Raw genomic sequence first — 56,992 nt, 5'->3', positions numbered from 1 at the left:
CGGCCTCGCGGTCGCAGAAGATGCCGCCCCAGGTGAAGCGCTCGGGCGCCTCGCGCACGGCGATGGTCTCCGGGAAGAGGACGGCGGAGTTGGTGTCGTACCCGGCCGTGAAGTCCTCGAAGGTGATGCCGCAGAAGAGCGGGTTGTCGTAGCGGGTGCGCTCCAGCTCCGCCAGCCAGTCCGGCCAGACCATCCGGAGCACGACGGCTTCCAGGTTGCGGTCGGGGTTGCCGTTCTGGGTGTACATGGGGAAGACCACGAGGTGCTGGAGGCCGTCCTCGCGGGCCGCGGCCGGCTGGAAGGCGAGCAGCGAGTCGAGGAAGTCGGGGACGGCGAAGCCGCCCTCGGCCCAGGCACGCAGGTCGGCCACGAGCGCCCGGTGGTAGGCGTCGTCGTGCGGGAGCAGCGGGGAGAGCTCCTCCACCGCGGCGACGACGCGCTCGACGGCGGCCTCGGCGGCCGCGCGGTCGGGGGCGCCCTCGGCGTCGAAGTCGATCGACCCGTCCTTGGACTGCCAGGGGCGGATCTCCTCGACGGCATTCTTGAGCACCGGCCAGCTCGGGTGGTCGATCACCCGCCCGTCGCGGGATATGGCGCCGTCGGCAGCGTCCTGCACAAGAATTTCCGTCATGTCACGTCCTTCACGGGAGAACCTCGCGTCCCGCCACGGTAACTGGGGGCAGTTCCTCCGGACAAGTGGCCACCTGGGAAATTCTCCTGCACAGCGGCTCGATCGCCGCATTTTTTCCGGCGAAGCCAGGGCGTGACACATGGTTCCTGGACATCCGGGTAGACGCCGGCCTCCACGCCGGACGGAGGCCCGGACCCACCCCCCGGGCCCGCCCGGGGGTGGCTCCCCGGACCCGGGCGGGCGCCGGGGGGCGCGTATCGGACACCCTGCGCACGAGCGGGTACACCGCGTCACCGCGCCGCTAGGCTGGCCCCACGGGCGGCCGGGCGGGTGGTCCGCCCGGCGGGGCCGCCGTCGACGGAAGCGGGAGAGCCGTGACGTTTCTCACCATCGGTCACCGGGGGGTGATGGGCGTCGAGCCCGAGAACACCCTGCGCTCCTTCGTCCGCGCGGAGCGCTGCGGCATGGACGCGATCGAACTCGACCTCCACCTCAGCAAGGACGGCGCGCTCGCCGTGATGCACGACGCCGACGTCGACCGCACGACGGACGGGAGCGGGCCGGTCGCCGGGAAGACCCTCGCCGAGCTGCGGCGCCTCGACGCCGGCCTGGGCGAGCGGGTGCCCGTCTTCGAGGAGGTGCTCGACGCCGTCCGCTCGCCGATCCAGGCGGAGATCAAGGACGTGGCGGCCGCACGGGCCCTTGCCGAGGTGATGGAGCGCCGCGGACTGGTGCCGCGGGTGGAGGTGTCCTCCTTCCACGACGAGGCGGTGGCGGAGATCGCGGCGCTCGTCCCGGGTGTGCGCACGGTGCTCATCGCGAGCCGGTGGGAGGCGGACGTGGTCGAGCGGGCGCAGGCCGCGGGCGCCGCGGCGCTCGCCCTGGACATCCGGCGCCTGACGCTGGAGACCGCGGAGCGGGCCCGGGGGGCCGGCCTGCGGCTGATCGGCTGGGTGGTCAACACGCCGGAGCAGCTGCGGCTGGCGCGTGCACTCGAACTCGACGGCGTGACCACGGACTACCCCGGGATCCGCCGTACCGGCCGGTTCACGGCCTGAACCGGCCGGCGCCGGAGCGGCCCGGGGCCGGCGTGCCGGCGGTGGCCGGAGCGGCCCGGGCGCACCGATCCGGGGCGGGTCAGACGGCGGGGGCGGCCTCGGCGGCGGCATCGCCGGTGGCCTCGGCGGCCGTGAGGTCCTTCACGAGGAGCTCGAAGACCAGGTCGTCACGCTGGGGGATGCCGAAGCGCTCGTCGCCGTAGGGGAAGGGGGTCGTCTCGCCCGTGCGGCGGTAGCCGCGCCGCTCGTACCAGGCGATGAGCTCCTCGCGCACGGAGATCACGGTCATGTGCATCTCGCGGACGCCCCACGCGCGCACCGCCCTGCGCTCCGCCTCGGCGAGGACCCGGCGGCCCACGCCCCCGCCCTGGAGACCGGGACGGACGGCGAACATCCCGAAGTAGGCCGCCTCCCCGCGGTGCTCCAGCTGGCAGCAGGCCACGGTCTCCCCGTCCCGCTGCGCCAGCAGCAACCTGCTCCCCGGCGCCGTGACCACCGCGAGCACGCCCTCGGGGTCGGTGCGCTGACCCTGGAGGATGTCCGCCTCGGTGGTCCAGCCGGCGCGGCTGGCGTCGCCGCGGTAGGCGGACTCGACCAGCCGGACCAGCTCCGGTACGTCGCCCGCGGCCGCGTCCCGGTAGGTGAGCTCCGCGCTCTCCGGGGTCGTGGCGGTGTCCATGGGCGGCTCCGTTCCTGCGGGTGCCGTGCGGCACGGTGGGGGCGACTGGCGCTCGCAGCCTAGCGCGCCGCCCCGGCGGCACCGCAGCCCCGCGCCCGCCCCCGGCGGCGGCCGCGGGGCGCCGGGTGGTGTGCGTCACTTGCGCGGCCGGGCGGTCCCGCGGCCCGCCGCGCGCTCATAGGCTGGGGCCATGATGGTCTCGCTCGCGCTGCTGCTGCTCGGCGCCGTGGTCGCCGTCGCCGCCCCGCGTCTGATGATGCGCGGCGACTGGGCGGAGCGCGAGCCCGTCGTCGCCCTGTGGTTCTGGCAGTGCGTGGTGGCCGCGGTCCTGCTGTCCTTCGCCCTGTCGATGACGCTCAGCGCCGCCGCCGCCTGGCAGCTGGTCCGCGGACATGTCTTCGCCCCCGCACCGCACGGTGTCGTCGAGGCCTACGCCCTGGCCGCCTACGGCCCCTGGTCGGCGGTGCTGGCGCTGGCACTGGCCTGCGGCGGCGCCTGGACGGGCGCGATGCTGGCCCGGGAGGTCGCCCGGGCGCACACGCGGCGCCGCCGTCGCCGCCGGGAGCTGCTGGTGCGCTCCCCGCTGCTGCCCGGCGAGGAGCCGGGCGAGGGGCCCCTGGTGGTCCTGGAGGAGGACCGGCCCGGCGCCTGGTGGCTGCCGGGTGCGGCCCCGCGGCTCGTCGTCACCACGGCGGCCCTGCGCCGGCTCAAGGGCCGCCAGCTCGACGCGGTGCTCGCCCACGAGCAGGGCCACGCCGACGCGCGGCACGACTGGCTGCTGCACTGCTCCTCGGCGCTGGCCGGCGGGTTCCCGCAGATCCCCGTCTTCGCGGCGTTCCGCGACGAGATGCACCGGCTGGTGGAGCTGGCCGCGGACGATGTCGCCTCCCGCCGCTTCGGGCGGCTGACGGTCGCGCTCGCCCTCGTGGAACTCAACGAGGGGCGCGGGGTGTTCGGTCCCTGCCCGACCGCCGACGCCCAACTGCCCCAGCGGGTGCACCGGCTGCTGAGCGCGGTGCCCCGGCTGACCGCCGGACGCCGGCTGCGACTGACCGCGACGGCCGCGCTGGTGCCGGTGGTTCCGCTGCTCGTGGCCTTTGTGCCGGGTCTGCGCGCGCTGGGCTAGGGCCCTCGGGGCCTGCGGAGATCCAACACGCTGCCTCGGCATCCTCGGTGGTGCCGCGGCGGGGAGTCTCCCGACATCTGCTCGCCGAGGGTCAGGACGGGACCCGGCGTCCTCGACGTCCGCTCACGTCCTCACCCCGCAGCACCCGAGGGTGCCACTGGGCCTTTTCCATCTTCACCCTGAGCTGGCCAGATGCAGGGCGAGGACGGCCTGGACGAGGCTGGTGATCCGGGTGGTCGAGCACCGCAGTCTGCGAAGGAGCCGCCAGGACTTGAGGGTGGCGACGGCCTGTTCGACGAGGGCTCGGATCTTCGCAGGGGACCGGTTCACCGCCTGCTGGCCTGCGGAGAGGGTCTCCCACCGTCCCCAGCACACGGGATGCGGACCGTGCCGCCGGCACCTCGGTATCCCTTGTCGGCCCAGCACGGGATGCCTGCCTCGGCCAAGGCATTGACGATGCCGTGTTCGCGGGCCGCGCGGACGTCGTGGACGGCGCCGGGCAGCGCCGGTGAGGCCCACAGCAGCCGACCGAAGGGATCAGCGATGACCTGCACGTTCATCCCGTGCCTCTTGCGCTTGCCGGAGTAGAACGACCGGTCCGCGGCGATGCGGTCGATCGGCAGGAGCGTGCCGTCCAGGATCAGGTACGCCTTGGCCGAAGCGGTCCGCACCACGTCGGTCAGGACCGGGGCGAGAGCGGCCAGGAGTTCGACCGCCTCGGTCACATCGCGGTAGGCCGTCGTGGTGCCAATGCCGAAGCCTGCCGCGAGCTGGGCATAGGTGTGGCCCATCCGCAGATGGGCGAGGGTGAGCAGGGCCTGGCGACCGGCGGTCAGGCACCGCCAACGGGAGCCGATCGCGCGACGGTGGCGCCGCAGCTGCTGCATGAGGAAGCGGAGGGCGGAGCTGGACACGTCGACGCCCGACGGGCAAACAAGCACGTGAAGCCTCTGGTGGAGACGGTTCTCTTGGTCGAAAACCCATCTACCAGGGGCTTCACCACGTTGTCAGCCCAACAGCCCCACGCCCGAACCAGGTTGGAAAAGGCTCCTTACCTTCTTGGTGGGTCCGTTCCGCTCCTTCGTACGATCGGGAGGCCCAGGGGTGCCGGGTGTGGCTCAAAATGCTCATGCCGATGGTGTGGCTTTCAGTGATTGGCCGCCCGGCGCCCCGCGACGACACGGCCACTCATTGGGATGCGCGAACCTCATCGCTTCGTAAGGACACGTCGGCGTGGTCGTCTGCCGGGACCAGGAACACGGATCCTCGAGGAGGCACAAGTGCCGCAACTGTGGGCGGGAACGGACGCGGGCAAGAGCGAGCATCACTGCACGGTGATCGACGCCGAAGGCAAGCGAAGGCTGTCACGGCGGGTCGCCAACGATGAGACGACCTTGCTCGAGCTCATCGGCGATGTCCTCGACCTCAGCGAGGGCGAGCCGGTGACCTGGGCCATCGATCTGAACGCGGGCGGTGCCGCACTGCTGATCGCGCTGCTGGCCGCCCACGGACAGAAAGTCCTCTACATCCCGGGCCGGACCGTCCACCACGCCTCCGGCTCCTACCGGGGCGACGGCAAAACGGACGCCAAGGACGCCTACGTCATCGCCGACCAGGCCCGCATGCGCCGCGACCTGCACCCCCTGCAGGAGCAGAGCGAGATCGCCATCGACCTGCGGATCCTCACCGCCCGCCGTTACGACCTCACCGCCGATCGCACCCGCGCGATCAACCGGTTGCGCGCCCAGCTCCTGGAGTACTTCCCCGCTCTGGAACGCGCCTTCAACTACAGCACATCCAAAGCCGCGCTCGTCCTGCTGACCGGCTATCAGACGCCGGCGGCCCTTCGACGGATCGGCCAGGCCCGTTTGGCCAGCTGGCTGTCGAACCGCAAGATGCGAAACGCCCAGGCGGTGGCGACCACCGCGCTCGCGGCGGCACAGGCCCAGCACACGGCGATTCCCGGCGAGAGGACCGCGGCAGCCATGGTCCGCACCCTGGCCGCCGCGGTGATGGCCCTGGACGAAGAGATCGCCCGCACCGACGCGTTGATCGAAGCACGGTTCCGCGAGCACGAGCATGCTGCGGCGATCATCAGCATGCCGGGCATGGGCAGCCTCCTTGGTGCCGAATTCGTCGCCTGCACCGGCGGGAACCTGGAGGCCATCGGCAGTTCCGGCCGTCTGGCCGGCATCGCCGGCCTGGCACCTGTTCCCAAGGACTCCGGACGCATCAGCGGCAACATGCGCCGGCCGCACCGCTACCACCGCCGTCTCCTGCGTGTCTTCTATCTGTCCGCACAGGTCGCCTCCCGTTGCTGTCCAACTTCCAGGACCTTCTACGAGCGCAAGAGGAGCGAGGGCAAGTCGCACAAGCAGGCAGTCCTCGCCCTCGCCCGGCGCCGCCTCGACGTCCTGTGGGCCCTCATACGCGACCAGCGGACCTTCACCGTCGAGCCACCTCAACGCGGCTTCGCAGCGGCATAACGTGGTCACCGTCCGCTACCGAAGCCCTTGACAAACCTGATTGGGAATCACTGACTGTCAGGCGGTTGCGGAAGCCCCGGGTCGACCTGCGCTTTCGCTCCGAGGGCCGAAGGTCGAGCGGTCAGGCCGGCGACCCGCCCGAAGGGGACACCTGCACTGCCCGGTTCGTGCCCCTGCTGAGTTCCCGTTCAGCCCCGGACCCAGCAGCGGTGGACTGCCACAGGGCGGCGAAGGTCAGGTCCTCCCCGGGACGGGAACGCCGAGGACGCTGGGGCGACACCATGCAGGTGAGACTCAGACGCTTCCGAACGGCCGAGCTGTCACACCGGCCACGCTCAACGGGCACACGCCAGGAAGCTTGCTAACTCACAGAAGCCACGTAGCTGTTCAGGTAAATCTACGCTGCTGCTCTCTACCGCCACGAGTGGACACTTCTCGCCACCTCCGGGTCGGCTCGTACGCCGGAGGAGATGTGGGGGCACTGCCGAAGTCCGTGTGGCAGGCGGTCCGGCGCGCGCCGTCGGCGTGGGGCGGTCGAGGTCTTGAGCACCCTCGCCTCTGGTGGGGTGAAGGCGGCTGCGGGGTTCGGGCGACGTCCTCACGCAAGAGAACAGGAGTAGTCGTGCCCGTACACAGCAAGTTGCCCTGGTGGCGCTGGTGGCAGTGTCGCCTCATGTCGTTGATTCTCCCCGTGGCGCTCTTGGCCACGGGGGCTACTGTCGTGCAGTGGCAGTTTCCCTCCGCCGCTTCGGCCGCGCCGACACAGCCGGTGGTGCGCTCCACCCCGCCTGCTCTGAGCAAGGGATCGGCTGACCCCCGAAGCGTTCAGGTCGGGACGCACGACTTCTATGCCGCCAGCTCCAGGGCAGGCAAGGCCAAGGTCGTGGCGTTCGAGTACATGCTGCCCTCAGGAGCGCCGACGGGTATCGCCGTGTACGCCGGCACGGTGACCAATGTCAAGGGAGGTCTGCTCGACGGGGCCTCTTGGCCGCCCGCCGACGCCCGTGGTCCAGAGGCTCAGGACTTCCTCAACAGGATCTGGGCAGATCTCGATGAGATCGCGTCGAACCCCGAAGGAATCAGGCTGCTTGAAGTGATGGGGCGGGCATCTGTGTTGCCGTCCGCCGTCTTCGGGAACGAGTTCAACGATCCGGCGCTCCTGACAGCGACGCCGCGCGTGAACGCCTTGATCACGCGAGCTGATCCGAATGGCGAAAGCACGATGCTGAGCACCCAGGGCCGAACCACCGGAGTCTCGCTTTCCGGAAGCCCCTGGGACGGGGAAGGCATCGGAAACGCGAGCAACATCATTGCGATCGCGGACTACGTCCCCGGATTCTATGACAAGGGCGGAAGGCTCTTCGCCCCGCGCTCCGCGACCGTTCTCTTTCACGAAATGATTCACGCGATGCGCAGCACTCTGGGTTTCAAACCGTTTGACGCATCTCAGAAGCCGGTCACCATCGACTACCCCGTGCCCACACCCGGCACAGAGGACGCCCTGGGGATACCGGCCTACGAGTTGTTCGCCACGCCTGCCGAAGAGCTCGTCACCCACGGCGGCAAGATCGGACTGAAAGAGACGTTCGGGGTGAAGGCGACACTCTTCGGCGTGTTCGACTTCGGGCTCAAGGCTGATCCGTACGCGGCGAAGGCAGTGGGTATAGCCACCGCAATGGCGGCCAAAGACCCCACGAATACGGAAGTACAGCGAGCGCTTGCCGCCCGCCTTGAGATCGCCAAGGAACCGATCACCGAGTTGTCCTTTGTCAAGAGAAGCCCAATCAGGCAGCCCTATCGCCCGAGCTATGACCGTCCCAAGGGCTTCGCGCGGCAGTCATTCAAGCCTGCCTCGGGCCATTCCTGGGCGTCCCTGGAGGCTGCCGACTACAACAACCCCGACAGGTCCTCCCGACTGGTCAAGAGTTCTCCCGCACCAGTCCCATGCGGCGCAGCGAGTCCTGCCGAAGGGTGCGCCGTCCCGTTGCGTGCCGCGACTTCAGCTGAGGCCAGGGCCGCTGAGGAGTTCCGTGCGGCAACGGAGAACGGCAAGGTCTTCCAGGTGTCTGCCGAGTCGGAGGTGGTTGCAGGTCTGTCACCGGAGGAGATTCCGGTGTATGCGCGCGCCTCGGTCCGCAGTGCGGCGGCGTCGTATGAGGCTGCGAGGGCGGCCGGCTCCGATCTGTCGGAGTTCGGGTTCACCTCTGATCTCGCAGAGTCCTGGAAGAACCCCGGCAAGTTGTTCCATCCGTTCGGCGGGGCGACGTCGGTGGAAGGTGTGGCGCCTGCCCGGGTTTCCACAGCACTGACGGAGGGCTGGGGTGTTTTCAATGAGGCATTGACGCCGGCGATGGCGGCCGCCTGGATCAACTCGATAGCGGAGGCTTTCAGCCAGGATGCCTCCGATCTGACCAAGGCGACCGTCATTCTGGCTCCGGTTCCGGTCGTGGGACAGCTGTTGGGCATCGCGGATGCGGTGGAGCGGCATGACGCTCTCAGCGGCGTGGTGAACGCCTTGGCTCTGCTGGCGACGGTGTCTGAGATGGCAGGGCAGCCGGAACTGGCGATGCTTTTCGGTGTCGTGGCGCTCGTCACGACAGTCGTCGCCCAGATCGTGGACTGGGTGAGCGGGAAGAGCGAGGAGGAGAAGTGGATCGAGTCCCGCAATCAGCTGTGGCATGACACGATGAAGAAGAACGTGATCGAGAAGTCCGTACCGGAGTTGCTGTCCACGGCACAGAAGGCGTTCGACCGTGCGCAGAAGCAGGTTCTGTTCGGCACCCACCTCACGATGGAGAGTGTGAGCGCCAACGCGGCCAGGACAGGGCACTCCACGGCGATCGCCGCCGCCCGTACCGCGAACGCACGGATCTCGGCGGATGCGGAGGCGTCGCTCGGGTCGCTGCGCAGCGGTTTCATCAACGGCGTGCACCAGGCGGTCGACGCGGTGTTCGCCTCGCTGAACGAGGGGACCGGGTCCAAGGAGTTCACCAGGGCCTACATGGACAAGGCTGTATGGCCGCAGTGGTCGAGCGACCACATATTCAACTACTGCCCGCGCGACCCCAACTCCGCCTATGAGTCGTGCCGCAACCCTGAGAAGTACATTCCTCGGATGCGGGCGGACTTCGAGGATCGCCATGTGAAGCCCGTCGTCGCCGACACGCCGAAAGACCTGTTCACCGCTGATGATGTGAAGGCTGCTCAGGACGCGGTCGACACCCGTGTCCGCCAGGGTGGGATGTTCGCGCCCGTGTCCGTCTCGGACGCTGCTCCGGTGGCCCCGGCCGGGTTCATCCCGTGTGCGGACGACGGGGGCGAGTGCAAGGGAGTCGAAGGGCGTACCGGGCAGGTGGCATTCGGTGCGGCGGGATCGTATGTCACCGTGCCGCTGCCCGCCGAGGGGATCGTCTGCAAGGCGTCCTCCTTCCCCGTCAACCCCAACCCCGACGCCGACCAGTCGTGCTTCGTCCCCGCCCAGGACAGCCCGGTCACGGGCAGCGACGGGTCGTGGCTGGCGTCGGTGCGCGTGTGCGCGGACGAGGGCAGCACGTGTGAGGTCTCCGGCACGCAGCTCGCCGCGTTCGGCACCGGGGCGGGCTGGCTCGTCAAGCCGGTCACGTCCGCTGCCGTCTGCTCCGCCGGCGGTTTCGGCGGCGATCCTGCTCCCGGCGAGGCCAAGGAGTGCCGTGTGCTGACCGGGGCCCCGCCGAGCCAGGCGGTCAATGCCGGCGGGCCGTACCGAGCATGTGCGGTCGAGGGCGAGCACTGCCACATCACCGGCAGCGTCCGGCTGGCCCTGGGCGCGCACCTCGACGACGAGGCCCGCGGCTGGACCTACAAGACGGTCAAGGCGGCCGACTACCCCGACGGGGTCCCCTGCACCATCGCCGCCTTCGGCGAGGACCCCCTGCCCGGCGCGGCAAAGAGCTGCTACATCGCCAGCCCCCCGGCGCCGTTCACGTTCTGCGCGGGCCCGGACGGAACGTGCGCGGTGCCCGAGTCGGGTGCCTACCAGGCCGCCTACGGCGGAGACGGATCCTGGGTGGTCAAGACCGTCCCCGCCGGTGAGTTCACCTGCAACGACGCCTCCTTCGCCGATGTCGCCAGCCTGTCGGGCAACGACGTGCGGGGCGGCAGCCGCGGCTACTGCTACCTCTCCGCGAAAGACCACGACCTGGTCCTCGGCGCGGACACCCGCCACGAGAGGGAAAGCGTCGACGCCGACTGGGCCGCGCACGCCTGCGCCCGCGACGAAGACGAATGCGCTGTCAGCGGGCCCACGGCCTTCGCCTACGGCGTCTACGAAGCAAACCAGGACAAGGGCGCCTACCTCGTGCGGCACTTCGCCCCCCGTGACGGCGAGACCGCGACCCTGTGCAGCTACACCGGCTTCACACGCCGCGACCCCCAGCTCAACGTCGCGTACTGCTTCCTCCTGAACACCCCGCGCCTGGACTTCGACATCTCCCAGACCGACTTCACCTACCGGGAGACCAGACGAACCGACCCGGGTCAGTCCCCTCCGGACTCGCCCGCACCGACCGCCCCCCATCCCGCACACGGCGCCTCCTTCGCCTCGGGATTCGAGCAGGGTGACGTCATGCCGTCCTGGACCAGCACCGTCGACCAGGACAACGGCAGCGTGTCCAACGTCACCGGCCGCTCCAGCGTGTCCGGCCCGGTGGCGGGCGCGCGCAGGGACGAGACGGCCCGCACCGGGACCGGATCACTGAAGTACTCCGGCTCGACAACGGGCGGCCACAACGCGCAACACGCCCACGCCTATCTCAAGGTCTTCGACCTCAGTGACAAGCCGGTCAAGGTCGACGGCGGAAAGACGCTCAGCTACTGGATCCACCCGAAGACCGCCGACCGATGGGACGGATTGGACCCCTGGCCGGTCAACAACAGCAACTGCGTCGCACTCGACCTGGTGTTCACTGACGGAAGCACCCTGCGCGACTCCGCCGCAGTCGACCAGCACGGAACCAGGATCCATCCCGCCGGCCAGTGCCAGAGCCTCAAGCCCGGGCGGTGGAACCACGTCACCGTCCAGCTCCCCGACGGGCTGAAGGACAAGGAGATCAGCCGCATCGACGTCGGCTACGACCAGGACCACCCTGGCAACGCCGACTACAGCGGGTACATCGACGACATCACCCTCGGCTAGCACCCCCGGACGACGGCGGAGCCGTGCACCATCAGCGCGGCTCCGCCCTGGGAAGGCACCGCTCCGGGATCTCGCCACCGGCAAGGACCGTGGCCATCTCAGCGGCAGAGCCAGGTGGCCACCTGGACACGGGATGTGCAGCCGAGCTTGCGCAGGATGCGCTGGACATGGCCCTCGGCGGTGCGGGAGGAGATCACCAGCCGGGCGGCGATCTCCCTGTCGGTGAGGCCTTCGGCCAGGAGCTCGGCGACTTCGCGTTCGCGCAGGGTGAGGGCCTGGGCGAGCGGTGGGGGTGGAGGATCGCCTGCGGCGGGTGCCTCCTGCAAGTCGAGCGCGAGGGCCAGGGCCTGGGCGGTTTCCAGTGCGGCACCGGTGCGGTGCAGTGCGGTGAACCTGTTCTCGCCGAGGCGGGAGACGAGTAGTTCCTCGCATGCGGTGCGATGGTGCAGCAGGCGTCCTACTCCGGGCAGGGTGGCGCCGACGAGCTGCCAGGCGCTGTGTGCCGCGCCCAGCAGCTCGGCGGCCCGTGCGTGATGCCCGTCGTGTGAGTGCGCCCAGGCCAGGACTTCCAGGCACTGTGCCATAGCCAGGCGGTTGTGGGCCGGGCTGATGGTGCGCAGACCGTCGCGCAGCAGTCGGATCGCGTGCCCGGTTTCCCGGCGGAGCCAGTGGTGCAGCCCCAGGAGCCACAAGGCGTAGGGGCGCGACCACTGGGCTCCATGTTCCTCGCAGAGTGCGAGGCACTGTGCGCTGAGGTCGGCCGCACGGGCATCGCCCTGCAGGCAGCAGGCGAGGCCCAGAAGGAACACGGTGCTCCATACGTCGCCGAGGTCCCCGCACGGGCCGAAGCGGTCGAGTGCGCCTTCCAGAGCGGGCAGAGCTTGTGAGAAGTCGTCAGCGAAGAGTGCGGCCAAGCCCTCCAGCTGGGCGGCCTGCGCTGCCGTCAGCGGGTCCTTCAGCTGGGCCGCCTGCGCACAGCATTCCGCAACGCGGATACGCGCCGCATCAGGGTCCCCGCACAGCAGTGCAAGCCATCCGTCCGCCCACAGGGCTCTGGCCCGGGCCTGGTTCGGAACTGCCGTCGAGGCCAGGGCCCGTTCCAGCCAGCGGCGCTCCTCCGACAGGCTGCCCGCGCCGAGGCGATGGCTCCACAGCGCGGCGGCCATCTCCAGCCCGGCCCGCGCCTCGCCGCGCGTGCTGAAGCAGAAGTTCATCGCGGTCCGCAGGTTGGGCCGTTCGCGGTGGAGGCGTTCGGTCCATTCCGTCTGGCGCGGCGAGAACCAGTCCTGCCGCGCGCGAAGGACCACGTTGTGGAAGTGGTCGCGGTGGCGACGGCGCAGAGGCTGCTCGTCGTGGGACTCCCCCAACCGCAGCAAGCCGTAGTGCCGTACCGTGTCGAGCATGCGGTAGCGGGCACACGGGTGATGGTCCTCACGCAACACGACGGACTTGTCCGCCAAACCTGTCAGGACGTCGAGAGCGTCCCAGGGCGCAAGAGCGCCGAACGCGCACACCGCTTCCACGGCATCCAGGTCGAAGGTGCCAGGAAAGACCGACATCCGCGCCCACAGCAGTTGTTCCGTGGGGGTGCACAGCTCGAAACTCCAGTCCATCGTTGCCTGCAGCGTGCGCTGTCGAGGCAGCCCGCCCCGGCAGCCGCCGGTGAGCAGAGCAAACCTGTCGTCCAGGCGCTGGAGGATCTGCTCACCGCTGAGCACCCGTAGCCGAGCGGCGGCCATCTCGATGGCGAGTGGAATTCCTTCGAGCCTGTGGCAGATCAGTGCGGCCGTGTGCGCGTCGACGGCGGTGGCGGCCGGGTCGCCGAGCGCGGCAGCGGCGCGCTCCATGAAGAGCTGCACGGCTTCGCCGGGCGACCGGCCCGGGTGTCCCTCACGTGGATCGGGGGCCTCAAGCGCCAGCACGGGCACCACTCCCTCCCCGCTGACGCCCAGCGACTGCCGGCTGGTGGCGATGACACGCAGGCCAGGTGCTGCCTGCAGCAGGCTTCGCGCCAGAGCGGCGCACGGCAGCAGCACATGCTCACAGTTGTCCAGAACCAGCAGAAGCTGCCGCCGGCGCACGTGGTCAGCCAGTACGGTCATGGGCGGCCGGCCTCCGTCGTCGTGCCGGCCCAGGGCGGACAGGACCGTCTGGACGACGGCCTCCTCGTCCTTGGTGGCGGCCAGCTCGACCAGCCAGACACCGTCCGGGAACGATCGTTTCACCTGGTCTGCGAGACGTAGCGCGAGACGCGTCTTGCCGATGCCGCCTGGACCGGTGAGGGTCAGCAGCCGGTTCCGCGACAGCATCTCCCGCGCCAGAGTGGTCTCTCGACGCCTGCCGACGAAACTGGTGGCCTCGGCTGGAAGATTGCCCTGTCTCACGCCGACTCCCGAACTGGCCTGGCTCCCGCATCGGTGGCACGGGCTTCGGCTGACCGGGACACCGCGCGTCCGGCCACGCTACCAAGGTGCCGGCAGCGGAACCGCCCGTCGACGGCGTTTCCGCTGCCGCTGCACAGCGAATTCCAGGACGGCATCAAGTTAGCGCCATGATAACGGAGTTGAGGGAGCATCCGGCGACCTCCGACCCGTCCATGAGGCGGAGGGCCGGCGTCCTCGATCCCCACAAGCCCCACGGCCGACCGCGACGGAGAAACGGCCGCGGCGGCCTCCGCTGCGCCGGCGCGCTGCTCCGCGGACCAGGATCCGTACTGCTCCGCGTGTGTGCCACCACGCGGGGTTCCGGCCAGGATCGTCGGGATGTGTCGCGGTCAGGGTCGTCCGCAACGTCCGAGGTCGATGCCGGCCCCCGCCGCGCTCTCGTGGCCAGGTCCGATGACCGGCGTCGTCCATCGGCCGCGGTGGCTGCTGACCGGCGTTCTCCGGCGTCCGCATGCCGCTGTAGCCCGGGTGCACATCGGATCCGTGTTCCAGTGCCCCATCAGGCAACGTCCGCCTCGTCGCCTCGCCCGGCAAGGCCGCGCGCGGCCTTGCCGAACCAACCGAGCAGGCCCACTACGGGGTCGATCCGGCGCCGTGCGATCCACCGCACCGGACGCTGCTCCTCGACGGGCGGGCCCCGCCTGACCGCCGGACGCCGGCTGCGACTGACCGCGACGGCCGCGCTGGTGCCGGTGGTTCCGCTGCTCGTGGCCTTTGTGCCGGGTCTGCGCGCGCTGGGCTAGGGCCCTGCGTCCCACAGGGGCCAGGATCGTTCCATGAGCTCCCCCCCGCCTCCCCGCCACGACCCCCCGCCCCGGGCCCTGACGGCGCGCGGGCAGAGAGCCGCGGCCGGGTGCGCGGCGGTGTTCCTGGTCTCGGCCGGGGTGCTGACCCTGCTGGTCGCCTCGGCCTGGACGCCGCTCATGGACCTCGACCGCGGGGTCGTGGACGCCCTCCACCGGTCGGCCGTGGCCGATCCCGGCACGACCCGGGCGAGCCGGATCCTCACCGACTGGGTGTGGGACCCCTGGACGGTGCGGCTGCTGCTCGCGGCCGCCGTGGTCGTGCTGTGGGTGCGGCGGGACCGGGTGGCGGCTCTCTGGGCGGCGGGGGCCGGGGTGCTGGGCGCGGCGGTGCAGCAGGCGCTGAAGGCTTTCGTGGACCGTCGCCGCCCCGCTTTCCCCGACCCCGTGGACACGGCGCACTTCGCGGCCTTCCCCTCCGGCCACGCGATGACCGCCGCCCTCGGCTGCGGGCTGCTGGTGTGGCTGGTGCGCCGGTGGTCCCCGTCCCGGCGGCTGCTGGCCGCGGCGGCCGCGGCGGCGGCCGTGAGCATCGTCGGCGCCGGTCTCACCCGGGTGCACCTGGGGATCCACTGGCCGTCGGACGTCCTGGCGGGCTGGCTGCTGGGGCTCGCGGCCGCCGCCCTCGCCGTGTACGGGGCCGAGCGGCGCACGGCGCCCCGCAGCGGCTGACCTCCCGGGCCCGGCCGCGGGAACCCGGGCAGAACGCAGCCGCCCGGACCGGACGATCCCCCGCGTCGCCCGGTCCGGGCAGCACACGCACCGTCGGCCCCGGGGGGCCGGCGGCGGCACGCGCTGAGTATACTGGCTCCAAGCCAGTCAACGCAGGAGTCCAGCATGTCCCCGCGAAGCGCAGAGGTCAATGAAGAACTCCGGCGCCGCTCGCGCGAGCGGCTGCTCCAGGCGACGGTGGAGCTGGTGGACGCCCGGGGGTACGAGGCCACGAAGCTGGGCGACATCGCCGACCGGGCCGGCTCGGCCCGCGGACTGGTGTCGTACTACTTCCCCGGCAAGCGGCAGCTGCTCCAGTCCGCGGTCCACCGCCTGATGCACCTGACGCTGCGGGAGGCGCTGGAGCGGGAGCCGCGGTCCGAGGACGGGCGGGAGCGGCTGGCCCGGGCCATCGACGCGATCATGGGGCTTGCGGTGGAGCGCCCGGTGCTGATGCGGACGCACATGGCGGGCATCCTGCAGGCCGACGGCTTCGTGCAGTGCCCCGAGCAGCAGCAGCTGGCCGCCCTGCTGCGCGACACCGTGGAGCGCTACGGCTGCGCGGACGTGGACGCGGAGTACCCGCTGCTGCGGGCCCTGTTGATGGGGGCGGTGTTCGCGGTCCTGCTCCCGGGCGCGCCGATGCCCCGCGCGCGGCTGCGCGCGGAGCTGTTCCAGCGCTACGGGCTGGACTGGGGGCTCGGCACCCCGCCGGACGGCGGCCCGCCCGGCGGGGGTCCCCCGGTGGTACCCGCTCAGTCGTCGAAGTCGTCGGAGTAGCGGATTAGTCGAAGTAGTCGGGCTGCGTCTGGACGTTCAGCTCGTCCATCCGCACCCGCTTCGCGGGGGCGGTGCGCCGGTCGTCGATCCTGAGGACGTCGAGGCCCTTGGCCATGTCGTTGGAGTAGATGTGGCCGTTGTAGTAGTACGCGGACCACGAGCCGCCGACCACCCGGGCGGTGTCGCTGAGCGGGCCTCGCTCGAAGTAGCCGATCTCCCTGGGCCTGGCGGAGTCGGTGAAGTCCCAGACGGAGACGCCTCCCTGGTACCAGGCCTGGACCATGATGTCGCGGCCCTTGACCGGGATCAGCGAGCCGTTGTGGGCGACGCAGTTCTCGGTGTCGGCCTGATGGCGGTCGATCTTGAAGTAGCTGCGGAAGACCAGCTTGCGGTGGTCCCCGCGGCCCTTGATGTCGTAGATGCCGTCCGCGCCTCGGTTCGGGCCGATCTCGGCGTTGCAGGTGGCGCCACCGCCGCCGCCGAGCTCGTCGGTGAACACCACCTTGTTCGCGCGCTGGTTGAAGGTGGCCGAGTGCCAGAAGGCGAAGTTGACGTTGTCCTGGACCCGGTCGATGACCCGGGGGTTCTCGGGGTCCTCGATGTCGAAGAGGATGCCGTCGCCCATGCAGGCGCCCGCCGCGAGGTCCTTCGAGGGCAGCACGGTGATGTCGTGGCAGCCGGTGGTCTTGGAGACGCCCGGGTTGGTCGGGCCGCCCGGGTTCCCGCCGCCGTCGGGGCCGTCCCCGGGGAACAGCACGGGGAAGGCGACGACCTCGGCGCGCTGCGGCGCCTTGCGGGGCACCTTGATCACGGAGATCCCGTCGTGCGGCGGCCGGCAGTCGGGGAAGGCCGCGTTCGGCGAGTACGAGGAGACGTAGACGTAGACGTTCCTGCGCTCGGGGACCAGGGTGTGGGTGTGCGACCCGCAGGCGGTCTCGACGGCGGCGACGTACTTCGGGTTGCGCTTGTCGCTGATGTCGAAGATCTTCATGCCCTCCCAGGAGGACTTCTCCGTCGCGGGCTGGGAGGTGCTGCTGCAGGAGTCGTCGCTGCGCGAGGAGTCGGTGGACAGGAAGAGCAGGTCGCCGGAGACGCTGATGTCGTTCTGCGAGCCGGGGCACAGCACCTCGGCGACGGTCCTCGGTGAGCGCGGGTTGCGGATGTCGTAGATCGTGAAGCCGTCGTAGTTCCCGGCGAACGCGTACCGGCCCTGGAAGGCGAGGTCCGAGTTCGTCCCCCCGAGAGCGCCCTTGGGGAGGTGGGCGACGTGCTGGACGTTGCGGCTGTGGACGACCTCGTCCACGCCGGGTATCTCGCCCCCGGCGATGGCCGCGCGGGTGTCGGCGGCCAGTTCGGCGGAGGTCGCGGCCCCGGCCGGGGCGTCGCCCGGGTCCGGGGTGGCCGCGGCCGGGCCCGCGGCGAGGAGCGCGGCCAGCAGCCCGGCGGCGGCCACCGCCGCGCCGAGTCCTCTGCGCCCGGCTCGGGTCGTGTGTAACTGGGTCACTGCACCCTCCTTGTCGCCGTTCGGTGTCGAACGGTTCACGGACCCCGGCAGTATGTTCCCTCGCACGGACATCTCGACAGATGGCGGCACGGTTGTCATGACGGAATCCACTCGGTACTCCTTACGCTGATGCAGCATCACGCCTCGACACCCCAAGTGGCCCAGGAGGTCATCGTGTTGACGTCCCGCAGCACCCGGCGCCCGGCGCTCCCGCTCACCGCGGCGGCCCTCGTCCTCACCGCCCTGACCGCGGCGGGGTGCGACGGGGGAACGGAGGCGCCGGCCCGGGGGGCGGGCCCGTCCGTGGTGGCGCCGGGCCGCCCGGGCGAGCCTGCGCGCACCCTGTCGGCCGAGGAGGCGGCGGCGGAGCTGCCGGACGAGAGCCCGAACGCGGCGGACCACCGCTACGTCGGCATGATGATCGTGCACCACCAGCAGGCGCTGGTGATGACGGACCTGGCGCCCGGCCGGGCCGCCAGCGACCGGGTCCGGAGGCTGGCCGAGCGCATCGCCGCCGCCCAGAAGCCGGAGATCGGCGCGATGCAGGGGTGGCTGGAGGCCCATCCGGACAGGCGCGGCGGGCACGTCCACGAGGACCACGCGGCCATGCCCGGGATGGCCACCGAGGAGCAGCTCGCCGCGCTGCGCGCCGCCGGGGGGCGGGACTTCGACGAGCTGTTCCTCCGGTTGATGATCACCCACCACGAAGGGGCGGTGACCATGGCGGCCGAGGTGCTGTCCGAGGGCAACAACGTGCTCGTCGAGCAGATGGCCAACGACGTGATCGCCCAGCAGACCGCGGAGATCGGCCGGATGCGGGCCCTGTGACCGCGGCCGGGCGGGACCCGGAGGGGCCGGCGCGCCTCTGCCTGCACCCCGGGCGGCCGCCGTCGACCGGACGGGCCGCCCGCCTCCCCCGGCGGGCCGTCCGGTGCCATGCTGGAGTCCCGTACGGGAAGGAGGCCCCCGTGCTGCGTGTCGCCGTGGTCGGATCGGGACCGAGCGGGGTCTACACCGCCCAGGCCCTGCTGGGCGGTGCGTCCGCGGAGGGGGTGCGCGTGCACGTCCTGGACCGCCTCCCCTGTCCGTACGGGCTGGTGCGCTACGGGGTCGCCCCCGACCACGAGAAGATCAAGTCCCTCCAGTCGAGCCTGCGGGCGGTCCTGGAGGACGAGCGGATCGAGTTCCTGGGCAACGTGGAGGCGGGCGCCCCGGGGCTCGGTCCGGGGCGCCTGCTGGAGCTGTACCACGCGGTGGTCTACTGCGTCGGCGCCGCCCGCGACCGGCGCCTGGGCATCCCCGGGGAGGACCTGCCGGGCAGCCACTCCGCCTCCGAGTTCGTCTCCTGGTACAGCGCCCACCCCGACGCCCCGCGCGGTGCGGTTCCGCTGGGCGGACGCTCGGCGGTGGTGGTCGGCGCCGGGAACGTGGCCCTGGACGTGGCCCGGATCCTGGCGCGGGACCCGGACGAACTGCGCTCCACGGACCTGCCGCAGGCCGCGCTCGGGGCGCTCGCCGCCAGCCGTGTCCGCGAGGTGTGCATCGTCGCCCGGCGCGGCCCGTCCGGGGCCCGGTTCACCACCAAGGAGCTGCGGGAGCTGGGCGCCCTGCCCGGCGTGGACGTCCGCGTGGACCCGGACGACCTCGCCATGGACCCCGGCTTCGCGGACCCGGGCGCGGTGCCGGCCCTGGTGCGGCGCAACCTCGCCGTCCTCGCGGGCTGGGCGGAGCGCCCGCCCGCGGCCCGGCCCCGGCGGATCCGGCTGAGGTTCTTCCTGCGCCCCGTGGAGGTGCTGGAGCGGGACGGGCGGGTGGCGGGCGTGCGCTTCGAGCGCACCGCGCCGGACGGGAGAGGCGGTGTCCGGGGCACCGGTCGCCACGAGGACGTCCCGGCGGAGCTGCTGCTGAGGGCGGTCGGGTACCGCGGCGCACCGCCCGCCGGGCTGCCGTTCGACCCCGGGCGCGGGACCGTGCCGAACGCGGCCGGCCGGGTGCTGCGGGACGGGGCCCCCTCGCCCGGCGAGTACGTCGCGGGCTGGATCAAGCGGGGGCCCTCGGGCGTCATCGGCAGCAACCGCCCGTGCGCCAAGGAGACGGCGGCCGCGGTGCTCGCCGACGCCCCCGCGCTGGCCTCGCGGCCGCTGCCCGCCGATCCGGTGGCGGCCCTGCGGGCGGCCGGGCTGCGGCCGGTGCGCTGGCCGGGGTGGCTGGCGATCGAGCGTGCCGAGGCGGCGCTGGGGCGGTCGCTGGGGCGCCCGGCCGTGAAGATCGCGGACTGGGAGGGGCTGCTGGGCGCGGCGGGGGCCGCCGGGCGGCAGGGGCCGGCCTGAGCGAGCGCCTCGGGGGGCGGGTCAGAGCCCGGACGCGGGCCGCCCGGCCTCCTCGGCACGTCCCGACTCGGCGCTGTCCGCCGCGAGCACGCTGCGCAGCAGCCCGGGGAAGAGGGTCTCCAGATCCTGTCGGCGCAGGGCGTTCATCTTGGCGGTGCCGCGGTAGGTCTGCCGGATCACGCCGCTCTCGCGGAGCACCCGGAAGTGGTGGGTGGTGGTCGACTTGGTGACGGGGAGGGCGAAGTCCGAGCAGGACAGCTCGCCGCTGGCCGCGGCGAGCTCGCGCACCACCGTCAGGCGCATGGGGTCCGAGAGGGCGTGCAGGACGCCCTCCAGGCGGATCTCCGCGCAGTCGGGGTGGTCGAGCACTCGGGCGTTGGTCACATCGGCTCCGCTCGTCGTCCGGGCCTCCATTGTACGAGAGCCATCGTAGTTTGACATCCACCGTAGTACGGTGACTATCGTACGAAGCGGGTCGGCCGGTCCGAGGCCCTCCCCGTCCCCGTCCCTCCCTGAACGGAGTCCGCCGTGAGCACGCTCTTCGACCCCTTCCCGCTGCGGTCGCTGTCCGTCCCCCACCGCGTGTGGATGGCCCCGATGTGCCAGTACAGCGCCGAGGTGTCCGGGCCGGAGACCGGCGTGGCCAACGACTGGCACTTCGCCCACTACGCCGCCCGTGCCGCCGGCGGCACGGGCCTGATCCTCCTGGAGGCCACCGCGGTCTCCCCCGAGGGCCGCATCAGCCCCGCCGACCTGGGCCTGTGGAACGACACCCAGGCCGAGGCGCTGGGCCGCATCACCCGCTTCCTGAAGGGCCAGGGCACCGTCCCGGGGATCCAGCTCGCCCACGCCGGGCGGAAGGCCTCGACCGACCGGCCCTGGAAGGGCGGCGCCCCCGTCGGTCCGGACGGCCACGGCTGGCAGCCGGTCGGCCCGAGCCCGGTGGCCTTCGACACCGGCCACCCCGTGCCGGCGGAGCTCTCCGAGCAGCAGATCTCGGCGGTCGTCCGGGACTTCGCCGCGGCTGCCCGGCGGGCGCTGGAGGCCGGGTTCGAGGTGGCCGAGATCCACGGGGCGCACGGCTATCTGATCGGCCAGTTCCTCTCCCCCCACAGCAACCGGCGCACCGACGCCTACGGCGGCTCCTTCGAGAACCGCACCCGCCTCGCCCTGCGGGTCGTGGACGCCGTGCGGGAGGTCTGGCCGGACCACCTGCCGCTCTTCTTCCGCATCTCCGCGACCGACTGGCTGGACGAGGGCGGCTGGACGGCCGAGGACACGGTCCGTCTCGCGCCGCTGCTCAAGGAGCACGGCGTCGACCTCCTCGACGTCTCCACCGGAGGCAACGCGTCCGGAGTCCGCATCCCGACCGGGCCGGGCTACCAGGTGCCGTTCGCCGCCCGGGTCAAGGCGGAGACCTCCCTGCCGGTCGCCGCCGTGGGACTGATCACCGAGCCCGCCCAGGCCGCGAAGATCCTGGCCAACGGGGAGGCGGACGCGGTGCTGCTCGGACGCGAGCTGCTGCGCGACCCCTCGTGGGCACGGCGGACCGCACGCGAACTCGGCGCCGAGGTCCACGTGCCGCCGCAGTACCACCGCTCCGTCTGACGCCCCCCGCCCGACGCCCCCGCGCACCCTCGTGCGCCGGGACCGTCCGCCGCCCGGCGATGAGTTCCCGGACGGCGGACGGTCCCCCCTCCGAGGCACCGGCGCGCCGGGCCGCCCGCGTCGCCGGGCCGACGCGGGCGGCCGGGTGCAGACTGGCCGGTGTCCGCGACGACGCCGTCCTGGAGGGAGTCCGTGATGACCGAGGTACTGCTGGCGGTGGGCACGCGCAAGGGCCTGTTCACCGGGCGCCGCACCGGGGGGAGCTGGACCTTCGAGGGCCCGCACTTCAACGCCCAGGCCGTCTACTCGATCGGCGTCGACACCCGGTCCGCGGTCCCCCGCCTGCTGGTGGGCGGGGACAGCTCCCACTGGGGCCCGTCGGTGTTCCACTCCGACGACCTCGGCCGCACGTGGACCGAACCGGAGCACCCGGCGGTGCGGTTCCCCAAGGACACCGGTGCCTCGCTGGAGCGCGTCTGGCAGCTGCACCCCGCCGCGGCGGAACCCGGCGTCGTCTACGCGGGCACCGAGCCCGCAGCGCTGTTCCGCTCCGAGGACCGCGGCGAGAGCTTCGCGCTCGTGCGCCCGCTGTGGGAGCACCCGACCCGCTCCGACTGGGTCCCGGGCGGCGGCGGGGAGGCGCTCCACACCGTGCTCACCGACCCGCGGGACGCGGACGCGGTGACGGTGGCCGTGTCGACGGCCGGGGTGTTCCGCTCCCGTGACCGGGGAGCGAGCTGGGAGCCGTCCAACCGCGGGGTCTCCGCCGTCTTCCTCCCGGACCCGGCACCCGAGTTCGGGCAGTGCGTGCACAAGATCGCCCGGGACGCGGGCGATCTCGACCGGCTCTACCTGCAGAACCACTGGGGCGTCTACCGCAGCGACGACGCGGGCGCCACCTGGACCGACATCGGCGGCGGCCTCCCCTCGGACTTCGGCTTCGCCGTCGCGGGGCACCCCCACCGCCCGGACACCGCCTATGTGTTCCCCATCACCGCGGACTCCGACCGCGTCCCCGCCGAGCGGCGCTGCCGCGTCTTCCGCACCGGCGACGCCGGGGCCTCCTGGGAGCCGCTCGGCACGGGCCTCCCCCAGGGGGACCACTTCGGCACGGTGCTCCGGGACGCCCTGTGCACCGACGACGCCGACCCGGCGGGCGTCTACTTCGGCAACCGCAACGGGGAGGTGTACGCGAGCGCCGACGACGGCGACACCTGGCAGCGGCTCCTCGCGCACCTTCCGGACGTGCTCTGCGTCCGGGCCGCGGCGCTGTCCTGACACGCTCCTCGCCGCACCGGCCGGGCGAGGAGGACGGCCGGGAGCCTCCAGAGGCCGGCCGCCATGCAAGGAGGGCGCACGGGAGGAGATACGGAGGGATCCTGGCCTTCTACGGCGTCCGGGTCCCCGGCATCACGGACCGACCCCCTCTCCCCGGGCGGGGAGGCTCTCGCCTGACGGCCCGTCGGGCGCCGGAGCGCACCCGTACCGGGCGGCCGCGCGCTCCGGCGGCCTCACGCACCCCGGGCACCCCGGACCCCCCGGCGCAGTGGACCACGGCCGGACACCTCCGGGGCGTCCCGCCCCCTCGCCGCGTTCCGGCGGCCCCGGGGCGGGGCGGCGGCGCGCACCAGTAGAGTGACCCACCGTGACTGCGCGACCGTTGAAGGACATCGTCGAGGCGGGCTGGGCCGAGGCCCTGGCCCCGGTGGCCGGGCGGGTCGCCGCCATGGGGGACTTCCTCCGGGCGGAGATCGCCGCCGGCCGCACCTATCTGCCGCCCGGGAACCTGGTCCTGCGGGCCTTCCAGCAACCCTTCGACGAGGTGAGGGTGCTGATAGTGGGTCAGGACCCCTATCCCACGCCCGGGCACGCCGTGGGACTGAGCTTCTCCGTCGCACCGGACGTCTCCCCCTGGCCCCCGAGTCTGGACAACATCTTCCGGGAGATGCATGCCGACCTCGGCCACCCCCGCCCGTCGAACGGCGACCTCACCCCCTGGACGCGGCAGGGCGTGCTGCTGCTCAACCGCGCCCTGACGACCGCCCCGCGCAAGCCCGGCGCCCACCGCGGCAAGGGCTGGGAGGAGGTCACCGAGCAGGCCATCCGCGCACTGGCGGCCCGCGGCAAGCCGCTGGTGTCCGTGCTGTGGGGCCGCGACGCACGCAACCTGCGCCCGCTGCTCGGCGACGTGCCCGCGATCGAGTCCTCGCACCCCTCCCCCATGTCGGCCGACCGCGGCTTCTTCGGCTCCCGCCCCTTCAGCAAGGTGAACGACCTGCTGGTCCGGCAGGGCGCCCAACCGGTGGACTGGCAACTGCCGTGAGCGGCGCGGCGGGCGGCACCGCGTCCTGGGTGCTCGGCGTGGACTCGGGCGGCTCGGGGATCCGCGCGGCGCTCGCCCCTGCCGGGGCGCTCGGCACGGCGGTGTCCGGGTCCTGCCGTGAACCGGTGCGCACCGGGCCCGGAGGGATCGACCCCGGGCATCTGCTGGAGCTGCTGGCCCCGATGACGCACGGTCTGCGGGAGCGGTCCGGCGGCCCCGCGCTGTCGGCCGCGGTGGTCGGCGCCGCGGGCATGGCCACGCTCGGCGGACGGCTGCGGGCGGAGCTTCCGGGAGCCCTGGAGCGGGAGTTCGGTCTGCGCCGGCTCGCGCTGGCGGCCGACGCCGTCACCGCCTACGCAGGCGCCCTGGGGCTGCGGCCGGGGGCCGTGGTCGCCGCGGGCACGGGGCTGATCGGGCTCGGCACCGATCTGCGCACCTGGCGCAGGGCCGACGGCTGGGGCCACCTGCTGGGGGACTGCGGCGGAGGGGCGTGGATCGGCCGGGCGGGCCTGGAGGCGGCGCTGCGCGCCCACGACGGGCGCCGCGGCGGCTCCGGACCGCTGCTGGAGCGGCTGGAGGCGGTCCTGGGCCCGCCCGGCGGGCTGCCGGCGCTGCTGTACCCCCGGCCCGACCGCCCTGCCCTGCTGGCCTCGTTCGCGCCCGAGGTGGCGCGCTGCGCGTCGGCGGGCGACACGGTGGCCGCCGGCATCCTGCGCCGTGCGGCGGAGCATCTCGCGGACACCGCCGAGGCCGTGTGCCCCGCGCCTGCGGGGCCCGGCGGGAGCGAGGTGCCGGTGGCCGTCACGGGCGGGCTGGTGCGCACGGGCGCACCGCTGCTGGAGCCGCTGCACGCGGAGTTGGCCCGGCGGCTCCCCCACGCCCGGGTGGTCCCCGCGGCGGGAGATCCGCTGGCCGGAGCGCTGCTGCTCGCCGAGGCGCTGGCCGTCGGGGGCCCGCTGTTGCCGCAGGCGGCGGGGCTGCTGGAGGTCCATGCGGACGGTTCCGCGCGGAACCGCACATCATCGAACGGATAAACACGGACAGATGGCGCACGACCACCCCCTCCCCGAACGGCGGGGAGCGCGAAACCAGTAGCATGCGGCGCCATGAGCTCCTCCACAGGGCCCGCACCCGGCCTGCCCGTACGAATGCCGCGACCCCGACAGTCCGGGCGACACCGCCGCCCGGAGCCGGTGGCTGCCCCCGAGGGCGCACCCGTCCTCGTGCTCGCCGTGCCCGGCGCTCCGTCCGCGGCGGCGCGCAGTCTGGCCGAAGAGGTCGTCAGCATCGCCCGGTCCGAGCTGCCCGGCCTCGAGGTGGGCATCGGCTACCTCGACGGCGACGACGCCGAGTACCCCTCGCTCGCGGCGGTGGTCGCCCACGCCGCGGCGCAGCGCGGCGACCGCTTCGAGCTCGCCAAGGCCGCCGGCCGCGAAGCCGCGGAGCCGGAGGGCCCGGCGGCGGTGGTCGTCCCGCTGCTCGCCGGCCCGGACGAGGCCCTGATGGGCCGGGTGCGTCAGGCGGTCGCGGACAGCGGGGCCCCGGCCGAGCTGACGGACGTCCTGGGACCGCACCCGCTGCTGGCGGAGGCCGTGCACGTGCGTCTGTCCGAGGCGGGTCTGGCCCGGGCGGACCGCGCCCGGCTGTTCACCGTGGCGACGGCCGCGGACGGCATCGTGCTGGCGACGGTCGGCGGCCAGGAGGCCGTGCAGGCCGCGGGCATCACGGGCATGCTGCTGGCCGCGCGGCTCGCCGTGCCGGTGATCGCGGCCGCCCTGGACGAGGAGGGCTCGGTCGCCGCCGTCGCCGAGCAGCTGCGCGGCGCGGGCTCGGCGCAGCTCGCGCTCGCCCCCTACCTGGTCGGGCCGGAGCTGCCCGAGGGCCTGCTGGACACCGCCGCCAAGGAGGTGGGCTGCGCGGCCGCGGAGCCGCTGGGCGCCTACCCCGCGGTCGGCAAGCTGGTGCTGTCGCAGTACGCGTCGAAGCTGGGCCTCGCCCAGCCGCAGGGTACGCAGCGCTGATCGGCCGGACGCGGCGGGAGCCGCGTCGGTCCCGGTTCCTCCCGGGCCCGCGGCGGGCCGCCCCGTGAGGGGCCCCGCCGCGGGCCCGGCGCCGTCCGGGGGCGGCGGAGGCTCCCCCGGACGGCGCCCCCGGCGCGCCCCGCCCCGGCCCGCCCCGCCCCGCCCCGGCCCGCCCCGCCCCGCCCCGGCCCGCCCCGGCTCAGCCGAAGACGATGCAGGTGGCCGCGGGGACGGCGAGGGAACCCGCCCGGTGCGGGAGCCCCGTGCCGGGGTCGAGGTCGAACCAGGTGACGTCCCCGGAGCGCTCGTTCGCGGCGTACAGGCGCCGCCCCCGCGGGTCCGCGGCCAGATCCCGCGGCCAGTGCCCCCCGCAGGGCACCGAGGCCGTCCGCCGGGCCCGCTCGGGACCGCGCGCGAGGTCGAGGACGGCGATGCTGTCGTGGCCGCGGACCGCCGCCCAGGCCCTCCGCCCGTCGGGCGCGACGACCAGGGCGGAGGGGTAGGCGTCGCCCCGGGAGCCCTCGGGCACGACCGGGAGCTCGGCGACCGGCTGCAGCGCTCCGGTGCGGGCGTCCCACCGGCAGACGGCGACCACGGGCTCCAGCTCGCACAGGACGAGCACATGGCCGCCCGCCGGGTGGAAGGCCAGATGGCGCGGTCCGGTCCCGGGGCGCAGGGCCGTCTCCCCCCGGACCTCCAGCCGCCCGGAGGCGGGGTCGAGGGCGCAGACGCGCACCGAGTCCGTACCGAGGTCGACGCCGAGGATCCAGCGGCCGGTCGGGTCGGGCAGCACCTGGTGGGCGTGCGGGCCGCTCTGGCGGTCCGGGTCCGGGCCGCGGCCGCGGTGGCCGAGGACCTCGGCGGCCGCTCCGGGGGAGCCGTCGGGCCGCAGGGGCAGCACGCTCACGCTGCCGGACCCGTAGTTGGCGGTCAGCACCCGCTCCAGGTCGGCGGTCAGGCTGAGGTGGGTGGGCCCCGCCCCGCGGACCGGGGCGGGGCTCCCCAGGGGGGTGAGGGTGCCGTCGCCCGCGGTGAAGGCGGCGACGGCGCCCTCGGCGGTCTCCGAGACGGCGTACAGGACGCGTCCGCCGGGCCGGACCGCCAGGTAGGAGGGGTCGGCGACGGCCGCGGTGGCGGACGTCGCCGTCAGCGCCCCGGTCGCGGCGTCCACGGAGGCGGCGGTGATGCCCTGCCCGCCTGCCGAGGTGAACGATCCGATGTAGGCGTGTATGCGCGCTGCCGCCGCCTCGGTGCCGGACACGGCTTCCCCTCTCGGCCCCTCGGTTCGCGCCGGGTCGCGCCAACCGAACACAGTAGGTCTAGACCACTATGGCGTACGGCTGCGGCGCGCGTCCCCGCGGGGGCCGGTCGCGCGCAGGGGGAGGCGGGCGGCCCCGGCGCCGAGCCGGGGTTCGCCCGTCGCACCGCAGCGGTCAGGCGGGGACCAGGGGTGCGCGCGGGGACGTGCGCACCGGGGCGGCCAGGGCCGCCAGAGCCTCCTCCAGGCCGTGCAGATGGCCGAGGGCGGCCTCGGCACCGGGGTGGTGCTGCGGCATGCCCGGAGCCTCCGTCAGCGCGGACACGGCGGGGCGGGGGCTCGGGCCCGGGGGCACCAGCGCGTGCACGGCGGCCTCCACACGGCCGCACGCGGCCGTCAGCCGGGCGTCGTGGGAGGCGTGCGGATCGGCCGCGACAGCCGCGAGCCCCTTCGTCTCCCGCGCGCAGACGTCGAGCAGCGCGAGCACCTTCAGGGCGCGGGCCTTGCGGGCCCTCAGCGGGCTGAGCGGGTGGGTGAGCGGGGCGAGCGACATGCGGACCCGGCCGAGGAGCAGCTCCAGCTCCGCGACGTGCGGGGCCGGGTCGGCGGACGCGTCGCCGGCGAGGCGGCGGGCGGCGGCCCCGGTGCACCGGTGCACGCAGGCGACGGCGCGCCGGATCCAGGCGTCGGTGGCGGCGTGGGTGGTGACCGGCAGCACCAGCGCCACCCCGATCGCCGCCCCGGCGGCCCCGACCAGCGTCTCCTCGACGCGCAGCACCAGCAGTCCGGAGCTGAGCACGCCGAGCAGCCCGTACAGCAGGCCGGCCATCACCGTCACGAAGAACATCATCCAGCTGTAGGACGGGGCGGCGGTGTAGAAGATGCCGAAGACGCAGACGGCGACGAGCAGGGCGGTCGGTGCCGGGGCCCCCGCGAGGGGGACGGCGACGAGCAGGCCCGCGGCGATGCCGACCACCGTCCCCACCACCCGGCGGAAGCCGCGCACGAGCGTCTCGCCGCGGGAGGCGGTGTTGACGAAGATCCACCAGGCGGTGCCGACGGCCCAGTACCAGCGCTCCCCCGACACCACCTGGCCCCCGGCGATGGCCACGGCGCAGGCCGCGGTGACCTGGAAGGCCTGCCGTGTGGTGGCCCGGGCCAGGCCGCGGGCGGGCGGGGCGGCGGGGGCCGCGGGCGGCGGCGTCCGGCGCTCGATGCACCACAGGCCGAAGCGGACGGTGGAGGCGGCGGCGAGGGCGAGGGCGACGGCCGCGAAGAGGGAGGGCAGCTCGGCGGGGACGGCGTGCAGGAACTGGGTGACGAAGAACATCATGAACGCGAAGATCCCGAGCGCATGGCCCCGCGGGCCGAAGCGCCGGGCGTAGGCGCCGCAGAAGACCACGGCGAGCCAGGCGGCGGCGCGCAGCAGCGGCCGGTCGTGGAGCGTGGTGGCGAGCGCCAGCACGGGGAAGCCCGCGACCGGCAGCAGCGCGGTGGTGAGCGCCTGGGCGCGCACGGTGGTGTCCATGACGGTGAACAGCGCCAGCAGGGCGGCGAGGCCGCCCGTGATCGACGCGGTGAGGGAGAGCCCGGCCAGTTCCGCGGCGGCGACGGCGAGGGAGATCCCCAGGACGGCGCGCGTGGAGACGCGCAGCCGCAGCCGCCCCGGGTCCGGAGCCACGAACACCCTCTTCAGCACTGCTCCCTGCCTCCGTTCCGGCGGCCCGGTCTCCCGGACATGAGAAAGGCGCCGCGGGATCCGCAGCGCCATTGACCTCCCCATGAGAGCATCCGCGGGGGCGGTGGCTCAACTCGCCGGTGATCGACTGGGCCATTGGCACAGCCGTGGCGCGCCCGGCGGTGCCGGGGGCGTGCCAATGGCCCGCCACCGGCCCCGGGGCTGCCCCGGGGGGCGGCTACCGCTGGAGGAAGGGCGCGTCCACGCTCAGCGCCCCCTCGTGCTCGGTGAGCGTGACGGCCTCCGGGGCCACCAGTCCTCCCACCGCCTCCGCCGCGAGGGCGGCGGGGGCGGCCGAGGCGGCGGCGGCCGGTGCCGCCCAGGCGGCGGCCGCCGCTGCGGCGGCGAGCACCGCGGCGGTGCGGAGGCGGGCACGGGCGGCGGGGTGCGCTACGGGTTGGGTGTCCATGGGCTGACCAACGATGCGGACCGGGCCGGGGGCACGCTCCGGGCCGGTCCGCACCCGGCGGTCCGGTGCGAAGCCCCCGGGAGGCCCGAAGCGCGGTGCGCCGGGGCCGTTGGTACGGTCACTGCGACCGGACAGGAGCCGGCGGCCCGAAGCGCCCCCTGGGCACCGGGCCACCGGCGGCGCCCCGCGGCCCTCCGCGGGGCACCCGAGAAAGGCCCCGCGCACCATGGCGGTCGACGAGCTGGACACCCGCATCCTCCGGCTGCTGATCGAGCAGCCGCGCACCAGCGTGCGCGAGTACGCCCGCATCCTCGGCATCGCGCGCGGCACCCTCCAGGCCAGGATCGACCGTCTGGAGCGGGACGGGGTGATCACCGCCACCGGCCCCTACCTGTCCCCCGCGGCCCTGGGCCACCCGGTGCTGGCGTTCGTCCACATCGAGGTGACCCAGGGCCACCTGGACGACGTGGGCGACGCACTCGCCGCCGTGCCCGAGATCATCGAGGCCTTCTCCATCACCGGCGGCGGGGACCTGCTGACCCGGGTCGCGGCCCGCGACAACGGGCATCTGGAGGACGTGATCCAGCGGCTGATCAACCTGCCGGGCGTGGTGCGCACCCGGACCGAGATGGCGCTGCGGGAACGGGTCCCCTACCGGCTGCTGCCGCTGGTGGAGGCGGTGGGGCGGGCCGCGGGGCGGGGGCGCTGAGGAGCGGCCGGGCGGTCCTGGGATGCTGGGGGGATGAGCACTGCGCGCGATCTCCCCGCGGTCGTCTTCGACCTCGACGGCACCCTGGTGGACAGCGAGCCCGCCTACTTCGAGGCGGGGCGCCGGCTGCTCGCCGCCCACGGGGTCGACGGCTTCGGCTGGGAGGAGCACGCCGCCTTCATCGGCATCGGAACCCGGGAGACGCTCCGCGCCCTGCGGGAGCGCTATGCGCTCGACGCCCCGCTGGAGGAGCTGCTCGCCGAGAAGAACCGCCTCTACCTGGAGCTGGCCCGCACCTCCGCGGCGGCCTTTCCCGAGATGCGGGCCTTCACCTCGATGCTGGCGGAGCGGGGCGTGCCGATGGCCGTGGCCTCCGGCTCCTCGCGCGCGGCGATCGAGGCCGTGCTCGCGGGCGCCGGACTGGACGACCGGCTGCCGGTCCGCGTCTCGGCCGAGGAGGTGGCGCGCGGCAAACCGGAACCGGACGTCTTCCTGGAGGCCGCGCGTCGCCTGGGCGTCTCCCCCGCGGCCTGCGTGGTCGTGGAGGACGCGCCCCCGGGTGCGCGGGCGGCCCGGGCCGCGGGGATGCGCTGCATCGCCGTCCCGTACGTCGAAGGCACCTCCGGGGACCCCGCGTTCCGCGCCGCGGACCTGCTCTTCCCGGGCGGCCAGCGGGAGTTCACCGCGCGTGCCGCGTACGACTGGCTGACCGGCGCGGCCGGCGGCACGCGCTGAGGCCCCGCACGGCGCGGGGAGGGCTCCGCCCCGCCCGCCGGGGCGGACGGCCACCGGCCCGCGGGCTCCGGGGCCCGCTGTGCCATACTCGGCGCGCCCGTTGCCCGTGCCGAGCCCGTGGAACCGCCCTGTGATATCCGCGTCCGCAGCGACTGCCGCGTCCGCCGTGCCGCCCGAGTCCGCCCCGCGCGGGACGCCGACCGTCCGCCGCGGCCCCGGCGCCCGCGCCGACCGGGGTCCGGACGCGTGACCGGCACGGCCCTCGCCGTCCCCTACCTGGACACCGGTGCGGACCAGTTGTCCTTCGCCCTGGACCGGCCCGTGCACGAGGCACTCGCGGTGCGCGAGGTGACGGTGGCGGGCGTCGCGGTGCAGCTCCGTCTGCTGGGCGCCTCCCACCAGGTCCTGGCCGGTCCGGTACGGGAGACCGTCGCCTGCCTCCCGGGCGTCGCGGGCGGGCTGCCGCGGACGGCGGTACGCGCCTTCGACGGGTGGACCTACCGCTTCACGGCCGTCGTCCACCGGCTGTCCGCGGAGGAGTTCTCCGCCCGGGTGGCGCGCGTCCGGGCGGACGCGGACGGCCATCCGGCCGCCCTGTACGGGGTCTTCCCCGGATCCGAGGAGGCCGTCACGGCCCTGTGCGCCGAGGACGGCGGCCGGGGTCCTTCCTGGCGTACCTGGCACACCTACCCGCAGAGCCACCGGATCGTGGCGACGCACACCCGTCTGGAGGCCCGATGAGGACCGCCCGCACCACCGGCACGCCCACCGCCCGGACCGCCGGGGCGGCGCTGCTGGCCACCGCCCTGCTGGCCGGCTGCGGGAGCGGGGGGAACGAGGGCAACGCCGCGCCGTCCTCGTGGATCCGGCAGGAGTACCGCCTGGCCGGCACGGGTGGCGGCTATGTCGACGCCCTGGACCCCGTCGGCGCCGTCGCCCGGGAGATCGACGCCAACACCCGCGCGGTGGACCGGCTCAGCGTCCCGGCGGACTCCGGCGCACAGGGCGCCGAACTCCTGCGCTACCGCAACGACATCGTGGCCGTCACCCCCCTCGCGGGCGGCGGCAGCCGGATCGAGATCGACGACTACCGGACCGGCTACCACCGGTGGCGCCCCCGCGTCGGCAGCGTGTGGCCGAACCCGGACAGCGCCTCCTTCCGCGGCGGCGGCCCCGGCTCGGGCAAGTAGCCGCTGCCCCGCGCCGCACCTCCCCCGTACGCCCTCCCGCCCCTCCCCGCGGACGTCCCCGAAAGGCACCCCCGTGTCACAGATCATGGAATCGGCAGGCATCTCGCTGCTCTACGGCCTGGTCGGCTTCACCGTCATGGCGGTCGGCTTCGTCGCCCTGGACCTGGCCACGCCCGGCAAGCTGGTCCATGTGGTGTGGACCGAGCGCAACCGCGGCGCCGCGGTGCTGCTGGCGGGGCAGACCCTCGCCATCGGTCTCGTCATCGACCAGGCGATCCGGGCGAGCGAGTCCGAGCAGGGCCTGGGCCTGGGGCTGCTGAGCACCCTGCTCTACGGGCTGGCGGGCGTCGCCGTGATGACGCTGGTGTCCGTGGTCGTGGGGCTGCTGACACCCGGTCGTCTCGGCGAGGCCGTCCTCGACGACCAGGGCGACCGCCCGCACCCCGCGGCGTGGGTGCAGGCCGCCATGTACCTCGGCACGGCCTTCATGGTCGGCGCCGCCCTCTCGTAGCCCCCGGTGGCCGCCACCTCCACGGCGGCACCGCCGCCGCCCCGCCCCGCGGTGCCCGCCCGCGGGGCGCGCTTCCTGCTGCTGCTCTCGGTGTTCCTGTGCGCCGCCTGCGGGCTGGTGTACGAACTCGCCCTGACGGCCCTGGGCAGCTACCTGGTCGGCAACTCGGTGATGCAGACCTCCGTCGTGATCTCGGTCATCGTGTTCGCGATGGGCGTGGGCTCGCTGGCGGCCAAGCCGCTCCAGCGGCGCCCGGTCGGCGCCTTCGCCGTCGTCGAGGGGCTGCTGGCGCTGACCGGCGGGCTGTCGGTGCTGGTGCTGTACGTGGCCTTCGCCTGGCTGCGCGTCTACACGCCCGCCATGGTGGCCGTCGCCTTCGCCGTCGGCCTGCTCATCGGCGCGGAGATCCCGCTGCTGATGACGCTGCTCCAGCGGATCCGCCGCCAGGAGGCGGGCAGCGCGGTGGCCGACATGTTCGCCGTGGACTACATCGGCGCCCTCGTCGGCGGGCTCTGCTTCCCCCTCCTGCTGCTGCCGGTCTTCGGCCAGCTGAAGGGCGCCCTCGTCGTCGGCGCCGTCAACGCGCTCGCCGGGGTGCTCGTCGTCGTGTGGATCTTCCGGCGGCAGATCCGGCGGACGGTGCGGATCGCCCTGCTCGGCGGGATGGCGGCGGTGCTGGCCGTGCTGGGCACCGTCTACGCACTGGCCGACGACATCGAGGTCACCGCCCGCCAGCAGCTGTACCGGGACCCGATCGTGCACGCCGAGACCACGCCCTACCAGGACATCGTCGTCACACGGTCACGGGCCTTCACCGGCGAGGCCGACACCCGGTTGTTCCTCGACGGCGACCTGCAGTTCTCGTCCGTGGACGAGTACCGCTACCACGAGGCGCTCGTCCACCCCGCCCTGTCCGGCCCCCGTTCCTCGGTGCTGATCCTGGGCGGGGGCGACGCCCTGGCGCTGCGGGAGGTGCTGCGCTACGAGGACGTGCGGCAGGTGACGCTCGTCGACCTCGACCCGGCGATGACCCGTCTGGCCCGCGGCTTCGGACCTCTGCGCGAGCTCAACGGCGGCGCCCTGGAGGACCCGAGGGTGAGGGTGGTCAACGCCGACGCCTTCAACTGGCTCCGGGACGCGGGCGGCCGCTACGACGCGGTCGTCATCGACTTCCCCGACCCGGACACCGCGGCGCTGGCCAAGCTGTACTCCGTGGAGTTCTACCACCTGCTGCGCCAGGTTCTGGCGCCGGACAGCCGGGTGGTCGTGCAGGGCGGCTCGCCGTTCTTCGCCCCGAAGTCCTACTGGTCCGTCAGGGCGACGGTCGCCGAGGCGGGCTACGGCACCACGCCGTACCAGGTGGACGTCCCCAGCTTCGGCAACTGGGGCTTCGTGCTGGCCCGGCCCGGCTCGGAGCCCCCGCCGCTGCGTCTGGCCGAGGGGGCGCCCCGGCTGCGCTTCCTGGACGACGCGGTCCTACGGGCCTCGACCGTCTTCCCGGTGGACCGCCGGACCCGCGAGGTGCGGCCCAGCACCCTGATGGACCCGGTGATCCTTGAGTACACGCGGCACGAGTGGCGCGCCTACTGACGCGGCCGCGGGCCGGGGCGGCCGGGGCCTGCCGCCGGGCGGGGCGGGCACGGCGCGGCGGTCGCGGGGCGGTCCCGGGCGGGCGCCACCGCCCTCCCTCCCCGGGCCCGCTCCCCGGCGCCCCGGACCCGGCACGGCGCGGCCGCGCGTCCGGGCGGTCCCGGCGCCCGGCCGGGCGGTCCGGGCTCAGGCGAGCGGCGCGCTCCAGCTGAGGCGGCTGCCGCCCTCCTCGGGGGCGGCGACCTCGAAGGTGCCGTGGACGGCCCGGGCACGCTCGGCGCAGTTGTCCAGGCCGCTGCGGCGCCCCTGCGCGGGAATACCGCCGCCGTTGTCGGCAACCGTCAGCCGCACCTCGTCCGCACTGGCCTTCAGGGTCACGTCCACCCGGGTGGCGTGGGCGTGCCGGGCGGCGTTGCTGAGCAACTCCGCCAGGACCGCGACCACATGGCCGGCGATCTCGGCCGGTACGTCCGTGTCGAGCAGCCCCTCCATGCTCAGGCGGGGCGGGAAGCCGAGGGAGGTGACGGCCTCCCCCACGGTCCGCGACGCCTGCGCGCGCAGCCCGGGACCGTCGGCCCCGTCGCGGGACCTCAGGCCGAAGATGGTCGAGCGGATGATCTTTATGGTCTCGTCCAGGTCGTCCACGGCGCGGACCACGCGCTCGGCGGCGCCGGCGTGCTCCACCAGCCGGGCCGCGCTCTGCAGCGTCATCCCGGTGGCGAACAGGCGCTGGATGGCGAGGTCGTGGAGGTCCCGGGCGATCCGGTCGCGGTCCTCGAAGAGGGCGAGCTGCTCGGCGTCGCGGCGCCGCTCGGCCAGTTCGAGCGCGAGGGCCGCCTGCCCCGCGAAGGCCAGCAGCGGCTCCAGCTCGCCGTCGGTGAAGACCGGCGCACCGCTCCCGCGCACCAGCACCAGCGCCCCGCCCGGATCCGACCCCAGGGGCACGGCGACGGCCGGGCCGCGGCCCGGTGACGCGTGGGGGTCGGCCGCGAAGCGCCCGTCCTCGGCCAGGCAGCCCGTGACGGACGGCGCCCCGGCGGCCCGGGCCGCTCCCGCCAGGGTGCCCTCCCTCGGGACGGTGCGGCCGAGGAGGGCGTCGTCGCCCACCACGAGTTCCACCGCCAGGTCCCCCGCGTCGCCGGGCACCACCACGGAGGCGGTGCGGGCGTCGGCGATCTCGCCGGCCCTGCGGGCGATCAGCCCCAGCACCTCGTGGCGCGGATCGCCCGACAGCAGGCGGTTGGTGACCTCGGCTCCGGCCCGCAGCCAGCGCTGCTGGCGCTGCGAGCTCTCGTACAGCCGGGCGTTGTCGATCGCGACGCCGGCGGCGACCGACAGCGTGGCGATCACGGACTCGTCCTCCGCGTCGAACTCCCGGCCGCAGCGCTTGTCGGTCAGGTAGAGGTTGCCGAACACCTCCTCGCGCACCCGGATCGGCACACCGAGGAAGGTCCGCATCGGCGGATGGTGCTCGGGGAAGCCGTAGGAGGAGGCATGGGCGCCGAGGTCCCCGAGACGCAGGGGCTCGGGGTGGCGGATCAGTTCGCCGAGGAGCCCGTGCCCGGCGGGGAGCGGCCCGATCCTCTCCCGCTGCTCCTCGGAGATCCCGACGGTGAGGAACTGGGAGAGGGTCCTTCCGTCCGGTCCGATCACGCCGAGCGCGCCGTAGCGGGCGTCGACGAGCTGGGCCGCCGCCTCGACGATCCTGCGCAGCACCTGGGACAGGTCGAGTCCCCGGCCCACGGAGACGACGGCCTCCAGCAGGCTGTGCACCCGGTCCCGGGTGCCCCGGACGGCGTCGATCCTGCCCTGGAGCTCCTCCAGGAGTTCGTCGAGCCTCATCCTCGGCAACGGCGACAACTGCTGCTCCTCGCCCACAGCACTCTTCCTTCCACCCCCGCGCCCGTCGGGTTCACCCTAGCGAGTGACGCAGGGGGGACGTGACGGCGGGGACCGCGGTCCCCGCCCCTCCCCTCCGGCGCGCCCCTCGCCCCTGCGCGGCTCCTCGGCACGGGACGAACGGGACGTTCAGCCCCGCGGGCACGCACCGAACGGGCCTCCCGGCGGGCGGCGGCGCGCGGGACCCTGGCCGGGAGACGAAGCCCGGCGCGCAGGCCCGCCGCGGCGGTCCGTGCCGCAGGTGCGGCGCGGACGCGGGCAGGGCGCGGACCGCGGTCAGGAGGAAGCACATGACAGAGCGAACGGTGGGCGAGGTCATGACCCGCGAGGTCGTCACGCTCGCGCCCGGCACTCCGGCCGGGCAGGCGGCACGGCTGCTCGCGGCCCGGCGGGTCGGCGCGGCCCCGGTGCTGGACGAGGAGGACCGGGTGGTCGGGGTCGTCTCCCGGGGGGACCTCGCCCCCGGGAGGCGCGACCGGCCCGGCGGCACGGGCACGGCCCGGGAACCGTCGGGTGCGGAGGGCGCCGCCGAGGGGCCGACGGTCCGGCAGGTGATGGCCGCGCCGGCCGTGACGGTCCATCCCGAGCAGCGGGTCGCCGTGGCCGCGCGTGCCATGGAGCGCCGCGGCGTGGACCGGCTTCCCGTCGTCGACGAGGCGGACCGGATCATCGGCATCGTGACCCGGCGCGACCTGCTGCGGGTGTTCCTGCGCTCGGACGCGGAGATCCTGGCCGACGTCCGCCGGACCCTGCGCAGCGTGCTCGGGGCGGCGGCCTCCGCGCGTCCGGACGCCGCCGTGCGCGAGGGGCTGGTCGTCCTCGGAGGCCCTGCGGCCAGGGACCGCGGGCGCCTGCTGCGCGCGCTCTGGCGCATCGACGGGGTGACGGGCGTTCTCGGCGAGGCGGGAGGGACGCGGGAGACAAACGAGGCGGGAGGGGCGCGGGAGACGGGCGGCGCGCACCGGCCCGGCGGGGCGGGGGAGCACCCGGCCGGGCCCCGGCGCACCGCGGCGGCTGCGGGCGGGCCGCCGGCCGAGGGCTGACGGGCCTCCCGGTCGCGCGGCGCACCGCGGGCGGCGGGGCCCGCCACCGGGTGCGCCGCGCGACGGGTCCGCAGCCGCGGGAAACGGGTCGTGCCCGTCCCGCAGGTGCGGGACGGGCACGACGCCTCCGGCCGGGCACGGACCGGGGGACGGGTCGACCGTGCCGGGCGCGGGTCTGGGGGGCGGCCGGGTCCTTCGAGGGCGGCAGGGCCCTTCGGGAGCGGCCGCTTCCTTCAGGAGTGCGGGACGACGGCGACCGGGCAGCGCGCGTGGTGCAGCACCGCGTGCGCGGCCGAGCCGATCCGGGTGCCGATGGGGGCGCGCCGCGCCCGCCTGCCGACCACCAGGAGCTGGGCCGAGGCGGCCTGGTCGAGGAGGACCTGGCCCGCGCTGCCGATCTCGACGTGCTCGGTGACCTCGACGTCGGGGAAGCGCTCGCGCCACGGCGCCAGGGCCTCCTGGAGGGCCTTGCGCTCCAGGGGCTCCAGGCCGCCGGCGTCGTCGATCATGGCCAGGGAGCCGGGGCTCCAGGTGTAGACGGGCGGGAGGCTCCAGGCCCGCACGGCGCGCAGCGGAACACCGCGCACGGCGGCGGCCTCGAAGGCGAAGCCCAGCACCTCGGCGCTGTCCTCCGCGGAGCCCTGCTGGCCGACGACCACGTCGCCGCTCCGGCTCAGCAGGTGCTCGTCGTCCTCGGCCCGCACGGACACCACCGGGCCGGAGGCGGTGGCGATCACCTGCTGGCCGTAGGAGCCGAGGAGGAAGCCCAGCAGGGCACCGTGGCCGCGGGTGCCCAGGCACAGCAGCGCGGAGCGCTTGGCCTCGGAGACGAGGGCGGCGACGGCGGTGTCGGGGGCGATCCGGGCCGTCACGTCGAGGCCGGTGTGCCGCTGGGCCACCCGTGCCTCGGCCTCCCGCAGCACGGCGCGCGCCGACTCCTCCTCGGCCTCGCGGTTCTGCAGGACCGGGATGTCGAGCGGCTGCCAGAGCCAGGCGTGCACGATGTGCAGGGGCAGGCCCCTCAGCTGCGCCTCCTCGGCGGCCCAGTCGACCGCCGCCAGGCTCTCGGGCGAACCGTCAACGCCTACAACTACCGGGCGGGTCATGGAATCTGCCTCCGTTGGACGACATACGTGCCGGCCTCCTCGACCGGTCTCGGGCTCCAGCCTGTCGTGGCAGGGCCGCCGGGGGCAGGGCCGATCGGCCCTGTTCGGTGGTCCGTTCGGCAGAGCGGGCCCCGCTCCCCCGCGGACCGCGGAGCCCGGCGGACCGCGCGCGCGGGCCGGGAGGTACGGTGTGCGGCCCTGCCACCGGTCGTGCGCGTACCCGCCCCCGGCGGTGCGCACACGGGCGGGACCGGTGCCGCCGCGCAGGGGTGCGGCACGCCCCCGGGTCGGCACCGGTTCCGGCCAGGGCCGATCGGCCCTGGCCGGAACCGGGCTCGTGAGGCACGATCACCCTCGTCCACCGCGGTGGACGTTTCCCCAGACGACGGAGCATGTGATGACGGACAACGGCTCGGGCCCCACCGGCGGAGCACCGGTGACGGTGTTCCTCCTGGACGACCACGAGGTGGTGCGGCGCGGAGTGTACGACCTGCTGGACGCCGAGCCGGACATGACCGTCGTCGGCGAGGCCTCGACCGCGGAGCAGGCGCTGGCGCGGGTCCCGGCGCTGCGGCCGAAGGTGGCCGTGCTGGACGTGCGGCTCCAGGACGGGGACGGGGTGAGCGTCTGCCGCGAGCTGCGGTCGCGGATGCCGGAGCTCGCGTGCCTGATGCTGACCTCCTTCGACGACGAGGAGGCGCTGCTGGACGCCATCGTGGCGGGTGCCGCGGGCTATGTGCTCAAGCAGATCACGGGGACGGACCTGGTGCAGGCCGTGCGGACGGTCGCCTCGGGGCAGTCCCTGCTCGACCCCGGGGCGACCGCGCGGGTGATGGCACGGCTGAGGGACGCGGCCGGGGAGGAGAGCCGGACGGGGGTCGAGGGGCTGACGGCCAGGGAGCTGGAGATCCTCTCGCTCATCGGCGAGGGGCTGACCAACCGGGAGATCGGCCTGCGGCTCTACCTCGCCGAGAAGACGGTGAAGAACAACATCTCCCGCATCCTGGGCAAGCTGGGCGTCGAGCGCCGTGTGCAGGCGGCCGTGATCGCGACCCGCCTCCAGTCCCCGGCCGGCCCCTCCCGCCCCGAGTGGCCGGGGCGGCGGACGCGCTGACCCGGTGCGGGCCCGGGCGGACCGGCCGGGCTCCCACGGGACCGGGCCGTCCTTCGCCGGCGCCCGGCGGGCCGGCAGGACCTCGGCGGCGTGGGGACGCCGGCCGCCGGGGCGCCGGGAGCGGCCTCAGACCGACAGGACGAGCTTCCCCCGCACCCGCCCCTGGCGGCTGATCCGGTGCGCCTCGGCCGCTTCCCGCAGCGGCAGGACCTCCTGGACCTCGACGTGGACGGCGCCGCGGTCGATGAGGGCGCCGATCTCCCCGAGGGCCGCACCGTCCGGTGCGACGATCACGCGCCGGGCGGCGATCCCCGGGACCCGGTACGCCTCGTCCACGGGTTCCGGCAGGGTGATCAGCGTTCCGCCGGGGCGCACCAGGGCCCAGGAGGAGCGCTGCACCGCGCCGCCGACGGTGTCCAGCACGAGGTCGTGCGGCTCCCCCGCGGACAGGTCCGCCTCCGCCCGGTCCAGCGGCTCGTCCACGCCGAGTCGGCGCAGGAAGTCCAGGTTGCGGGCCGAGGCGGTCGCCGTGACGTGCGCCCCCGCGTGCTTGGCGAACTGCACGGCGAAGTGTCCGACGCCACCCGCACCGGCGTGCACCAGGACCCGCCGGCCGGCCACCGTCCCGGCCGCCGCGAGAGCCTGCCACGCGGTCAGTGCCGCGAGGGGGACCGCGGCCGCCTCCTCGAAGGTCAGGCGGGTCGGCCGAGGGGCGAGCGCCGCCACCGGGACGGTGCACAGCTCCTGGTAGGCGCCGCCGTACGGCAGCGGCAGCATTCCGTACACCGCCTCCCCGACGCCGGGGCCGCCCGGGACCGTGCGCAGCACGGTCCCGGCCATGTCCCAGCCCATCCCGAGGGGGAAGGGCCGGTCGCTGCGCACCTGGCCCTCGCGGTGCTTCCAGTCCACCGGGTTGACGCCCGCGGCCCTCACCTCCACCAGGACCTCGCCGTCCGCCGGTCGGGGGGCGGGTCGCTCCGCCACCTCCAGCACGCTCTCGTCGCCGTACCGGGAGAAGACCACCGCGCGCATCGAAACCGCTCCAGCCGTGTCGTCGTGCGCTCCCGGCGCCACCGGGCGGCGGGAGCGGGGTGCGGGTGTCGCACCGCCCTCAGCCTGCGGGGACGGCCGGGCCGGAGCCACTACCCCGCGAGTACCAGGCGGCGGGGTGCCGAAGCGGAAGCGCGCAAGAGGGGTACCGGCGGGGACAGGACGGACGCCCCCGGCGCACGCATACTGGCGCGCATGGATCTCCCCACCGGACTCGGCTCCTTCCTGACGTCGCGACGCGCCCGGGTGACACCGCGTCAGGCCGGCGTACCCGTCGTCGGGCGCCGACGTGTCGCGGGGTTGCGGCGCGAGGAGGTGGCCGAGCTGGCGGGTGTCAGCCTGGTGTACTACACACGCCTGGAGCAGGGCCGCGCACGGAACCCGTCGGACGCGGTGCTCGCCGCGCTGGCCCGGGTGCTGCGCCTGGACCCGGCGGAGCGGTCCCACCTGTACGACCTCGCCCACCGCACCGGGCGGGGCACCCCGCCGCCGGGTGCCGCCGAGGCACGGGAGACCGGGCCGGGGCCGGCGGGCACGGGGCCGGGGGCGCCGGAGGCAGGGGTGCGGGAGGAGGTGCGCCTGCTGCTGCGTGCGGTGGGGGCGGTTCCGGCCTACGTCCTGACACCCGCCATGGACGTACCGGCCGCCAACGACCTGGCCCGGGCACTGGTGGGCGGCCTGACCGGGGGCCGGGACGGCCGGGCGAACCTCGCCCGGTACGTCTTCCTCGACACCGGTGCGAGGGAGCTGTACCCGCACTGGGAGGACGTGGCCCGCCAGACCGTCGGCTTCCTGCGGTTCTCCGCGGGCCGCCGCCCGGGCGACGCGCGGCTGGCGTCCGTGGTGGCCGGGCTGAGCCGCGCCGACGAGTCCTTCCGCCGTCTGTGGGCGGCACAGGAGGTGCAGGAGAAGACCCACGGGACGAAGAGCTTCCGGCACCCGGTGACGGGCAGGCTGGACCTCGCCTACGAGACGCTTCTGCTGCCCGGCGACACGGGCCTGTCGCTGGTCGTCCTCACCGCGCCGGACCCCCGGGCGGAGGCGGCGCTGCGCCTGCTCGGAAGCTGGACGGCGGGGCGCCCGGAGCGGTCCGCCGACGACAGCGCGGGCCATCCCGTGCGCGGGGAGCGGCGTCCGGCTTCCGCGTCCGGGTAGGGGCATCGTCGTTCAGGGGCGGGCCGCACCGGCCACGGCGCCGCTGACGGCGCACGCCGGACCGGCCGGGCGGCCGGCCGACTCGTCGAGGCGCGGGCGCCGTGGCGTCAGCGCGGGCCCGCCGGCTGGCGCCGGGCCGACCTCGCCCGGTTCCCGCAGCCGACCGAACACCAGGACTGGTCCCGGCGGCGGGCGAGGAAGAACATGCCGCAGCTGGGCGCGGGGCAGCGCCGCAACCGGGCCTGCTCCGGGCCCGCGGCCAGGACGAGCGTCTGGCGGGCCGCCGCGGCGGCGGCCGGACCGCCGCCTTCCCGCTCGCCCAGGCGTCCGTCCTCGCCGACCTCGAAGGTCACGGGCGCGCGGGCGGCCAGCTCGTTGAGGTGCACCCGCTCGGCCTCGGGCAGCGGGTCCTGCCGCGCGGCGGCCTCCAGTGCCGTGCGCACGGGGGCCCGCAGCCGGGTGAGCTCGTCGAGCGGCAGCGCGGCCAGCCCCCGGGCGGCCGTCCGTTCCCGCCACGCCCCGGCGAGCGCGGGCGAGGCGAGGAGGTCGACGTCGCCCCGGTCGGGCCCGGCGCCGCAGACCACGGTGTTGGCGAGGTCCAGCACGGGGTGCTCACCGATCCACGGCATCGCGTGGAGGTTCTTCAGGCTCATGCCCCCAGGCTACCCGGGACACGGATTTGAGCCGACGAATCCGTGATAGCTTGACACCCGTCGATCACGCTTTTGTGACTGCGAATCCGTGATTCGATGAACGATCCGCCCCGTCCGGAAGGAAGACCTGATGAGCACCACCATCGAGTACGTGCGCTTCGAGTGCGGCGACCCCGAGGAACTGGCCGCCCGGCGCGAGGGCTTGGTCTCCCTGCTGCGCGAGCGCTACGCCGACGACTTCCAGGGCGCTCTCCTCGCCCGCTGCGAGGACGGCTCCCTCGTCGACCTCCTCGTGTGGGCCTCCCCCGAGGCGGCCGCCCGGGCGGCCCGCGAGATGCCGGGCGACCCCGCGGCGGCGGACTACTTCACGCGCGTCGGCCACGTCCACGAGCTGCGGCACGCCGAGGTCCTGCACGGCGCGGAGCCCCTGCTCCGCGCCTGAAGCCCCCGCCCGCCCGGGCCGGACCCCGCCGCCCGCGCGGGGCCGGCCCCCTCCCCGAGGAGGGACCGTGCCCACCGCCGCGGAACTGCTCGACGCCCGCACCGCCGCACGGCTCGCCGCCGAGCTGGCCGCCGCGGGAGCCCCCACCACCACCTGCGTCTCCGCCTGCGGCCCCCGCCTCCACGGGCTGGGCTTCGCCGCGCGCGTCCAGGCGCTGAAGGCCGCCGTGCTCGCCGACCTGCCGGACGGCTACCCGGGGTTCGCCGCCGTCGTCCGCCGCGCGCTCGGGCAGCCCGGCTTCACCGGCTGGATGACCTTCCCCGTCGGCGAGGCGGTCGCGGAACGCGCCCTCACCGACGGCGTGTTCGAGGACGCTCTCGGGCTGCTGGCCGAGCTCACCCCCCTGCTCACCTCGGAGACGGCGGTGCGGCCCTTCCTCCGCCACGACCTGCACCGGGCCCTGCGGACGATGCTGCCGTGGACCACCCACGCCGACCCGCATGTACGGCGCCTCGCCAGCGAGGGCACCCGGCCCCGCCTGCCGTGGTCGGCCCGGCTGACCGCCCTCGTGGCCGACCCCGCACCCGCTCTGGCGATCCTGGACGCGCTCCACCGCGACAAGTCCGCCTACGTGCGGCGCTCGGTCGCCAACCACCTCAACGACATCAGCCGCGACCACCCCGGGATCGCCGTCGCCTCCGCGGCCCGCTGGCTGGAGGGAGGCGGGACCGCCGCCGAGGGGGTCGCCCGTCACGGGCTCCGCACTCTCGTCAAGGCCGGCGACCCGGCCGCGCTGGCCGTCCTCGGGTACGCGCCCGAGGCGGCCGTCGACGTCACCGGCCCCGAGGTCGCCGACCCGATCGTCCCTTTCGGCGGTCACCTGGAGTTCGGCTGCACGGTCGTCAGCACCGGCGCCTCCGCGGCACGGCTCGTGATCGACTACGTCCTCCACCACCGGCGGGCGAACGGCACCCTCTCCCCGAAGGTCTTCAAGCTGACCACGCGGACCCTCGCGCCCGGTGAGCGGTGGTCGGGAACCCGCCGGCACCCGTTCCGCCCCCTGAGCACCAGGCGCTACCACCCCGGACCGCACCGCGTCGAGATCCAGGTCAACGGGCGCCGCTACGGCGGAGCCGAGTTCCTGCTCACCGGCCCGACCGGCCCCGGCGCGAACAGGGCGTGACCCCCGGGCCGGGGAGGAGCCGGCCCGGGCGGGCGGCGCCGCGGGCACCGGCCCCCGCCACCGCCCGGGCACCACCCCCCGCCACCGGCGCGGCGGGAGCCCCCGCGCCCGGCGGCGGACTCAGCCGCCCGCGGGCGGGGCGCCCGCCAGCCCGCTCAGCTCCTCGGGCCCGACCTCCTCCAGGCTCCCGGCGAAGTGCCGCCGCGGGGAGCGCGGCACCGGGAGCAGACTGGGGACGACCAGGACCGTGCAGCCGGCGGCGTCCGCCGAGGCGGCGCCGTCCGGGGAGTCCTCGACGGCGACGCAGTCCGACGCCGGCAGGCCCAGGCGCGCGGCGGCCGCCAGGTACGGGTCCGGGTGGGGCTTGGTGCGGACGGTGTCGTCGGCCGAGAGGGTGAAGGCGAACGGCACATGCGCCAGGGCGCCCCGGGTCACCGAGTCCACCACGGCCCGGGGAGAGGCACTGACCAGGGCGAAGGGCACGCCTTGTGCGGCGAGCGCGGCGAGCAGCCGGTCCGCGCCCGGACGGAGCGGCGCCCCCCGGCGCACCCGCCGGAGGAACTCCTCCCCCAACTCCCGCCCGACGGCCGCGACGTCCTGCCGCGGTGCCGACCGGACCAGGTGGGCGGCGGTGTCGGCGACGGAGCGGCCGACCACCTGGGGGGCGTCCTCGGAACCGAGGCGCAGCCCGAGCCCCGCGGCGGTGTCGGCGGCGACCTGCCACCACAGGCCCTCGGTGTCCACGAGCGTGCCGTCCATGTCGAACAGGACGGCCCCGGGCCCGGTCACGAGGCGCTCCGGGGCACGACGAGCACCGGGTGCCCGGCGAGGCCGAGGCGGGCGCGGGCACCCGCGGTCAGCCCGGCCGCCTCCCGCGAGGGGAGGTCGGCCTTGGCCTCGGCCCCGTCGGGCAGGGCGAGATGGACCCGGGTCACGGCGCCGAGGAAGGAGGCCGCGACCACGGTGGCCTCGCCTTCCGGGTCGGCGGCGACGGTCAGGTTCTCGGGGCGGACCAGCGCCCATACGTCGCCGTCCGCGGGCCTCTCGCCGTCGGTGGGCAGCCGGTGCCCCGCCACCTCGACGGTCGCGTCGTCGGCGAGGCGGCCGGGCAGCCGGTTCATCGTGCCGACGAAGGAGGCGACGAAGGGGGTGGCGGGGCGGGCGTACAGCTCGGCAGGGGCCGCGCACTGCTCCAGGCGGCCGGAGTTCAGCACCGCGACCCGGTCGGCCATGGAGAGCGCCTCCTCCTGGTCGTGGGTGACGAAGACCGTGGTGATGCCGAGCGACAGCTGCAGACGGCGGATCTCCTCGCGCAGGCTGTCGCGCACCTTGGCGTCGAGCGCGGACAGCGGCTCGTCGAGGAGCAGCACCCGCGGCTGGAGGGCCAGCGCGCGGGCGAGCGCGACGCGCTGCTGCTGGCCGCCGGAGAGCTGGTGCGGGTAGCGGCCGCCGTGGTCCGGGAGGCCCACGAGGTCGAGGAGTTCGGCGGCGCGGGCGGCGCGCCGCGCCGCGGGGACCTTGCGGACGCGCAGGCCGAAGGCGACGTTGTCGCGGGCGCTGAGGTTGGGGAACAGGCTGTAGGACTGGAAGACCATGCCGGTGTCCCGCCTGTGCGCGGGCACGGCCGTGATGTCCGCGCCGTCGACGAGGATCTCGCCGGAGTCCGGCCGGTCGAAGCCGGCGACCATGCGCAGTGCGGTGGTCTTGCCACAGCCGGAGGGCCCGAGGAGGGCGAGGAGCTCCCCCGGCTCGGCGGTGAGGTCGAGCCCGTCGAGGGCGACCGATCCGGCGAAGGCCCGCCGCAGGGAGCGGAGTTCGAGCCGGGCGCCGGAGGGGGGCGGGGTGCGTCCGGTGCTCGTCGAGGCCGGTCGGGCGGGGGCGGCGGGCATGGGTCAGGACTCCTTAGGGGCGGCCGGCGCCGCTCCCTCTCCCGCGCCGGCTGCGGAGCCGGCGCGGGAGAGGAGCAGCAGCAGGGCCCAGGTGAGGGCGAGGCTGAGGATGGAGACGGCGACGGACATCCGGGCCTGCGCTCCGGAGATCGTCACGATCCACACGGCGAAGGGCCGGAAGCCGAGCAGTGAGGCGATGGTGAACTCGCCGAGGACGAGGGCGAGCGTCAGGAAGGCGGCACCCGTGAGGGAGGACCGCAGATTGGGCAGCAGGACCCGGACGACGGCCTGCGGCCAGGAGGCCCCGCAGTCGCGGGCCGCCTCCACGAGGGTGGGGACGTCCAGGGCCCTCAGGCCCGCGTCCAGGGACCGGTACACGAAGGGCAGCGCCAGCACGGTGTAGGCGAGGACCAGGACGAGGGGGAACGCTTCGTTCTGCACCGCGATGAAGGTCTGGTAGAAGGGCGTGGCGGCCAGGTGCTCCGGGCCCCAGCGCAGCACCGTGGCGATGCCGGTGACCAGGGCGATGGGCGGGACCACGAGCGGCATCATGCAGACCACTTCCACCACGGGGCGCAGCCGCGGCGACCCCAGGCGCACGGCGACGAGCGCGGGCACCGCCAGCAGCAGCGACGCCGCGATGGTCGCGGCGGCCAGGCCGAGTGAGAGCAGCAGGCTCTCGGTGAAGCCCTCGGCGGACAGCAGGTCGGTGTAGGCGGCGAAGGAGACGCCCTGTCCCGGGGTGTGGACGGTGAAGACGAACGAGGAGACCAGCGGCAGCAGGAAGTAGACGCCGGCCAGGCCGAGGACGGCGCCGCGCCAGACCCGGGGCCGTCGGCGTCCGGTGCGGGGGCGCCTCTCCGGTGCTCCGTCCGGCACGGGCGCCGGCCCCTGCGGGACGGGCTGCGCCCGGGCGGGTGCGGGCGCCCCGGCGGCCGGCGGGGTGGCGGGGGCGGGGGTCAGCGCAGCCATCGGGCGCTCCGTCGCTGGAGGGGGAGGTAGACGGCCATCACCAGGCCGGCGATGAGGATCATGTCGAGTCCGAGGGCGAGCGCCACGTTCTCCTGTCCGGTCAGCACGTTCCCGGACAGCGCGTCCGCGATCTTGAGGGTGACCAGCGGCACGGACCCGCCGACGAGTGCGGCCGCGGTGGCGTGGGCGGCGAAGGCCGTACCGAAGAGCAGCACGACTCCGCCGAGCAGGGACGGCGCCAGGACCGGCAGCCCGATGTGGCGCCAGAACTGCCAGGCGGTGGCACCGCAGTTCTGCGCGGCCTCCCGCCAGCGGGGGCGGAGCCCGTCGAGGGCAGGCACGGTCACCAGGACCATGAGGGGGATCAGGAAGTACAGGTAGACCACGGCGAGCCCGGTGAAGGAGTACAGGTTCCAGCCCAGGTCGGTGAGGTCGGCCAGCTGGGTGACCACACCGGAGATGCCGGCGGTGGCGATGAAGGCGAAGGCGAGCGGGACTCCGCCGAAGTTGGCGAGCACCCCGGAGGCGGTCAGGGCCGCGCTGCGCAGGGCCCGGGAGCGTGAGGTGACCACGGCCTGGGCGACGAGCACCCCGAGGACCGCTGCGACCAGGGCGGTCAGGGCGGAGAGCCGGACGCTGCCGAGGAGTGCGCCCAGGTAGGGGCCTTCCAGGGAGCGTGCGAGGTGGTCGCCGGTGAGCGTGGTGCTCCCGGTGGCGGGGTCGGTCCGGGTGAAGGCGCCGTGCACCAGGGCACCCAGCGGGATGCCGAAGCAGAGTGCGGCGAAGGCCAGGAGGGGAGCGGCGGCGAGCCAGGTGCGCGGCCCGCGCCGCCGGCGGCGGGTGCCGCCGGCGGTTCCCTGGCGGGAGGTGGTGGGGACGGGCATCAGGAGACGGCCTTGTCCCACTTCTCGGCGAGCGTCGCCTTGGCCGTGTCGAGCTCGGCCGGGGCCGGGAAGGAGGGGGTGCCCTCGACGGCGGGGAGCTTGGTGACGGCGTCCTTGTCGACGGTGCCGTCCTCGGTCATGGCGGGCAGCAGCACCGGGCGGGCGTAGCCCTTCAGCCACAGGTTCTGGCCCTCGGGGCTGTAGAGGAACTCCATCCACAGGCGGGCGGCCGCGGGGTGGGGGGCGTCCTTGTTGACGGCCTGGGAGTAGAACTGGGCGTAGACGCCGTCGGAGGGGACGGCGACCTTCCAGTCCACGCCCTTGGAGCGGAACTGGTCGGCGTAGCCGGCGTTGAGGTAGTCCCAGTCGACGGAGATGGGGGTCTCGCCCTTCTCGACGGTGGCCGGGGTGGACTCCACGGGGATGAAGTTGCCGTTCTTCTTCAGCTCCCCGAAGAAGTCGATGCCGGGCTGGATGTCGGCGAAGGAGCCCTTGTTGGCCAGGGCGGCCGCGAAGACACCGCCGAAGGCGGAACCGGACTTGGTGGGGTTGCCGTTGAGGGCGACCTTGCCCTTGTACTCGGGCTTGAGCAGGTCCGCGAAGGTCTCCGGGCAGACCTTGATGCGCGCGGCGTCGCAGCCGATGGAGACGTAGCCGCCGTAGTCGTTGTACCAGCGGCCGTCGGCGTCCTTCTGGGTGTCGGGGATGCTGTCCCACGCGGCGACCTTGTACGGGGCGAAGAGCCCCTCCTCCGCGCCGCTGCGGGCGAAGGCGATGCCCAGGTCCAGGACGTCGGGGGCGCGGTCCTGGCCCTTGCGGGACTTCACGGCGGCGATCTCGTCGGCGCTGGAGGCGTCCGGGTTCTCGCTCTTGACCTCGATCTCGGGGTACTTGGCCTCGAAGGCCGCGATGACCTCGCCGTAGTTGGCCCAGTCCGGCGGCAGCGCGATCACGTTGAGCGCCCCTTCCTTCTCGGCCGCGGCGACCAGCTTGTCCATGCCGCCGAACTCGGACGCGGAGGTGGCGCTTCCGGCGGAGGCCCCGCCGTCGGCGGCCTTGGCGGCGGGGTCCGCGTCGGGGGCGGCGCCGCAGGCGGCGGTGAGGACGGTCAGTGCGGTGGCGCCGAGCACGGCGGCGGCGCGGCGGGCGAGCGGTCTGGGCACGGAAGGCTCCTGAGGCGAGAGGGTGCGATCACTTGTCTGAACAAGTCGGAACCCACTTCGCCCGGCCCCGCCGTCCGGAAGGTGAACGGGGCATGACCGGCCGACGATCGCTCGACGAAGCTCCGTGTCCGGTGAAGTACAGGTGAACGGAGGGCAGTTGGCCGGGGATACGAGGACCGGCGCAGGGCCCGCCGGGTTAGAGTGGGTGGCCCGACGGCCACCGAGCGCGACCGGCCGCGTACACCGTCACGGAGGGACACGTGGGCACCGCGCGCTATCTGGAGATCGCCGAGACCCTCCGGCAGGCGATACTCGGCGGCGAGCTGCCCGTCGGGGGCCGGCTGCCGTCCGAGAGCGCGCTGATGACCCGCTGGGGCGCCTCGCGCGGAACGGTCCGGCAGGCCGTGGCCCTGCTGACCTCGGAGGGCCTGGTCGGCTCCCGCCAGGGCGCCCGCCGCATCGTCCTCAGCCGGGAGCGGCGGCACAGCTTCGCGGAACTGAACAGCTTCGCCCAGTGGGCCCACGGGCTCGGCCTCGCGGTCACGAGCCGCATCCTGCTCCGGGCGCGGCGGCCCGCCGGCCCCGAGGAGGCCGAGGGGCTGGGCGTACCCGAGGGCAGCGAGATCCTGCACGTCCTGCGGGTGCGCCACCTCGACGGCGAGCCGACCATGCTGGAGCGCACCGCGTACGCGCAGTGGGCCGCACCCGCGGTGGAGGCGCTGCCGGAGGAGTGCGTGTCGATCATGGACAGCCTGGCACGGGACGCGGGCATCGTCGCCCAGTACGGGGAGCACCTGATCGACGCCGTCGCGGCGGGCGGCCAGGACGCGCACCTGCTGGGCGTCCGCCGCGGCAGCCCGCTGCTCCGGCAGCGCCACGTCAGCCTCGACCAGGGCGGCCGGGCCATCGAGTGGAGCGACGACCGCTACCGCCCGGGCAGCGTCACCTTCAGCACCAGCAACTCCGCGGCCGCTGCGCCGCTGGGACGGCGGATCGGCGACCGGGCCGTCTGAGCGGCGCTCCCGCCGGTGCGGCCCCGTGCCGGGGCGGCGGGGGCCGTCAGGAGTCGGCGGCCGTGCCGGGCCCCGCCCTGAAGGCGCCCCGGTAGGCGTGGGGGGAGGTCCCCACGCGGCGCCCGAAGTGATGGCGCAGCGTGACGGCCGACCCGAAACCGGCGGCGACGGCCACCTGTTCGACCGAGAGGGCCGTGGTCTCCAGCAGCTCCCGGGCCCGGCGCACCCGGGCGGCGAGCAGCCACTGGAGCGGGGCGGTACCGGTCCCCGCGCGGAACCGCCGGTTCAACGTCCGGGGGCTCACGGCGGCGTGGGCGGCGATCTCGTCGAGGGTCAGGAGCCGGTGCAGGTTCTCCTCCATCCAGACCAGCGTCGGCCCCAGACCCGCCTCCCCCGCCGGGGGCAGCGGCTGCTCGATGAACTGCGCCTGCCCTCCCTCGCGTTGCAGGGGCATCACGGTGCGGCGGGCGGTCGCGGCGGCCCGGTCCGCGCCCAGGTCCCGGCGGACCAGGTGCAGGCAGAGGTCCAGACCGGCGGCGACACCGGCCGAGGTGACCACCGGGCCGTCCTCGACGAAGAGCACCGAGCCGTCGACCTCCACCCGGGGGTGGCGCCCGGAGAGTTCGGCCGCGTACCGCCAGTGGGTGGTGGCCCTCCGTCCGTCCAGCACCCCGGTCGCCGCGAGGGTGAACGCGCCGACGCACAGGGAGGCGAGCCGGGCGCCGCGGTCGTACGCGTCGGTCAACTCGCGGACCACCGCCCGGTCCGGCGGATCGAGGGAGCCCGCACCCGCGGGCACCACCACGGTGTCCGCCTCCGCCAGGGCGTCGAGGTCCCAGTCGGCGGCGAGGGCGAAACCGCCGTGCACGGCGGAGGTGCGCACCCTGCGGCCGGGCGCGCACACCCGTACCTCGTAGCGGGGCGCCCGGGCCACCTCGTTCGCCGTCCCGAGGACCTGGCCGGGCAGGGACAGCTCGAAGGGGAGGACCCCGTCGAGGGCGAGGACGGCGACGACCTCCGGCGCGGCGGCACGGGCGGCGGGCGCGGCCGCAGGGGCGGCACGGGTCACGGGGGCGGCACGGACGGCGTGGCTCATGGCGGGAACTTAGCGCACCGCGTCGTTCTCGCCACTGGCCGGGTCCTGGCAAAGGCCCGGAGGATCGGGGCATGACTCCGAAGACCGAAGAAGGACCGTCCGCCGCCGGGACATCCCCGGCCGCCCCGCACCCCGCGGCGGAACTCCCGCCGCTGAGCGCCCTGGCCCGCAGCGCCCTGCAGTTCGCACGGGAGACCGAACCGGCCTTCCTGTACGCGCACAGCGTCCGCAGCTACCTCTTCGCGCGGGCCCTGGCGGAGGCCGGGGGCCTGGCTCCCGGCGCCGACTACGACGACGAACTGGTCCTCCTCGGCTGCATCCTGCACGACGTGGGGCTGACCGCGGCCGCCTCGGGCCACCAGCGGTTCGAGGTGGAGGGCGCCGACTTCGCCGCCCGCTTCCTCAGGGAGCGGGGGGCGGACGAGGAGGCGGCCCGGGTGGTCTGGCAGGTGGTCGCGCTGCACACCTCGGAGGGCATCGCCTCGCGGATGGGGCCCGAGGTGGCGGTGGCCCACGACGGCATCGCGCTGGACGTCCTCGGGCGCGGCCGGGAACGGCTGCCCGCGGCGGTGCTGGAGCAGGTGGTCGCGGCGTATCCGCGCGACGGTCTCGCCTGGGCCATCACCGGTCTGATCGTGGACCAGGCTCTCGCCGACCCCGCCAAGGCCGGGCCGCTGTCCTTCCCGGGGCAGGTGCTGCGCGGCCATCTCCCGCCGGGAGCCGTGCCGGGGTGGCACGATCTCGTCAGGGCCTCGCCCTGGGGCGACCGCCCGCCCGCGGCACCCTCCGCACCGGCAGGCGCACCGCAGGCTCCGGCGGACGCGGGCGGCACGGCGGCCCCGTCACGGCCGGGAACCTGAACCGGCGCGGGGAGGGCTCCCGTGAGACCCGGGCCCCGTCCCCGCCGGCAGCCCGGGGGACGGGGCTTCCGCCCCTCCCCCGGCCACCGTCACCGCTGCCGGCGGAGACGTCGACGCCGGGGCGGAAGGCGATTCCTCGTCGGGTTCGGGGAACGCCCCTCCGGGTACTGGCCCGTCTCCGCGCCCCTCACACGGCCTTTTCGCCCCCTGACCGAAAGTCGATCCCGTGAAATCCGGCACCATGGCGAAAACGCTTCGCCGAATGCGCTCCGCCGAAGCGTTCACAAGGGCCGAACCACCAACAAAACGGCCGGAGCCCGAAACAGCACAGCACCCCCTGTTGACCGCCCGGATGCATGAGGTTTCAATAAACCCCAGTGTCATGCGCGTTCGCTCTACCCCTTGGTTCCGGGGAAATGACATGCCCGCGTTCTCGCCCCGCCGGACGAGGATGCAACGGGCAGGGAATCTCCCGCCATTCGACCACCTGGTACGTGCACCGCCGTGATACGGACTCGTGCCCGCACCCGCCCTCCGGGCGCCGTGTGCGGCCTCCTTCCTCGTATCCGGGGGTGCGCTTCCCCCAACGAAGGAGCAGGACATGAGAGCAGGGGACTCCAAGCGCTATCTCGCCTATCTGGCGGCGATCGCCGCCGGGCTGAGCACGCCCGTGTTCGTCGGCGGCGCGGCCCAGGCGGCGACCGGCACCGCCGGGACGGTCACCGTCTCCGAGTCGGCGCGTACCGCGCTCGCCCAGGCGGTGCAGGCCGACCAGGAGGCGGTGTCCGCCGACGGCCTGTTCGGCCAGCACAACCAGACGTACAACGAGACCTACAACGAGGTCATCAACCCGCCCTACCTGCAGTACGGCAAGCCGTTCCTCCAGCCGCACACCGCGGGCGAGGCCGGTGCCACCGCCGCCGCGCCGCTGAGCAGGATTCTCGACGAGCTGTCCTGACGCCCGCAGCCGGTGCCCGCCACCGGCTCCACCGGATGCGGACCAGCGCGGCCCGGGCCGCATCCGGTCTCCCCGCAGCATCGAGTCACAGGCGCCCGGGAGGCCCGAGGATGGCACAGGAACCCACCAGACAGGTCCAGTTCGTCACCAAGGTGTCCAAGTTCTGCAATCTGAGGTGCACCTACTGCTACGAGTTCGCCGAGCTCGACCGGCGCGAGCGGATGAGCCGGGAGCAGTTGCACCGGATGTACGTCCATCTGCGCGACTACTACGTCGGCAAGGACCAGGAGGACGGGGCCCGCACGCACCTGCACATCGTCTGGCACGGCGGGGAACCGCTGATGATCGAACCGGACTACTACTGGCGCACCCTGGAGGACCAGCGGGCCGTCTTCGGGGACTCCCTGCGGGTGAGCAACACCGTGCAGACCAACCTCACCCTCCTCGACGACGAACGGCTCCGGCTGCTCCGCGACGGATTCGACAACGTCGGCGTATCCCTGGACCTCTTCAGCGGCCTGCGCGTCAACATCGCGGGCCGGGACCAGCAGGCCAAGGTCGTGTCCCATATGGAGCGCCTGCGCTCCGAGGGAGTCCCCTTCGGCTGCATCACCGTGCTGACCAGGAAGAACCTGGGCCGGGTGAAGGACACCTTCTCCTTCTACGAGAAGGCCGGACTCGGGTTCCGGGTCCTGCCCCTCTTCGAAGGCGCCTACGCCGACCAGCACGAGGCGTACGACATCACCGTGCCCGAGATCGTCTCCGCCCTGAACGAACTCGCCGACCTCTGGCTCTGCAGCGACAACCCGGTGCAGGTGTCCCCGCTGGACCACCAGTTGCAGATCGTGCTGCGCCACCTCGACCCGAAGGCGCCGCGCTCCTACTTCAACCAGCGCGAATGGCTGCCGGTCATCGTCGTGAACACCCCCGGGGACGTCTACGCCTACGGCGATCCGTACGAGGACCTCCAGGCGTCGCTGGGCAACATCTTCACCACCCCGCTGGGGGAGCTGCTCTCCGGCCCGCGCTTCGACGCCTCCGCCCGGGCGGCCGAGACCCGGATGGCCGCGAACTGCCTGAACTGCAAGTACTTCGGGGCCTGTTCGGGCGCGGCGATCGCCAACAACCGCGACAACGTGCACACCGAGGTCGACGGCATCGGTGTGTGCGACGTCGACCGGGCCGTGCTCCAGCACATCGAGGACCGGCTGCGCTCCAGTGGCGTCCTGGACGGCGACGGACGCGTCGCGACCGCCCCCGCGCCCGCCGTCGACCCCGTCGCCTGACCCCGTGCCGGGAGGTGGGAGCGACCGCCGAGGGCCCCCCGAGGGCTTCGCCGTGACGGTCTCCGCGGCGGACGGCCCGCGCTCGCCGGTGCCCGACCCGCCGTTCGGCGACACGGCACCGCTGCTCGCCGTCACCCTGGAGCCCATGCCGGGCGGCGGGGAGGAGCGCCTGCCCTTCCTGCACGTGGACCTGGCGGGCCGGCCCGGCGCCGCGGCCGTGGCACGGGGCATGCGCCGGACGGGGACCGTCCTGGACACGGCGGTGACCCTGTTCGTCCACAGCTCGGGCAACGGCTACGTCGGCATCACCGTCACCGAGGAGGCGCCCTCGGCCGATGCCCGACCCGACGCGGAGGACGGCCCCGGGCAGCGCGTCCTGCGGGTGGCGGTCGACCCCGCCCGCCACGCCGCGGGTCTCTCGGCCGCCGTACGCAGCGGTCTGCTGGTGCTGGTGCACCACTGGACGTCGGCCGGGGGCGAGTCCCGCCGGTCGCTGCTGAAGGTGGCCGTGCACCGGGGGACGCTCGAACGGATCGTCCGGGCGGCGCTCACACATCCCCGCTCCGTGCGGGTCGGACTGTCCGGCGGGCGGGACGGGCCCTGACGAGCGCCAGGGCCCCCGGGTGCCCCACCGGTCGCCCTGCGGCGACCGGCTCCGCCGGGGCCGTCCGGTGGGGCGACCGCGGCTGGCGCCCGCGTACCGGTCCGCCCCGGGCCCCGGAGGCCACAGGCCTCAGGGACCGCCCCGCGGTGCTCCTCCCAGGTCGGCCAGCAGCAGGTCCAGCTCCCGCTCCTCCTCGACCCGGATACCGGCCTCCGCGAGGGCGCCGGCGAGGTCGGGATCCCACGGCGAGTCCGTCCGGACGCCGGTGAGCGGCCGGGGCGGGAGCTGCGGGTCGCTCACGGCCAGGGCGGCGCGGTAGTCGGCGGCGGAGTACCGCCAGGGACGCCACGGGACCCGGCGCAGCAGGGCGCCGGCGATCCGGAGCCCGCCCCAGTCGAAGTCGCCGTGGTAGTGGAGGGCCGAGCCGTTGCCGTGCAGGTGGCGCAGCAGGGCGAGTGCGGCGGCCGAGGGCTGGCCCTGAAGGCAGACCAGGGGCGGGCAGTCGGGGCCGAGGGCGTCGGCCGCCGCGGCGAGGACGGTCGGGTTCTCGCAGATCCGTACCACGGGGGAGGCCACGGAGAAAGGCCGTCGGGTGAGCTGCCGAAGCGTCAGGACAGCCGGTTCGCCCTGGCCGGCCGTCCAGTCCAGGGCGGGGGTCCCCCGCAGGCTCAGGGTGAGGACCGTCGAGGAGAGTTCGTCCTTCAGCACGCCTGCCGACGCCCAGACCTCCCGCCGCCACTCGGCACCGCTTCCGTCGGCGAACCCCGTCAGGGCGCGGATCCCCGACAGCGTGAGGGTCGCCTCGGGGGTGCCGTCGTCCAGTGCGTGGGCCGAGCCGAGGACCCGGGCGGCGAAGGCGGCCAGCGAGACGGCGGGGTCGGCCGGAAGCGCACGAAGACCGGCGCAGACACCCGTGAGCAGGGTGTGTACGGAGTCAGGGGTACGGCCCAGGCGCCGGGCAAGGCCGTCCGCCCGTACCCTCGCGGCCCAGGCGGCGAGTTCGGGCCGGTCCCGTACCAGCGCGTCGAGGGGTGTGTGCGCCCGGTCCCAGGCGGCTTCCTCCTCGGCCCTGATCCGGGCGAGCGGGGTGACGGGGCCGGTGAGCGCCGTGACGGCGGCGGCGAGACCGTTGGGGCTGACGCCGGACCGGGACAGCACGGCGGCGACCGCCTCCAGCCGTACCGTGAGGGACCGGCCGCCCCCAGGCGCTCTGGCAAGCAGCCGTTCGACCGCGGACCGCTGGCCGGCAGTGGGGTCGGCCAGGGACACCGCACCGGTCAGGGGCTGCCCGGCGACGAGCCGGCCGCGTACCCGCTCGACAAGCCACTCGAGTTCCGGCACGCCCAGGAGGCGGCGCAGTCGGGGCATGTCGACCGTGCCGTGCAGGACGGGCTCCGGGCCGGCACCGGGCGCTGCCGGCCCGTCGTGGGTCAGCCCCACAGTGGCTCCCGTTCCGGGCGGCCCGCAGCGTCCGATGCCGGATGGCGTGCGGGCTCGTCCCGGCGGTGCCGCCTCGTGCCGTCCCACTCCCAGCGGGTGACGAGGACCGCCGCCACGTCGTCGATCCGGGACAGCTGGGCGATGGCGATGCCGGGCACCTGCGGGTAGCAGGCCCATTCCCGTTCGCTGGTCATCACCACGTCGAGGTCGAAGGCCCGCAGCAGGCCGAGGCACTTGGCGCGCGAGTCGTCGTCCACCCCCGCGAACGCCTCGTCCAGGGTGACCAGGCGGGGCGCGTGCGGGCTGCTCGCGCTGGCGTAGTGCGAGGAGGCGGCGGCGAACAGCGGCACGGAGACGGCGAGGACGCGTTCGCCGCCGGAGGCGGGGCCGGTGGCCGGGACCCAGCGCCCGTGCTGGTGGCGTTCGACGCCGAACTCGTGCCAGGAGCGGTAGTCCAGCGCGGCGGTGAGGTGTTCGAGCCAGCTGCCCGAACCGTCGTCGGACTGCTGGCGGGCGATCTGGGCCTGGAGGAACTCCCCGACCGCGGTACGGTCCTCGGCGGTCCACGCGTCGGCGGACTGGCGCAGCCGCTCCCGGGCCTGGGCGAGTCCGGGTGGGGCCTTGCGCGAGGGCCGCCACACCAGGCGGAGCTTCATGCCGGTGGAGGTGGGGCGGTCCTCCAGTTCGGTGTTCATGTCCCGCACCCGGCGTTCCGCGGTGCCGATGAGTTCCTGGAGGGTACCGGCCACTTCGTTGATCAGATGGGTTTCGAGGATCTCCCGTTCGTGCGCGGACAGGATGCGGGTGAGTTCGCCGACCTCCGCGGCGAGCGCTGCGGCGAGTTCGGGAACGGCCCGGTCGCGGCCCTGGTAGACGATGTCGACGACCATGCCGTCCTCGACCATGCGCGCGGAGGCGCTGTGCCCGTGCCGGGACAGGGTGTCCTGAAGGGTCTTGAGTTCCTCGCTGAGCCGACGCTGGACGCGTTCCCAGGCGGCGTCCGTGTCGTCGACCGAGGAGAGTCCGGTCTCGATGGCGCGGGCGAGCGTGATGGCCGGGGTGGCGGCCCAGGGGCTGTCGTCCCCGGCGGGGACCGCGAGTTCGGGCAGCGCGACCCCGACCAGGCCGGTGGCCGTGAAGCGCCGGAGCGCGTCGATGGCCTCGGCGCGTGCCCCCACGGTCTCCGTGAGGTCCTTCTCCAGCTGCTCGATCCGCCCCTCGGCACGCCCGGCCTCCCGGTCCGCTTCCGCGTGCCTTCGTCGGGCGGTCTTCTGGTCTGCCTCGCAGGTCCGCTGTGCCCCGGTGGTCTCGGCGAGTCGCCGTTCGAGTTCGGCGACTGCCGCTCCGACGGTGGAGCGCAGGGTC

At 74.4% G+C, this 56,992-nt stretch carries 49 protein-coding genes and 1 pseudogene (2 of these 50 running past the window's edge); 29 read left to right on the top strand and 21 right to left on the bottom strand.

The annotated features are described in order from the left end of the window. Positions 1-631, bottom strand: the 5' end (the start) of a protein-coding gene (locus ACGF15_RS15520; protein ID WP_345614786.1) for a DUF6421 family protein. Its footprint begins 803 nt before the window's first position; the window shows 631 of its 1,434 coding nt (coding positions 1-631); its start codon is at positions 629-631; the stop codon falls past the left edge of the window. A gap of 374 nt (positions 632-1,005) precedes the next feature. Between ACGF15_RS15520 and ACGF15_RS15515 the strand changes: the two genes are divergently transcribed. Further along, entirely contained in the window at positions 1,006-1,689 is a 684-nt protein-coding gene (locus ACGF15_RS15515; protein ID WP_392799335.1) for a glycerophosphodiester phosphodiesterase, read from the top strand. Between the two features lie 79 nt (positions 1,690-1,768). On the opposite strand, the gene ACGF15_RS15510 is transcribed toward ACGF15_RS15515, so the two are convergent. Next, on the bottom strand, positions 1,769-2,368 hold the full coding sequence (locus ACGF15_RS15510) for a GNAT family N-acetyltransferase (protein WP_362610495.1): 600 nt from the start codon (positions 2,366-2,368) through the stop codon (positions 1,769-1,771). Between the two features lie 190 nt (positions 2,369-2,558). On the opposite strand from ACGF15_RS15510, the gene ACGF15_RS15505 reads away from it, so the two are divergent. Next, entirely contained in the window at positions 2,559-3,494 is a 936-nt protein-coding gene (locus ACGF15_RS15505; protein WP_345614789.1) for a M56 family metallopeptidase, read from the top strand. 174 nt (positions 3,495-3,668) lie between these two features. On the opposite strand, the pseudogene ACGF15_RS15500 reads toward ACGF15_RS15505, so the two are convergent. Continuing rightward, a pseudogene (locus ACGF15_RS15500) lies at positions 3,669-4,435 on the bottom strand (IS5 family transposase). Positions 4,436-4,774: 339 nt separating this feature from the next. Here ACGF15_RS15500 and ACGF15_RS15495 point away from each other — a divergent pair. Further along, positions 4,775-5,980, top strand: a complete 1,206-nt coding sequence (locus ACGF15_RS15495) for an IS110 family transposase (protein ID WP_392799330.1) — start codon at positions 4,775-4,777, stop codon at positions 5,978-5,980. Between the two features lie 673 nt (positions 5,981-6,653). Continuing rightward, entirely contained in the window at positions 6,654-11,153 is a 4,500-nt protein-coding gene (locus tag ACGF15_RS15490) for a hypothetical protein (protein ID WP_392799327.1), read from the top strand. 98 nt (positions 11,154-11,251) lie between these two features. On the opposite strand, the gene ACGF15_RS15485 is transcribed toward ACGF15_RS15490, so the two are convergent. Next, positions 11,252-13,537 (bottom strand): ATP-binding protein, encoded by a 2,286-nt coding sequence (locus tag ACGF15_RS15485; RefSeq protein WP_392799324.1) that lies wholly within the window; start codon positions 13,535-13,537, stop codon positions 11,252-11,254. An 836-nt stretch (positions 13,538-14,373) separates the two neighbouring features. Here ACGF15_RS15485 and ACGF15_RS15480 point away from each other — a divergent pair. Next, positions 14,374-15,072, top strand: coding sequence for a phosphatase PAP2 family protein (locus ACGF15_RS15480; RefSeq protein ID WP_392799321.1), 699 nt, complete (start codon positions 14,374-14,376; stop codon positions 15,070-15,072). Between the two features lie 165 nt (positions 15,073-15,237). Then, positions 15,238-15,891, top strand: a complete 654-nt coding sequence (locus ACGF15_RS15475; RefSeq protein ID WP_362610484.1) for a helix-turn-helix domain-containing protein — start codon at positions 15,238-15,240, stop codon at positions 15,889-15,891. Between the two features lie 4 nt (positions 15,892-15,895). Here the strand turns inward: ACGF15_RS15475 and ACGF15_RS15470 are convergent, their stop codons facing one another. After that, positions 15,896-17,395: an LVIVD repeat-containing protein gene (locus ACGF15_RS15470; RefSeq protein ID WP_392799318.1), complete on the bottom strand. Its 1,500-nt coding sequence runs from the start codon at positions 17,393-17,395 to the stop codon at positions 15,896-15,898. A gap of 156 nt (positions 17,396-17,551) precedes the next feature. Between ACGF15_RS15470 and ACGF15_RS15465 the strand changes: the two genes are divergently transcribed. Both ACGF15_RS15465 and ACGF15_RS15460 read left to right on the top strand, forming a co-directional pair. Next, positions 17,552-18,223, top strand: a complete 672-nt coding sequence (locus ACGF15_RS15465; RefSeq protein ID WP_392799431.1) for a DUF305 domain-containing protein — start codon at positions 17,552-17,554, stop codon at positions 18,221-18,223. Positions 18,224-18,363: 140 nt separating this feature from the next. Continuing rightward, positions 18,364-19,725 carry an FAD-dependent oxidoreductase gene (locus ACGF15_RS15460; RefSeq protein ID WP_392799315.1) on the top strand — a complete coding sequence of 454 codons (1,362 nt, stop codon included), beginning with the start codon at positions 18,364-18,366 and terminating at the stop codon, positions 19,723-19,725. A 21-nt stretch (positions 19,726-19,746) separates the two neighbouring features. On the opposite strand, the gene ACGF15_RS15455 is transcribed toward ACGF15_RS15460, so the two are convergent. Next, a complete protein-coding gene (locus ACGF15_RS15455) occupies positions 19,747-20,139 on the bottom strand; it encodes an ArsR/SmtB family transcription factor (protein WP_376428135.1) in 393 nt (130 codons plus the stop codon). Between the two features lie 114 nt (positions 20,140-20,253). On the opposite strand from ACGF15_RS15455, the gene ACGF15_RS15450 reads away from it, so the two are divergent. The 5 genes from ACGF15_RS15450 (at position 20,254) to ACGF15_RS15430 (ending at position 25,677) form a co-directional block, all read left to right on the top strand. Then, positions 20,254-21,333: an NADH:flavin oxidoreductase/NADH oxidase gene (locus ACGF15_RS15450; protein ID WP_345614798.1), complete on the top strand. Its 1,080-nt coding sequence runs from the start codon at positions 20,254-20,256 to the stop codon at positions 21,331-21,333. Between the two features lie 195 nt (positions 21,334-21,528). Beyond that, positions 21,529-22,611: an exo-alpha-sialidase gene (locus ACGF15_RS15445; RefSeq protein ID WP_362610475.1), complete on the top strand. Its 1,083-nt coding sequence runs from the start codon at positions 21,529-21,531 to the stop codon at positions 22,609-22,611. 367 nt (positions 22,612-22,978) lie between these two features. After that, positions 22,979-23,656, top strand: coding sequence for a uracil-DNA glycosylase (locus tag ACGF15_RS15440; protein ID WP_362610473.1), 678 nt, complete (start codon positions 22,979-22,981; stop codon positions 23,654-23,656). After that, positions 23,653-24,690, top strand: a complete 1,038-nt coding sequence (locus ACGF15_RS15435; protein WP_362610471.1) for a BadF/BadG/BcrA/BcrD ATPase family protein — start codon at positions 23,653-23,655, stop codon at positions 24,688-24,690. The genes ACGF15_RS15440 and ACGF15_RS15435 overlap by 4 nt, the downstream gene beginning before the upstream one ends. Before the next feature lie 72 nt (positions 24,691-24,762). Further along, positions 24,763-25,677 (top strand): hypothetical protein, encoded by a 915-nt coding sequence (locus tag ACGF15_RS15430; protein ID WP_345614802.1) that lies wholly within the window; start codon positions 24,763-24,765, stop codon positions 25,675-25,677. 199 nt (positions 25,678-25,876) lie between these two features. Here ACGF15_RS15430 and ACGF15_RS15425 read toward each other — a convergent pair whose 3' ends face one another. The 3 genes from ACGF15_RS15425 to ACGF15_RS15415 form a co-directional block, all read right to left on the bottom strand. Next, positions 25,877-26,938, bottom strand: coding sequence for a lactonase family protein (locus ACGF15_RS15425; protein WP_392799309.1), 1,062 nt, complete (start codon positions 26,936-26,938; stop codon positions 25,877-25,879). 172 nt (positions 26,939-27,110) lie between these two features. Next, on the bottom strand, positions 27,111-28,631 hold the full coding sequence (locus ACGF15_RS15420) for an FUSC family protein (protein ID WP_392799427.1): 1,521 nt from the start codon (positions 28,629-28,631) through the stop codon (positions 27,111-27,113). 220 nt (positions 28,632-28,851) lie between these two features. Next, the gene (locus ACGF15_RS15415) at positions 28,852-29,082 is read right to left on the bottom strand and encodes a hypothetical protein (RefSeq protein ID WP_345614804.1); all 231 of its coding nucleotides are present in this window, start codon (positions 29,080-29,082) and stop codon (positions 28,852-28,854) included. Between the two features lie 226 nt (positions 29,083-29,308). Between ACGF15_RS15415 and ACGF15_RS15410 the strand changes: the two genes are divergently transcribed. From ACGF15_RS15410 to ACGF15_RS15385, 6 genes are all read left to right on the top strand, one after another. Further along, positions 29,309-29,791, top strand: a complete 483-nt coding sequence (locus ACGF15_RS15410; RefSeq protein ID WP_345614805.1) for an Lrp/AsnC family transcriptional regulator — start codon at positions 29,309-29,311, stop codon at positions 29,789-29,791. A gap of 33 nt (positions 29,792-29,824) precedes the next feature. Beyond that, entirely contained in the window at positions 29,825-30,526 is a 702-nt protein-coding gene (locus ACGF15_RS15405) for an HAD family phosphatase (protein ID WP_345614806.1), read from the top strand. A gap of 246 nt (positions 30,527-30,772) precedes the next feature. Next, a complete protein-coding gene (locus ACGF15_RS15400) occupies positions 30,773-31,267 on the top strand; it encodes a DUF2617 family protein (protein WP_392799304.1) in 495 nt (164 codons plus the stop codon). Beyond that, entirely contained in the window at positions 31,264-31,716 is a 453-nt protein-coding gene (locus ACGF15_RS15395) for a DUF4247 domain-containing protein (RefSeq protein ID WP_345614808.1), read from the top strand. The genes ACGF15_RS15400 and ACGF15_RS15395 overlap by 4 nt, the downstream gene beginning before the upstream one ends. Before the next feature lie 73 nt (positions 31,717-31,789). Next, positions 31,790-32,227 carry a DUF350 domain-containing protein gene (locus tag ACGF15_RS15390; RefSeq protein ID WP_345614809.1) on the top strand — a complete coding sequence of 146 codons (438 nt, stop codon included), beginning with the start codon at positions 31,790-31,792 and terminating at the stop codon, positions 32,225-32,227. 6 nt (positions 32,228-32,233) lie between these two features. Further along, positions 32,234-33,817 (top strand): polyamine aminopropyltransferase, encoded by a 1,584-nt coding sequence (locus ACGF15_RS15385; RefSeq protein WP_392799301.1) that lies wholly within the window; start codon positions 32,234-32,236, stop codon positions 33,815-33,817. Between the two features lie 186 nt (positions 33,818-34,003). Here ACGF15_RS15385 and ACGF15_RS15380 read toward each other — a convergent pair whose 3' ends face one another. Then, the gene (locus ACGF15_RS15380; RefSeq protein ID WP_376429040.1) at positions 34,004-35,695 is read right to left on the bottom strand and encodes a GAF domain-containing protein; all 1,692 of its coding nucleotides are present in this window, start codon (positions 35,693-35,695) and stop codon (positions 34,004-34,006) included. A gap of 311 nt (positions 35,696-36,006) precedes the next feature. On the opposite strand from ACGF15_RS15380, the gene ACGF15_RS15375 reads away from it, so the two are divergent. Continuing rightward, positions 36,007-36,759: an HPP family protein gene (locus ACGF15_RS15375; protein WP_392799297.1), complete on the top strand. Its 753-nt coding sequence runs from the start codon at positions 36,007-36,009 to the stop codon at positions 36,757-36,759. A gap of 233 nt (positions 36,760-36,992) precedes the next feature. Here ACGF15_RS15375 and ACGF15_RS15370 read toward each other — a convergent pair whose 3' ends face one another. After that, positions 36,993-37,865 (bottom strand): universal stress protein, encoded by an 873-nt coding sequence (locus ACGF15_RS15370; protein WP_362613988.1) that lies wholly within the window; start codon positions 37,863-37,865, stop codon positions 36,993-36,995. 397 nt (positions 37,866-38,262) lie between these two features. Between ACGF15_RS15370 and ACGF15_RS15365 the strand changes: the two genes are divergently transcribed. After that, positions 38,263-38,979: a response regulator transcription factor gene (locus ACGF15_RS15365; RefSeq protein WP_345614812.1), complete on the top strand. Its 717-nt coding sequence runs from the start codon at positions 38,263-38,265 to the stop codon at positions 38,977-38,979. Between the two features lie 126 nt (positions 38,980-39,105). Here ACGF15_RS15365 and ACGF15_RS15360 read toward each other — a convergent pair whose 3' ends face one another. Next, the gene (locus ACGF15_RS15360; protein ID WP_362745148.1) at positions 39,106-40,011 is read right to left on the bottom strand and encodes an NADP-dependent oxidoreductase; all 906 of its coding nucleotides are present in this window, start codon (positions 40,009-40,011) and stop codon (positions 39,106-39,108) included. Between the two features lie 213 nt (positions 40,012-40,224). On the opposite strand from ACGF15_RS15360, the gene ACGF15_RS15355 reads away from it, so the two are divergent. Beyond that, on the top strand, positions 40,225-41,184 hold the full coding sequence (locus ACGF15_RS15355) for a helix-turn-helix domain-containing protein (protein WP_392799292.1): 960 nt from the start codon (positions 40,225-40,227) through the stop codon (positions 41,182-41,184). A 107-nt stretch (positions 41,185-41,291) separates the two neighbouring features. On the opposite strand, the gene ACGF15_RS15350 is transcribed toward ACGF15_RS15355, so the two are convergent. Beyond that, the gene (locus ACGF15_RS15350; protein ID WP_392799289.1) at positions 41,292-41,837 is read right to left on the bottom strand and encodes an ABATE domain-containing protein; all 546 of its coding nucleotides are present in this window, start codon (positions 41,835-41,837) and stop codon (positions 41,292-41,294) included. A 130-nt stretch (positions 41,838-41,967) separates the two neighbouring features. Here ACGF15_RS15350 and ACGF15_RS15345 point away from each other — a divergent pair, with 130 nt between their 5' ends. Continuing rightward, a complete protein-coding gene (locus ACGF15_RS15345) occupies positions 41,968-42,279 on the top strand; it encodes a hypothetical protein (RefSeq protein WP_345614816.1) in 312 nt (103 codons plus the stop codon). A 67-nt stretch (positions 42,280-42,346) separates the two neighbouring features. Then, positions 42,347-43,462: a DNA alkylation repair protein gene (locus tag ACGF15_RS15340; protein ID WP_392799286.1), complete on the top strand. Its 1,116-nt coding sequence runs from the start codon at positions 42,347-42,349 to the stop codon at positions 43,460-43,462. A 120-nt stretch (positions 43,463-43,582) separates the two neighbouring features. Here ACGF15_RS15340 and ACGF15_RS15335 read toward each other — a convergent pair whose 3' ends face one another. The 5 genes from ACGF15_RS15335 to ACGF15_RS15315 are packed head-to-tail and all read right to left on the bottom strand — an operon-like array spanning position 43,583 to position 48,370. Next, positions 43,583-44,221, bottom strand: a complete 639-nt coding sequence (locus ACGF15_RS15335) for an HAD family hydrolase (RefSeq protein ID WP_376426712.1) — start codon at positions 44,219-44,221, stop codon at positions 43,583-43,585. A gap of 26 nt (positions 44,222-44,247) precedes the next feature. Beyond that, entirely contained in the window at positions 44,248-45,351 is a 1,104-nt protein-coding gene (locus tag ACGF15_RS15330) for an ABC transporter ATP-binding protein (protein ID WP_392799283.1), read from the bottom strand. Between the two features lie 3 nt (positions 45,352-45,354). Further along, complete coding sequence (locus ACGF15_RS15325) at positions 45,355-46,323, bottom strand: ABC transporter permease (RefSeq protein ID WP_392799280.1); 969 nt, start codon at positions 46,321-46,323, stop codon at positions 45,355-45,357. After that, positions 46,311-47,207, bottom strand: coding sequence for an ABC transporter permease subunit (locus ACGF15_RS15320; protein WP_345614821.1), 897 nt, complete (start codon positions 47,205-47,207; stop codon positions 46,311-46,313). Before ACGF15_RS15320 ends, ACGF15_RS15325 begins: the two co-directional genes overlap by 13 nt. Continuing rightward, positions 47,207-48,370: an ABC transporter substrate-binding protein gene (locus ACGF15_RS15315; RefSeq protein ID WP_376426703.1), complete on the bottom strand. Its 1,164-nt coding sequence runs from the start codon at positions 48,368-48,370 to the stop codon at positions 47,207-47,209. Before ACGF15_RS15315 ends, ACGF15_RS15320 begins: the two co-directional genes overlap by 1 nt. Positions 48,371-48,630: 260 nt before the next feature. Between ACGF15_RS15315 and ACGF15_RS15310 the strand changes: the two genes are divergently transcribed. Beyond that, positions 48,631-49,383 carry a GntR family transcriptional regulator gene (locus ACGF15_RS15310; protein ID WP_345614822.1) on the top strand — a complete coding sequence of 251 codons (753 nt, stop codon included), beginning with the start codon at positions 48,631-48,633 and terminating at the stop codon, positions 49,381-49,383. Between the two features lie 46 nt (positions 49,384-49,429). Here the strand turns inward: ACGF15_RS15310 and ACGF15_RS15305 are convergent, their stop codons facing one another. Beyond that, the gene (locus ACGF15_RS15305) at positions 49,430-50,479 is read right to left on the bottom strand and encodes a GlxA family transcriptional regulator (RefSeq protein ID WP_392799275.1); all 1,050 of its coding nucleotides are present in this window, start codon (positions 50,477-50,479) and stop codon (positions 49,430-49,432) included. A 71-nt stretch (positions 50,480-50,550) separates the two neighbouring features. On the opposite strand from ACGF15_RS15305, the gene ACGF15_RS15300 reads away from it, so the two are divergent. The 4 genes from ACGF15_RS15300 (at position 50,551) to ACGF15_RS15285 (ending at position 54,187) form a co-directional block, all read left to right on the top strand. Beyond that, positions 50,551-51,339, top strand: a complete 789-nt coding sequence (locus tag ACGF15_RS15300; RefSeq protein WP_392799272.1) for an HD domain-containing protein — start codon at positions 50,551-50,553, stop codon at positions 51,337-51,339. Positions 51,340-51,940: 601 nt separating this feature from the next. Further along, positions 51,941-52,297: a hypothetical protein gene (locus tag ACGF15_RS15295; RefSeq protein ID WP_345614825.1), complete on the top strand. Its 357-nt coding sequence runs from the start codon at positions 51,941-51,943 to the stop codon at positions 52,295-52,297. 110 nt (positions 52,298-52,407) lie between these two features. Continuing rightward, entirely contained in the window at positions 52,408-53,583 is a 1,176-nt protein-coding gene (locus ACGF15_RS15290) for a radical SAM protein (RefSeq protein WP_362612944.1), read from the top strand. Between the two features lie 52 nt (positions 53,584-53,635). Then, positions 53,636-54,187: a hypothetical protein gene (locus tag ACGF15_RS15285; RefSeq protein WP_392799267.1), complete on the top strand. Its 552-nt coding sequence runs from the start codon at positions 53,636-53,638 to the stop codon at positions 54,185-54,187. Between the two features lie 129 nt (positions 54,188-54,316). On the opposite strand, the gene ACGF15_RS15280 is transcribed toward ACGF15_RS15285, so the two are convergent. Both ACGF15_RS15280 and ACGF15_RS15275 read right to left on the bottom strand, forming a co-directional pair. Continuing rightward, complete coding sequence (locus ACGF15_RS15280; RefSeq protein WP_392799264.1) at positions 54,317-55,627, bottom strand: TIGR02679 family protein; 1,311 nt, start codon at positions 55,625-55,627, stop codon at positions 54,317-54,319. Beyond that, positions 55,618-56,992, bottom strand: the 3' portion of a protein-coding gene (locus tag ACGF15_RS15275; RefSeq protein ID WP_392799261.1) for a TIGR02680 family protein. The gene runs 2,741 nt beyond the window's last position; 1,375 of the gene's 4,116 nt are visible here — the last part of the coding sequence; its start codon lies beyond the right edge, outside the window — the gene reads right to left on this strand; it ends in the stop codon at positions 55,618-55,620. The genes ACGF15_RS15280 and ACGF15_RS15275 overlap by 10 nt, the downstream gene beginning before the upstream one ends.

The organism is Streptomyces sp. NPDC048001, from assembly GCF_043203115.1.
In the GTDB taxonomy this organism is placed as follows: Bacteria; Actinomycetota; Actinomycetes; order Streptomycetales; family Streptomycetaceae; genus Streptomyces; species Streptomyces sanyensis.
The sequence above is the reverse complement of the archived record's forward strand: the minus strand, read 5'-3'. Positions and strand labels throughout refer to the sequence as shown.

What these genes read in the sequence shown, in the direction of transcription:
- ACGF15_RS15510 (WP_362610495.1), bottom strand. Translation starts at nt 2,368, where the DNA reads ATGGACACCGCCACGACCCCGGAGAGCGCGGAGCTCACCTACCGGGAC.
- ACGF15_RS15505 (WP_345614789.1), top strand. Translation starts at nt 2,559, where the DNA reads ATGATGGTCTCGCTCGCGCTGCTGCTGCTCGGCGCCGTGGTCGCCGTC.
- ACGF15_RS15490 (WP_392799327.1), top strand. Translation starts at nt 6,654, where the DNA reads ATGTCGTTGATTCTCCCCGTGGCGCTCTTGGCCACGGGGGCTACTGTC.
- ACGF15_RS15480 (WP_392799321.1), top strand. Translation starts at nt 14,374, where the DNA reads ATGAGCTCCCCCCCGCCTCCCCGCCACGACCCCCCGCCCCGGGCCCTG.
- ACGF15_RS15475 (WP_362610484.1), top strand. Translation starts at nt 15,238, where the DNA reads ATGTCCCCGCGAAGCGCAGAGGTCAATGAAGAACTCCGGCGCCGCTCG.
- ACGF15_RS15455 (WP_376428135.1), bottom strand. Translation starts at nt 20,139, where the DNA reads ATGGAGGCCCGGACGACGAGCGGAGCCGATGTGACCAACGCCCGAGTG.
- ACGF15_RS15445 (WP_362610475.1), top strand. Translation starts at nt 21,529, where the DNA reads ATGACCGAGGTACTGCTGGCGGTGGGCACGCGCAAGGGCCTGTTCACC.
- ACGF15_RS15430 (WP_345614802.1), top strand. Translation starts at nt 24,763, where the DNA reads ATGAGCTCCTCCACAGGGCCCGCACCCGGCCTGCCCGTACGAATGCCG.
- ACGF15_RS15415 (WP_345614804.1), bottom strand. Translation starts at nt 29,082, where the DNA reads ATGGACACCCAACCCGTAGCGCACCCCGCCGCCCGTGCCCGCCTCCGC.
- ACGF15_RS15410 (WP_345614805.1), top strand. Translation starts at nt 29,309, where the DNA reads ATGGCGGTCGACGAGCTGGACACCCGCATCCTCCGGCTGCTGATCGAG.
- ACGF15_RS15405 (WP_345614806.1), top strand. Translation starts at nt 29,825, where the DNA reads ATGAGCACTGCGCGCGATCTCCCCGCGGTCGTCTTCGACCTCGACGGC.
- ACGF15_RS15395 (WP_345614808.1), top strand. Translation starts at nt 31,264, where the DNA reads ATGAGGACCGCCCGCACCACCGGCACGCCCACCGCCCGGACCGCCGGG.
- ACGF15_RS15375 (WP_392799297.1), top strand. Translation starts at nt 36,007, where the DNA reads ATGACAGAGCGAACGGTGGGCGAGGTCATGACCCGCGAGGTCGTCACG.
- ACGF15_RS15370 (WP_362613988.1), bottom strand. Translation starts at nt 37,865, where the DNA reads ATGACCCGCCCGGTAGTTGTAGGCGTTGACGGTTCGCCCGAGAGCCTG.
- ACGF15_RS15365 (WP_345614812.1), top strand. Translation starts at nt 38,263, where the DNA reads ATGACGGACAACGGCTCGGGCCCCACCGGCGGAGCACCGGTGACGGTG.
- ACGF15_RS15360 (WP_362745148.1), bottom strand. Translation starts at nt 40,011, where the DNA reads ATGCGCGCGGTGGTCTTCTCCCGGTACGGCGACGAGAGCGTGCTGGAG.
- ACGF15_RS15355 (WP_392799292.1), top strand. Translation starts at nt 40,225, where the DNA reads ATGGATCTCCCCACCGGACTCGGCTCCTTCCTGACGTCGCGACGCGCC.
- ACGF15_RS15350 (WP_392799289.1), bottom strand. Translation starts at nt 41,837, where the DNA reads ATGAGCCTGAAGAACCTCCACGCGATGCCGTGGATCGGTGAGCACCCC.
- ACGF15_RS15345 (WP_345614816.1), top strand. Translation starts at nt 41,968, where the DNA reads ATGAGCACCACCATCGAGTACGTGCGCTTCGAGTGCGGCGACCCCGAG.
- ACGF15_RS15335 (WP_376426712.1), bottom strand. Translation starts at nt 44,221, where the DNA reads ATGGACGGCACGCTCGTGGACACCGAGGGCCTGTGGTGGCAGGTCGCC.
- ACGF15_RS15330 (WP_392799283.1), bottom strand. Translation starts at nt 45,351, where the DNA reads ATGCCCGCCGCCCCCGCCCGACCGGCCTCGACGAGCACCGGACGCACC.
- ACGF15_RS15325 (WP_392799280.1), bottom strand. Translation starts at nt 46,323, where the DNA reads ATGGCTGCGCTGACCCCCGCCCCCGCCACCCCGCCGGCCGCCGGGGCG.
- ACGF15_RS15320 (WP_345614821.1), bottom strand. Translation starts at nt 47,207, where the DNA reads ATGCCCGTCCCCACCACCTCCCGCCAGGGAACCGCCGGCGGCACCCGC.
- ACGF15_RS15305 (WP_392799275.1), bottom strand. Translation starts at nt 50,479, where the DNA reads ATGAGCCACGCCGTCCGTGCCGCCCCCGTGACCCGTGCCGCCCCTGCG.
- ACGF15_RS15300 (WP_392799272.1), top strand. Translation starts at nt 50,551, where the DNA reads ATGACTCCGAAGACCGAAGAAGGACCGTCCGCCGCCGGGACATCCCCG.
- ACGF15_RS15295 (WP_345614825.1), top strand. Translation starts at nt 51,941, where the DNA reads ATGAGAGCAGGGGACTCCAAGCGCTATCTCGCCTATCTGGCGGCGATC.
- ACGF15_RS15290 (WP_362612944.1), top strand. Translation starts at nt 52,408, where the DNA reads ATGGCACAGGAACCCACCAGACAGGTCCAGTTCGTCACCAAGGTGTCC.